42 protein-coding genes, 4 tRNA genes and 3 pseudogenes (1 of these 49 cut by a window edge) are annotated in these 57,671 nt (G+C 35.4%); 20 read left to right on the top strand and 29 right to left on the bottom strand.

Going from position 1 to position 57,671, the window contains the following annotated elements; all coding sequences use genetic code 11:
• The 6 genes and pseudogenes from purQ to rpe form a co-directional block, all read right to left on the bottom strand.
• Nucleotides 1-3, bottom strand: the 5' portion of a protein-coding gene (purQ, locus tag QWU_RS07035) for a phosphoribosylformylglycinamidine synthase subunit PurQ (RefSeq protein WP_026017326.1). Its footprint begins 669 nt before the window's first position; only the first 3 of its 672 coding nucleotides appear in the window; the start codon lies at nucleotides 1-3; the stop codon falls past the left edge of the window.
• Nucleotides 4-15: 12 nt separating this feature from the next.
• Nucleotides 16-255 carry a phosphoribosylformylglycinamidine synthase subunit PurS gene (gene purS, locus QWU_RS07030; RefSeq protein ID WP_006589536.1) on the bottom strand — a complete coding sequence of 80 codons (240 nt, stop codon included), beginning with the start codon at nucleotides 253-255 and terminating at the stop codon, nucleotides 16-18.
• Between the two features lie 80 nt (nucleotides 256-335).
• Nucleotides 336-1,099 (bottom strand): annotated as a pseudogene (gene purC, locus QWU_RS09370) (phosphoribosylaminoimidazolesuccinocarboxamide synthase).
• 183 nt (nucleotides 1,100-1,282) lie between these two features.
• Entirely contained in the window at nucleotides 1,283-1,831 is a 549-nt protein-coding gene (locus tag QWU_RS07020) for an RBBP9/YdeN family alpha/beta hydrolase (RefSeq protein ID WP_006589538.1), read from the bottom strand.
• An 85-nt stretch (nucleotides 1,832-1,916) separates the two neighbouring features.
• The gene (gene purB, locus QWU_RS07015; protein WP_006589539.1) at nucleotides 1,917-3,221 is read right to left on the bottom strand and encodes an adenylosuccinate lyase; all 1,305 of its coding nucleotides are present in this window, start codon (nucleotides 3,219-3,221) and stop codon (nucleotides 1,917-1,919) included.
• A gap of 16 nt (nucleotides 3,222-3,237) precedes the next feature.
• On the bottom strand, nucleotides 3,238-3,906 hold the full coding sequence (gene rpe, locus QWU_RS07010) for a ribulose-phosphate 3-epimerase (protein ID WP_017196475.1): 669 nt from the start codon (nucleotides 3,904-3,906) through the stop codon (nucleotides 3,238-3,240).
• A gap of 150 nt (nucleotides 3,907-4,056) precedes the next feature.
• On the opposite strand from rpe, the gene QWU_RS07005 reads away from it, so the two are divergent.
• Nucleotides 4,057-4,590 carry a flavin reductase gene (locus QWU_RS07005; RefSeq protein WP_006589541.1) on the top strand — a complete coding sequence of 178 codons (534 nt, stop codon included), beginning with the start codon at nucleotides 4,057-4,059 and terminating at the stop codon, nucleotides 4,588-4,590.
• A 331-nt stretch (nucleotides 4,591-4,921) separates the two neighbouring features.
• Nucleotides 4,922-5,338: an RNA polymerase-binding protein DksA gene (gene dksA, locus QWU_RS07000; protein WP_006589542.1), complete on the top strand. Its 417-nt coding sequence runs from the start codon at nucleotides 4,922-4,924 to the stop codon at nucleotides 5,336-5,338.
• A gap of 46 nt (nucleotides 5,339-5,384) precedes the next feature.
• Here the strand turns inward: dksA and QWU_RS06995 are convergent, their stop codons facing one another.
• Entirely contained in the window at nucleotides 5,385-5,900 is a 516-nt protein-coding gene (locus QWU_RS06995) for a flagellar biosynthetic protein FliO (protein ID WP_006589543.1), read from the bottom strand.
• A gap of 211 nt (nucleotides 5,901-6,111) precedes the next feature.
• Here QWU_RS06995 and QWU_RS06990 point away from each other — a divergent pair, with 211 nt between their 5' ends.
• Nucleotides 6,112-8,655: a response regulator gene (locus tag QWU_RS06990; protein WP_006589544.1), complete on the top strand. Its 2,544-nt coding sequence runs from the start codon at nucleotides 6,112-6,114 to the stop codon at nucleotides 8,653-8,655.
• 490 nt (nucleotides 8,656-9,145) lie between these two features.
• Here the strand turns inward: QWU_RS06990 and purN are convergent, their stop codons facing one another.
• A complete protein-coding gene (gene purN / locus QWU_RS06985; protein WP_006589545.1) occupies nucleotides 9,146-9,757 on the bottom strand; it encodes a phosphoribosylglycinamide formyltransferase in 612 nt (203 codons plus the stop codon).
• The gene (purM, locus tag QWU_RS06980; protein WP_006589546.1) at nucleotides 9,754-10,839 is read right to left on the bottom strand and encodes a phosphoribosylformylglycinamidine cyclo-ligase; all 1,086 of its coding nucleotides are present in this window, start codon (nucleotides 10,837-10,839) and stop codon (nucleotides 9,754-9,756) included. The genes purN and purM overlap by 4 nt, the downstream gene beginning before the upstream one ends.
• Before the next feature lie 167 nt (nucleotides 10,840-11,006).
• Between purM and QWU_RS06975 the strand changes: the two genes are divergently transcribed.
• The 5 genes from QWU_RS06975 to QWU_RS06955 all read left to right on the top strand — a co-directional run bounded on the left by QWU_RS06975 (nucleotide 11,007) and on the right by QWU_RS06955 (nucleotide 13,957).
• Nucleotides 11,007-12,218: an AI-2E family transporter gene (locus tag QWU_RS06975; protein ID WP_006589547.1), complete on the top strand. Its 1,212-nt coding sequence runs from the start codon at nucleotides 11,007-11,009 to the stop codon at nucleotides 12,216-12,218.
• Nucleotides 12,215-12,904 (top strand): DnaA regulatory inactivator HdaA, encoded by a 690-nt coding sequence (gene hdaA / locus QWU_RS06970; protein ID WP_017196474.1) that lies wholly within the window; start codon nucleotides 12,215-12,217, stop codon nucleotides 12,902-12,904. The genes QWU_RS06975 and hdaA overlap by 4 nt, the downstream gene beginning before the upstream one ends.
• A gap of 465 nt (nucleotides 12,905-13,369) precedes the next feature.
• Nucleotides 13,370-13,446, top strand: a tRNA-Pro gene (locus QWU_RS06965).
• 90 nt (nucleotides 13,447-13,536) lie between these two features.
• Complete coding sequence (locus tag QWU_RS06960; protein ID WP_006589549.1) at nucleotides 13,537-13,842, top strand: ETC complex I subunit; 306 nt, start codon at nucleotides 13,537-13,539, stop codon at nucleotides 13,840-13,842.
• 38 nt (nucleotides 13,843-13,880) lie between these two features.
• A tRNA-Arg gene (locus QWU_RS06955) sits at nucleotides 13,881-13,957 on the top strand.
• Between the two features lie 1,259 nt (nucleotides 13,958-15,216).
• Here the strand turns inward: QWU_RS06955 and QWU_RS06950 are convergent.
• From QWU_RS06950 to QWU_RS06940, 3 genes are all read right to left on the bottom strand, one after another.
• Nucleotides 15,217-15,291, bottom strand: a tRNA-Val gene (locus QWU_RS06950).
• Nucleotides 15,292-15,385: 94 nt separating this feature from the next.
• Nucleotides 15,386-15,748, bottom strand: coding sequence for a cell cycle two-component system response regulator CpdR (gene cpdR, locus QWU_RS06945; RefSeq protein ID WP_006589550.1), 363 nt, complete (start codon nucleotides 15,746-15,748; stop codon nucleotides 15,386-15,388).
• A 676-nt stretch (nucleotides 15,749-16,424) separates the two neighbouring features.
• Nucleotides 16,425-17,342, bottom strand: a complete 918-nt coding sequence (locus tag QWU_RS06940) for a serine aminopeptidase domain-containing protein (protein ID WP_017196473.1) — start codon at nucleotides 17,340-17,342, stop codon at nucleotides 16,425-16,427.
• 280 nt (nucleotides 17,343-17,622) lie between these two features.
• Here QWU_RS06940 and QWU_RS06935 point away from each other — a divergent pair, with 280 nt between their 5' ends.
• A complete protein-coding gene (locus QWU_RS06935; RefSeq protein WP_006589552.1) occupies nucleotides 17,623-18,078 on the top strand; it encodes an Hsp20 family protein in 456 nt (151 codons plus the stop codon).
• Between the two features lie 165 nt (nucleotides 18,079-18,243).
• Here the strand turns inward: QWU_RS06935 and QWU_RS06930 are convergent.
• Nucleotides 18,244-18,320, bottom strand: a tRNA-Pro gene (locus QWU_RS06930).
• Between the two features lie 526 nt (nucleotides 18,321-18,846).
• On the opposite strand from QWU_RS06930, the gene QWU_RS06925 reads away from it, so the two are divergent.
• The gene (locus tag QWU_RS06925; RefSeq protein ID WP_006589553.1) at nucleotides 18,847-19,224 is read left to right on the top strand and encodes an iron-sulfur cluster assembly accessory protein; all 378 of its coding nucleotides are present in this window, start codon (nucleotides 18,847-18,849) and stop codon (nucleotides 19,222-19,224) included.
• A 69-nt stretch (nucleotides 19,225-19,293) separates the two neighbouring features.
• Here the strand turns inward: QWU_RS06925 and mazG are convergent.
• The 8 genes and pseudogenes from mazG to QWU_RS06885 all read right to left on the bottom strand — a co-directional run bounded on the left by mazG (nucleotide 19,294) and on the right by QWU_RS06885 (nucleotide 32,569).
• A pseudogene (gene mazG, locus QWU_RS09365) lies at nucleotides 19,294-20,114 on the bottom strand (nucleoside triphosphate pyrophosphohydrolase).
• Nucleotides 20,115-20,144: 30 nt separating this feature from the next.
• Nucleotides 20,145-21,074 (bottom strand): lipid A biosynthesis lauroyl acyltransferase, encoded by a 930-nt coding sequence (locus QWU_RS06915; RefSeq protein ID WP_006589555.1) that lies wholly within the window; start codon nucleotides 21,072-21,074, stop codon nucleotides 20,145-20,147.
• A 6-nt stretch (nucleotides 21,075-21,080) separates the two neighbouring features.
• On the bottom strand, nucleotides 21,081-22,109 hold the full coding sequence (locus QWU_RS06910; protein WP_006589556.1) for a zinc-binding dehydrogenase: 1,029 nt from the start codon (nucleotides 22,107-22,109) through the stop codon (nucleotides 21,081-21,083).
• 67 nt (nucleotides 22,110-22,176) lie between these two features.
• Entirely contained in the window at nucleotides 22,177-23,451 is a 1,275-nt protein-coding gene (locus QWU_RS06905) for a beta-ketoacyl-ACP synthase (RefSeq protein ID WP_017196472.1), read from the bottom strand.
• A 14-nt stretch (nucleotides 23,452-23,465) separates the two neighbouring features.
• Nucleotides 23,466-24,641: a beta-ketoacyl-ACP synthase gene (locus QWU_RS06900; RefSeq protein ID WP_006589558.1), complete on the bottom strand. Its 1,176-nt coding sequence runs from the start codon at nucleotides 24,639-24,641 to the stop codon at nucleotides 23,466-23,468.
• 10 nt (nucleotides 24,642-24,651) lie between these two features.
• Entirely contained in the window at nucleotides 24,652-24,936 is a 285-nt protein-coding gene (locus tag QWU_RS06895) for an acyl carrier protein (RefSeq protein WP_006589559.1), read from the bottom strand.
• A 200-nt stretch (nucleotides 24,937-25,136) separates the two neighbouring features.
• Nucleotides 25,137-27,455 carry an NADP-dependent malic enzyme gene (locus QWU_RS06890; protein ID WP_006589560.1) on the bottom strand — a complete coding sequence of 773 codons (2,319 nt, stop codon included), beginning with the start codon at nucleotides 27,453-27,455 and terminating at the stop codon, nucleotides 25,137-25,139.
• A 551-nt stretch (nucleotides 27,456-28,006) separates the two neighbouring features.
• Nucleotides 28,007-32,569, bottom strand: coding sequence for an apolipoprotein A-IV repeat region-like domain-containing protein (locus tag QWU_RS06885; RefSeq protein ID WP_006589561.1), 4,563 nt, complete (start codon nucleotides 32,567-32,569; stop codon nucleotides 28,007-28,009).
• A gap of 687 nt (nucleotides 32,570-33,256) precedes the next feature.
• On the opposite strand from QWU_RS06885, the gene hfq reads away from it, so the two are divergent.
• The 4 genes from hfq to QWU_RS06865 all read left to right on the top strand — a co-directional run bounded on the left by hfq (nucleotide 33,257) and on the right by QWU_RS06865 (nucleotide 38,038).
• On the top strand, nucleotides 33,257-33,496 hold the full coding sequence (gene hfq / locus QWU_RS06880; RefSeq protein ID WP_006589562.1) for an RNA chaperone Hfq: 240 nt from the start codon (nucleotides 33,257-33,259) through the stop codon (nucleotides 33,494-33,496).
• Nucleotides 33,497-33,549: 53 nt separating this feature from the next.
• Nucleotides 33,550-34,893, top strand: coding sequence for a GTPase HflX (gene hflX, locus QWU_RS06875; protein ID WP_017196470.1), 1,344 nt, complete (start codon nucleotides 33,550-33,552; stop codon nucleotides 34,891-34,893).
• Between the two features lie 140 nt (nucleotides 34,894-35,033).
• Nucleotides 35,034-36,821: a membrane protein gene (locus QWU_RS06870; protein ID WP_017196469.1), complete on the top strand. Its 1,788-nt coding sequence runs from the start codon at nucleotides 35,034-35,036 to the stop codon at nucleotides 36,819-36,821.
• A gap of 125 nt (nucleotides 36,822-36,946) precedes the next feature.
• Nucleotides 36,947-38,038, top strand: coding sequence for a COX15/CtaA family protein (locus tag QWU_RS06865; RefSeq protein ID WP_006589565.1), 1,092 nt, complete (start codon nucleotides 36,947-36,949; stop codon nucleotides 38,036-38,038).
• A gap of 19 nt (nucleotides 38,039-38,057) precedes the next feature.
• Here the strand turns inward: QWU_RS06865 and argC are convergent, their stop codons facing one another.
• The gene (argC, locus tag QWU_RS06860) at nucleotides 38,058-38,993 is read right to left on the bottom strand and encodes an N-acetyl-gamma-glutamyl-phosphate reductase (protein ID WP_006589566.1); all 936 of its coding nucleotides are present in this window, start codon (nucleotides 38,991-38,993) and stop codon (nucleotides 38,058-38,060) included.
• A 686-nt stretch (nucleotides 38,994-39,679) separates the two neighbouring features.
• Between argC and QWU_RS06850 the strand changes: the two genes are divergently transcribed.
• From QWU_RS06850 to QWU_RS06825, 5 genes and pseudogenes are all read left to right on the top strand, one after another.
• Nucleotides 39,680-40,081: a hypothetical protein gene (locus QWU_RS06850; protein WP_006589567.1), complete on the top strand. Its 402-nt coding sequence runs from the start codon at nucleotides 39,680-39,682 to the stop codon at nucleotides 40,079-40,081.
• 963 nt (nucleotides 40,082-41,044) lie between these two features.
• Complete coding sequence (locus tag QWU_RS06845) at nucleotides 41,045-43,762, top strand: autotransporter outer membrane beta-barrel domain-containing protein (protein ID WP_017196465.1); 2,718 nt, start codon at nucleotides 41,045-41,047, stop codon at nucleotides 43,760-43,762.
• A gap of 704 nt (nucleotides 43,763-44,466) precedes the next feature.
• Nucleotides 44,467-44,669 (top strand): annotated as a pseudogene (locus QWU_RS10035) (hypothetical protein); the annotation flags it as partial.
• Nucleotides 44,670-44,814: 145 nt separating this feature from the next.
• On the top strand, nucleotides 44,815-45,213 hold the full coding sequence (locus QWU_RS10395) for a hypothetical protein (protein WP_240532165.1): 399 nt from the start codon (nucleotides 44,815-44,817) through the stop codon (nucleotides 45,211-45,213).
• A gap of 747 nt (nucleotides 45,214-45,960) precedes the next feature.
• Nucleotides 45,961-46,326 carry a response regulator gene (locus QWU_RS06825; RefSeq protein ID WP_006589570.1) on the top strand — a complete coding sequence of 122 codons (366 nt, stop codon included), beginning with the start codon at nucleotides 45,961-45,963 and terminating at the stop codon, nucleotides 46,324-46,326.
• A 103-nt stretch (nucleotides 46,327-46,429) separates the two neighbouring features.
• On the opposite strand, the gene rpsI is transcribed toward QWU_RS06825, so the two are convergent.
• Together rpsI and rplM are read right to left on the bottom strand one after the other, a co-directional pair.
• Nucleotides 46,430-46,930, bottom strand: coding sequence for a 30S ribosomal protein S9 (rpsI, locus tag QWU_RS06820; protein ID WP_006589571.1), 501 nt, complete (start codon nucleotides 46,928-46,930; stop codon nucleotides 46,430-46,432).
• 2 nt (nucleotides 46,931-46,932) lie between these two features.
• Nucleotides 46,933-47,397: a 50S ribosomal protein L13 gene (gene rplM, locus QWU_RS06815; RefSeq protein WP_017196462.1), complete on the bottom strand. Its 465-nt coding sequence runs from the start codon at nucleotides 47,395-47,397 to the stop codon at nucleotides 46,933-46,935.
• A 298-nt stretch (nucleotides 47,398-47,695) separates the two neighbouring features.
• Here rplM and recJ point away from each other — a divergent pair, with 298 nt between their 5' ends.
• Complete coding sequence (gene recJ, locus QWU_RS06810; protein WP_017196461.1) at nucleotides 47,696-49,480, top strand: single-stranded-DNA-specific exonuclease RecJ; 1,785 nt, start codon at nucleotides 47,696-47,698, stop codon at nucleotides 49,478-49,480.
• A gap of 18 nt (nucleotides 49,481-49,498) precedes the next feature.
• On the opposite strand, the gene parE is transcribed toward recJ, so the two are convergent.
• The 5 genes from parE to QWU_RS09350 all read right to left on the bottom strand — a co-directional run.
• A complete protein-coding gene (gene parE / locus QWU_RS06805) occupies nucleotides 49,499-51,565 on the bottom strand; it encodes a DNA topoisomerase IV subunit B (protein ID WP_006589574.1) in 2,067 nt (688 codons plus the stop codon).
• Nucleotides 51,566-51,646: 81 nt separating this feature from the next.
• Nucleotides 51,647-52,384 (bottom strand): lipoyl(octanoyl) transferase LipB, encoded by a 738-nt coding sequence (gene lipB / locus QWU_RS06800; protein WP_006589575.1) that lies wholly within the window; start codon nucleotides 52,382-52,384, stop codon nucleotides 51,647-51,649.
• A 149-nt stretch (nucleotides 52,385-52,533) separates the two neighbouring features.
• A complete protein-coding gene (locus QWU_RS06795) occupies nucleotides 52,534-53,385 on the bottom strand; it encodes a TPM domain-containing protein (RefSeq protein ID WP_006589576.1) in 852 nt (283 codons plus the stop codon).
• Nucleotides 53,385-54,029, bottom strand: a complete 645-nt coding sequence (locus QWU_RS06790) for a LemA family protein (RefSeq protein ID WP_017196459.1) — start codon at nucleotides 54,027-54,029, stop codon at nucleotides 53,385-53,387. The genes QWU_RS06795 and QWU_RS06790 overlap by 1 nt, the downstream gene beginning before the upstream one ends.
• A gap of 1,469 nt (nucleotides 54,030-55,498) precedes the next feature.
• Nucleotides 55,499-57,671 (bottom strand): type ISP restriction/modification enzyme (locus QWU_RS09350; protein WP_035462012.1); only part of this gene is annotated, 2,173 nt, incomplete at its 5' end.

The raw sequence follows: 57,671 nt of genomic DNA, 5'->3' as shown, positions 1-57,671 counted from the left end.
CATAAAGAGACCCATTTAAAGAGATTCTATAGTGTAATTTTCAATAACGGTATTTGCTAGTAACTCTTCACACATTTGTTCAAGCTTTTGTTTTGCGGTTTCAGAAGGTTGATCATCGAGCACAACATCAAAGACTTTCCCTTGGCGAATAGAGTGAATTCCTTTGAAATTTAAACTTTTTAAAGCACAGACAATTGCTCCTCCTTGTGGATCGAGAACGCTGCTTTTTAGGGTAACTGTAATGCGTGCTTTCATTTCTTATTTCCTATTAACAAAATTTCTCTCTTTGAAATCGGGCATCAATAAAGGTGAGATATATAATGTCATTTGGTTGTTTATTTTACTAAAACAGGACCACTTGGTCGCGGCGGATCATTTTCATTGATAATTCCAAGGCGCTTTGCAACTTCTTGATAAGCATTAATAAGCCCCCCCATATCATGCCGAAAACGATCTTTATCCATTTTTTCTCGTGTTTGCATATCCCATAACCTCGCAGAATCAGGAGAGATTTCATCAGCAAGAACAATGCGCATTGTTTCATCTTCCCATAAGCGACCAAATTCCATTTTGAAATCGATAAGTTGAATATTAACTCCCGCAAAAAGCCCAGAAAGAAAATCATTAATACGAATCGAAAGTTGCATAATATCTTCCATTTCTTGAGGGACAGCCCATCCAAAGGCGGTGATATGTTCTTCCGTTACCATTGGGTCATCAAGAGAATCATTTTTGTAATAAAATTCAATGATAGATTGTGAAAGGGTGGTTCCTTCTTCCAACCCTAAACGCTTAGCAAGAGAACCAGCAGCAACATTACGGACAACGACTTCTAATGGAATAATTTCAACAGCTTTAATGAGTTGTTCGCGCATATTTATACGCTTGATAAAATGCGTTGGGATTCCCAAACGGCTAAGATGGCTGAAGATATGTTCCGAAATACGGTTATTTAAAACCCCTTTTCCGTCGATAATTTCATGCTTTTTTGCATTAAAGGCAGTTGCGTCATCTTTAAAAACTGAATATAAGTTCCTGGTTCAGGTCCTTCATATAAAATTTTGGCCTTGCCTTCATAAATACGGTGGCGACGATTCATTATAGTTCTCTATTGATTTGAGAGGTTTTAAATAACACTGATAAATAATACTATCCTAATTGATAGAATTTCTCAATGATTGCTATAACACTTCTTCTCATTTTTGTCATTGGTGCTCTGATTTAACAAGGAATAAAACTGTATAAATGGAAATTAAAGTGAAGATGATGAGTCTCTCTTGAGTTAAATTTTTGCAAGAAAATGGGAAAATACCATGAGTCCTTCGGGCCAAGGTCCATGTCCGGATTCTGCATTAATGTGGCCAGATTGTCCTGCATCAACAAAGAGTGATCCCCAATCATTGGCAAGATTCTCTGCTACTGAGAATTGACAAAATTCATCGTTTCGGCTGGCTACAACTACAGAGGGAAAGGATAACTTTTTGCAATAATAGGGGCCAAATGTCATTAAATGTTTGGGGCGTATTTTTTCATTACTTACATCTGGAGGTGCAACAAAAAAAGCACCACAAATTTTTTCTGCATTTTGTAGTGTTGCATGAAGAACTGTTGGAACCCCTAATGAATGAGCAATAATCATAACGGGTTTTTGAGCTTGCGCAATGGCGACTTTAACTTCATTTACCCATTCTTCACAAACAGGTTTTGACCAATGCGTTTGTTGAACACGGCGCGCTGTAGACAATTTTTTTTCCCATCGTGTTTGCCAATGATCAGGACCAGATCCTTTGTAGCCAGGTACAATAAGAATATCGAGTTGATGTGCTTTCATGAATTATTTCTTTCATTATCGCTTTTTATTTCATAAGAAAAAAGACAGTATCTCTGTATCTTATATGCAATTGATACAATTTTTGTTATTTCCCAAAAACACGTTGAAAAATTGTATGAATATGTTTGGTATGGTATGAAAGGTCAAACTTTTCGCGAAGTTCTGCTTCACTGAGAGCTTTTGTAACATCTTTATCATTGAGCAATTCTTCTAAAAAATCTTTTCCTTGTTCCCAAACTTTCATCGCATTTCGTTGTACTACCTGATAAGATTCTTCACGACTCATTCCAGCTTGTGTGAGCGCTAAAAGCACCCGCTGTGAATGAACAAGTCCTCGGAATTTATTGAGATTTTTTTGCATATTTTCTGGATAAACAATTAAATTTTCAATGACAGATGTGAGGCGAGTAAGAGCAAAATCAAGCGTAATGGTCGCATCAGGACCAATATAACGCTCAACAGATGAATGGGAAATATCACGTTCATGCCAAAGTGCTACATTTTCCATAGCAGGGATTGCAAATGCACGTACCATACGCGCTAACCCCGTTAAATTTTCAGTTAAAACTGGATTACGTTTATGTGGCATAGCTGATGAGCCTTTTTGTCCAGGTGAGAAATGCTCTTCTGCTTCCAAAACTTCTGTTCGTTGTAGATGACGTATTTCTATAGCTAGCCGTTCAATAGATGAAGCAATAACACCAAGCGTTGCAAAAAACATGGCATGACGATCACGTGGTATCACTTGGGTGGAAATGGGTTCAGCGCTTAATCCCAATGCTTTTGCTACATGTTCCTCAACGCGTGGGTCAATATTTGCAAAAGTGCCTATGGCACCTGAAATAGCACAAGTAGAAATTTCTTCGCGTGCTGCAAGAAGGCGTTTGTGACAACGAGAAAATTCAGCATATGCAAGGGCAAATTTGATACCAAATGTTGTTGGTTCAGCATGAATGCCATGACTACGTCCAATGGTGATAGTCTCTTTATGTTCAAAAGCACGTCTTTGTAATGCTTCAAGAAGTTGGTCTATATCTTTTAGCAAAATATCACTAGCACGCATCAATTGAATGCTAAGCGTTGTATCAAGAACATCTGATGATGTCATGCCTTGGTGAATAAAACGTGCTTCTGGTCCAATAAATTCAGCTAAGTGGGTTAGAAATGCTATAACGTCATGTTTGGTAATCGCTTCAATTTCATTAATGCGATTGACATCAAATTTAGCTACTTTTCCTTTTTCCCAAATGATTTTTGCTGCTTTTTTTGGAATAATCCCTAGTTCAGCTAAGGCATCACAGGCGTGAGCTTCAATTTCAAACCAAATACGATATTTCGTTTCGGGTGACCAAATTGTTGCCATTTCAGAGCGGGAATAACGCGTTATCATGATTTTTCCTTATTGTTTAAAGAATTGCAGCTTGGCGCAATGCATTAATGCGTGTTTTGTAAAGCTCTTTGTTGCCATTTTTATAAATTGCAGAGCCTGCGACAAATACATTTGCGCCAGCTTTTGCAGCTATGCCAATTGTATCAACTGTGATACCACCATCTACTTCAAGATCAATAGGTCTGTTAGCGATCATGCTTTTAATGCGTTTGATTTTATCTTTCATCTCTGGAATGAAATTTTGTCCACCAAAACCAGGATTAACTGTCATGATGAGGATAAGATCTAATTGATCAAGCAAATATTCGAGCACATGTTCTGGTGTGCTTGGATTTAGTGCAATTCCTGCTTTTTTTCCTATTGTTTTGATTGTTTGTAATGAACGATGAAGATGAGGACTTGCTTCAGCATGAATAGTTATAATATCTGCACCAGCCTTTGCAAAAGCGTTTAAATAAGGATCTACGGGGGTGATCATTAGATGAACGTCAAATATTGCTTTGGTTAATGGACGCAGTGTCTTGACGACATTAGGACCAAAAGTGATATTGGGAACAAAGTGACCATCCATGATATCAAGATGAAGCCAATCTGCACCGGCATCAATAACATCTAATACTTCTTGGCCAAGTTTAGAAAAATCAGAAGCCAAAAGTGAAGGTGAAATGAGATGAGAATGGGGCATTAAGTTCTCCTTGATTGGCCGTTTTTATCACGTCATTGTGTATACTAAAATATCTTTTGTTTTATGACGTGAAAGAAAAATAGATGTCATAGTCATAGGTCTTTTATGGAAAGATTATTTGAAATTTTAAAGTTATATTAAGTAAAAGATATGTCAAATCATACAACACATTTAATGCCTGAACTTCAACATAATATTACCGTTTCTTCGCAAGAATATCGAGATGCTATGAGTCATTTTGCAGGAGCTGTGCATATTGTAACAACAAATGGCATTAAGGGGAGGTGCGGGGTAACAATCTCAGCGTGTTGTTCTTTATCTGATGATCCTCCAACGCTTCTTGTTTGCCTCATGCGACATAGCCTTAAGAATCGGTTGTTTATAGAAAATGGAAATTTTTGTGTTAACAGTTTGGCGGGAAAACATCGTTTATTAGCAGATATTTTTTCTAGGCGTTGCAATATTACACAAAATGAACGTTTTGGTATAGCACAATGGAAAACTTTGCTGACAGGTGCCCCTAGTCTTTCAGATGCTTTGGCGTCGTTTGATTGTCGTTTGATTTGTTGGCATCAACATGCAACTCATTATGTTTTGATTGGTGAAGTTGTTGCTATCAATCGTAATCGAGAAGAAGATGCTTTGGTGTATTTAAATCGTGGATATCATGCTCTTCCTCTGTAAGTTTTTTTGTTTTTGTATATTGAGGCGATTCATTGTTGATATGGTTCAGATTTTTTTTACAATCACTGAGGCAGGTTATTGCGTATAGCACTGGAACATTTTCTTTTTTATTTATAGGCTTATGGATATGGCTAAAAAAGGGGATAGGTAGGCTGTGATCAGGTAATTATATCTTAAGAGCAGATGCTATGCAAAAAAATCATGAAGATTTCAATTATGTTTTTAGGGCAAGGCATTGGTAGAAGTGCAGAAAAAAGCATTTTACACTTGTGTTGATTGGTGTTGCACAATATATAGTCCGCACATACCATATATTGGAGGTTTTTATGGCATGAGCGAAGAGATTGATGATCAATATCACCCTAGTGAAGATGAACCTTTTATGAATGAGCGACAAAGGGCTTATTTTCGTGCTAAATTGGTTTCTTGGAAGAATGATATCTTAAGAGAAGCGCGTGATACTTTGGAAAATTTGCAGGAAGAGAATGTTGGTCAACCCGATTTGACGGATAGAGCGTCTTGTGAAACTGATCGTACAATTGAATTACGTGCTCGTGATCGTCAGAGAAAACTCATTTCAAAAATAGAAGCAGCTTTGGAGCGTATTGATAACGGAACTTACGGTTTTTGTGAGGAAACTGGCGAACCTATTAGTTTAAAACGTTTGGAAGCTCGGCCAATTGCAGTTTTATCATTGGAAGCACAAGAGCGCCATGAACGACGAGAACGGGTTTATCGTGACGATTAAAACAAATTGGGGTGGTAAAAAACACTCAGTGCTAGAATTTAGCCTTTCATTTGTTCTGAGCAGGAATAAATAGAGAAGGTTCTTGCCGTCCTTCAATTTCGGCGGTGATTGCTGAGTCTTTTACATGTTGATTCATAGAAAAAGTGTTGTTGTCGTTGGGTGTTGGTTCTCTTTTGTCTAAAGAAAAAGGTCTTTTTTCTATAGAATTCTGGTTCGGATTGATTTTTGTTGTTGTTGATATTGGCTGTATTTCTTTCGTTTGCGTGATAGATGTGCCGGTAATATCAGATTCTACAACAACATCTGTAAATCCACCAATAAGAAGCAAATGCTCTTTATCATTACAACGTACTAAAACAAGTCGACGTGTGCGATCGATAGCAATGGTTTCGCAGACAATTAATCGTGATGGATGCTGTTTGCTTTTAAGCCTTCTTTTATTTAAATAGCGTAAAAGAAAGATAATCAAAACAATAGCTGTAAGTATTATGATGAAAAACATAAAGCTTGTTATTATGTTTACATTGAGTGCGTCTATTTTTCTTGATAACCAAACATACATAAAATTTCTTTCATTTTAGAATGCAAATATTATTTTTTATTGAGATAAGTTTGTAAAGATACCCTTAAAATATTCACTTAATATAATATAAAAAGATCTTTTAAAATTGAGTAATTGTTTTGGGAGGATATTATCGTGGTATATACTTTATGAAAATGCTTATGAGAGTAATTTAGGTTATAAGAAACAGCTATAATCAAGGCAAAGTGAGATGGATAAAGGTTTTGAGAATAGTGAAAAACCATCAGCTTCTTCTATATATCGGGGAGGTATGATGCTTCGTGTTGTTTTGGTAATCGTTTTTCTCTGCATTTTAGGTGTTATAGGTTTTTTTTATCCGCAAAGCTTTTTGCAAAAGGTTGGGGGCATATTTTTTTTGGTTTTGGCGGTTATAGGGGTTGCTGCACTTGTTTTGAGTGGAATGGGAGTTTTAAGATATAGTGGGGTGCAGTTATATGATGACTTTGATTTTAGTATTTTTGATAGTAGCGATGATGTAATTATCGTTTCTGATTTATCGGGTTTTGTTTATTATTCTAATCAAAATTATAAAAAAATTCTTACCTATAACCCTCAATCCTCTTGTTATGTAGTGATTGCTGGCCTTCCCGGTGCTGGTGCACTGGCCTATCGCTTAAAGGTTGCTGCATGTAGTTATCTTGCTGCGCAAGAAGAATTAAGGGTTGAACAGTCAATTTTTTCTTATTCTACACAAAAAAAGCCTGTTTGGTATAATATCTCGGTTCAACCGATCACGAAGCGGGGACAAAAGCTTTTATTTTGGCGCATTAGCAATATTTCGCATTTGCAGGAATGTCGTGAAGTTTTTTTTTCGAATCTGCAAGAAGCTATCAATCATTTAGATCAAGCGCCTATTGGTTTTTTATCCGTTAATACACAAGGAACTGTCCTTTATGCAAATGCGATTTTTGCCGAATGGTTTTCAATTGATTTGGCAAATTTTACTGTGGGTCAATATAGTTTTGATCAATTATTTGATAGCGTTGGAGAAAATAGCGCATGGAGTGACATTTGTTTGCAAAACGACAGATATCAAAGCTCAGATTATTCTTCGCCTTATAGGTTTTCATTATGTTTAAATGCAGAGACTGGCGTTAAGAAAATATTGAATTGTTTTATGTCTGCTTCTTCTCTCTTAGAGGAAGACACCATTTATCGTATTGTGATAATTCCACAACAAGTACAAAGACAAGAGAACGATGATCAAGTACAATTGCCTAATGCTTTAGTAAAGTATTTTTATGCGAGTCCATTTGCAATAGCAGTGGTGAACGAGAAAGGGCAATGTGTTCATATGAATGATGCTTTTTCATCACTTATGGGATGCGCTGACAAAACTTTTGATCTTTATGACATTATATCGCATCGTGATCATGTACAGTTAGAGCGTGCATTCCAAAAAATTACGACAAATAAAAATTATACAGTTTCGATAGAAACTGTTTTAGAAAAAAATGAAAAATGCCATTTGCGTCTCCATATCATGCCTACAAAGTCCTATTGTGATGATTCTTTACGGGATTTTGTTATTATTTCTGTTATGGAAATAACAGAGCAAAAAACGCTTGAAGATAAAATGATGCAAAGTCAGAAAATGCAAGCTGTTGGGCAATTGGCAGGCGGTATTGCTCATGATTTTAACAATGTCTTAACAGCAATTTTGATGTCGTGTGATCTTCTTTTAAATACGCACCGTAGTTCTGATCCTGCACATGCTGATCTTATCAATATTAAAAACAATGCCAATCGTGCAGCTGCACTTGTCCAGCAATTACTTGCTTTTTCTAGAAAACAAACACTTCGACCTGAGGAAGTTGATTTTACAGAATTTTTATCAGATATTCGCAATCTTATTTTACCTCTTTTAGGCAATAATGTTCAGTTAAAAATTATTCATGGAAGAGATTTATGGAGCGTTGAAGTTGATCAAGCATCTTTTCAGCGTGTCATTATGAACTTGGTTATTAATGCACGTGATGCCATGCCTAATGGAGGTGTTGTTACGATTGCAACAAACAATATTACAAAACAACAAAGTACAGAGTTCGATCATGTTGGTTTTGGAATCGGTGAGTATGTGCAATTGACTATTTCAGATACAGGAATGGGAATATCATCTTCTATACAAGAAAAAATGTTTGAACCATTTTTTACAACAAAAGAAGTTGGAAAAGGAACTGGGCTTGGTTTATCAATGGTTTATGGCATTATCAAACAGACAGGCGGGTATATTTATTGTGAAAGTAGAGAGGGGGAAGGAGCCGCATTTCATATTTTTCTTCCTCGTTATATTCCTAGTCTTCACAGTGAAATTTCTCGGCAGATAAAAAAAGATGAAGAACAAGAAAAAAATATAGACTTAACAGGATCTGCGACTGTTTTGTTGGTTGAAGATGAAGATGCTGTCAGAATGGGTGGGGTAAGAGCTCTTCAAATGAGAGGGTATACGGTTTTAGAGGCGGCAAGTGGAGTGGAAGCACTTGCCATTCTTGAAAAAAATGATGGAGCTGTTGATATTATTGTTTCTGATGTGGTGATGCCAGAAATGGATGGTCCAACGTTGCTTAATGAAGTACGTCAAAATTATCCTGATATCAAATTTCTTTTTGTTTCTGGATATGCAAAAGACGCATTTGCTAAAAACCTCCCACAGGATGCTGTTTTTGGTTTTTTATCTAAACCATTTACACTCAAACAGTTAGCTTTAACAGTTAAAGAAACACTTGCAGAATAAAATTATACAATAAAAAATTGTTTTATTATGCTGTAAATTACTGCTGTTTAGGAAGATAAGGCATATAAAAGTTATAGATGAGGTATTGGGGACGCTATAGAGATAAAGATTTACAGTAAGCTTTTTTGTAGAGCTTATGAAAGGGGATATATGCTAAGTGGAATGCACCAAAAGAAGCAGAACTCTTTAAAGATCAGTGCTACTGAGAAGCGGCATTTTTGAGAATGAAGAAAGATCAATATTTTAAGATTTTGTAGATAAGAATTTAGAATATTTTTAAAAAATAAATATAGGAATGCATAAAATGAGAGCAGTAAACAAATAATATTTATTCGGAAGTTTATTGTTAGCATTTAAAAAATATCCATTTTTGATATAAAATCATCCGTAAAGATATATGAGCTTTAGTGTATTAAAATTTTGTAGAGTTTAAAGTAGTGGAATTAAAGGAAAATTTTAAGAGCATATTGGAAAATACTCAATGACATACTCAAAAGGATAAAAGTTGTTGTTGTCTATCTATATTTTTATTGTTTCCTTCGATGAAGGTTTTTAAGGCCTGTGGATAAAGTTTATGCTCTGCTTTCAGAACTCTCTGTGCTAAATCATCAGCGGTATCATTGAAACAGACTGGAACGGCTGCTTGAGCAAGAATTTTTCCTGCGTCCATGTCTTCTGTAACAAGATGAACAGTGCAACCAGTGATTTTAACACCTGCTTGTAAAACTCTTTCATGTGTATTTAAACCTTTAAATGAAGGTAAAAGAGAGGGGTGAATATTTAAAATTCGTCCTTCATAAAGTTTTACGAAATGCGGTGAAATGAGGCGCATATAGCCTGCGAAGCAGAGAAAATCTGGTTGATATTGAGCTAAAATTGTAAAGATCGCCTCTTCATGCATTTGTTTTGTTGGATAATTTTTGTGATTAACAACATGAACAGGCAAATTATTGTGATAAGCCTTTTCGATCCCGGCGGCATAAGGATTATCACAAATAACTGCAGCGATTTCAGCAGGGTATTCCTTTTGTTTGCTGGCTTTGGCAAGGGCAGTCATATTGGATCCATTGCCAGAGATAAAAACAACAATTTGTTTTTTCATAAATGAAGTGCACCTTTATAGAGTATTTCTTTGCTTTGGCGTTTTGTTAAAACGCCAAGAGAAGTAACGCTTTCTCCTTGCATTTTGAGTGCTTGCGTAATTTTTTCAACTGTGTGTTGTGCTACGATAACAATCATGCCAATGCCACAATTAAATGTTCGTAGCATTTCTATTTCTTCTATTCTACCTTGTTTACTAATCCATGAAAAGATGGATGGAACATGAATGGCAGAAAGATTAATTTCAGCGCAGAGAGAAGGTGGAAGTATCCGTGGAATGTTTTCAGAAAAGCCTCCGCCTGTAATATGGGCAAGAGCTTTGATTCCTTTATAATGTCGTATAATGGGAAGGAGTAATTTTGCGTAAATACGTGTTGGTGTGAGAAATGCTGCACCGAGGCTTATTTGAGGATTAAAAGGGGCAGGATCTTCCCACTTTAGATGATTCTGCTGTATAATTCGTCTTACAAGAGAAAAGCCATTGGAGTGAACTCCAGATGCGCTAAGACCTAAAATTATGTCGCCTTCTGTAAGATCTTTTGCAGGAAGTAATGCATTGCGTTCGCATGCTCCTACAGAAAAGCCCGCTAAATCGTAATCTCCCTGTGCATACATACCTGGCATTTCTGCTGTCTCTCCCCCAATAAGAGCAGCGCCTGCTTGTTTACACCCTTCTGCAATTCCAGAAATAATTGTAGCACCCTGTTCAGGATCAAGTTTACCCGTTGCAAAATAATCAAGAAAAAAGAGAGGTTCAGCACCTTGTACGAGTAAATCGTTAACACACATGGCAACAAGATCAATACCTACGGTGTTATGGATACCAACTTCAATAGCAATTTTCAATTTTGTTCCCACACCATCATTGGCTGCGACCAGGATAGGATCTGTAAAGCCAGCTGCTTTTAAATCAAAAAGTCCACCAAACCCGCCAATTTCTCCATCTGCTCCTGCTCGTTTTGTTGTGCGTATAAAGGGTTTAATTTTTTCTACCATGGCATTACCCGCATCGATATTAACACCGGCTTGTGTGTAGGTAAGACCACATTTGGAATTATTGTTTATAAAATTTTGATTGCTCATTGGAGTCTTCCTTATGGAAAATCAGGTTTTGATGTTATGCCATGCCATGGTAGAGTTATCTCTGCAAGAGATATTGATATTTACTATTTTAAGAAAATAAGCAACTCTGCTTGTGTCTCATATTGAAGAAGTTTATAATCTTTGTGAAGAGTTTTTTAGGATATTTTATGAGTAAGATACCAGATAATCACGGGCAGTCTTCTCGGCAGCCTATGAAAAAAGGAGTACGTGAAAATGGATCTCGTGATCATTATAAGGCTTATGTACCAGCTTATACTCAAGTATCGTTACCAAATAATATGAAAAAACAAATTTTTTTCTGGCTTGGTACATTAGTTTTTTTCATTCTTTTTATGTTTGTTTTTGGATCTATTTTGCTTCCTTTTGTAGCAGGAATTGTGTTGGCTTATTTCCTTAATCCTATTGTTCAATTGCTTGAAAAATTTGGTATTCGTCGTGTTTTTGGTACTATCCTCATTACCTTATTTATTATTATTGTTTTTGTTGCTGCTTTAATTATTTTAATCCCTATCATTAGTTGGCAAATACAGCAATTTATGAGTAATGGTTTGCCTGTTTATATTAATCGTATTCAAACTTTTTTCGTTGAACATGATTTTGATTGGGTTCGCCGCTATTTTGGGAGTGATCCAAATGAATTACAGAGTAATATTAAAGGGCTTTTAGGAAAAAGTTCTGACTTTATTACGTCTCTTTTAAATTCACTTTTAAAGTCAGGAAAATCTATCGTTAATCTTGTCAGTTTGTTTGTGGTGGCACCTGTAGTGACGTTTTATATGTTATTAGATTGGCCCCGTATGGTTGCAGCAATTGATTCGCTGATACCACGAGATCATCTTGAAACTGTGCGCAGTATTTTTCATGAAATGGATAGAGCTATCGCTGGCTTTGTGCGTGGACAAGGTACAGTTTGTCTTATATTGGGAGGCTATTATGCTATTGGTCTTACTATCACAGGTCTCAATTTTGGTCTTTTGATTGGTATGTTTATTGGCCTTATCAGCTTTATTCCTTATATTGGTACAATGAGTGGTTTTGTACTCTCTGTTGGTGTTGCATGGGTTCAGTTTTATCCGGATAATTGGGGGTGGATTATCGTTGTGATGATACTCTTTTTAGTTGGTCAATTTATTGAAGGCTACATTCTTCAACCAAAACTTGTAGGCTCATCAGTAGGATTACATCCAGTATGGTTGATGTTTGCACTTTTTGCTTTTTCTTCACTTTTTGGTTTCACCGGGATGCTTGTTGCTGTTCCTGCCGCAGCCGCTGTTGCTGTTTTGGTTCGTTTTGCTCTCCATACTTATCTTAATTCTCAGATGTATTCGCACAGTGAAAATTCGGAGTCACTAGAATGAATGGGCGTGAAACGCAATTACCTTTAAATTTTTCTTATAATCCAGTTTTCAAATTTGATGATTTAGTGATAACGGAAAGCAATCGTATGGCTTTTCAGCTTGTTGATTATTGGCCAAATTGGAGCTTACCTATAGCCGTTTTGGTTGGAAAAGAAGGATCTGGAAAAACACACTTTTCTAGGGTATGGGCACAAAAAGCCAATGCTTTAAGTCTTCATTGCAATGAAATTGATCAAGCAGTTGCTATGGCTTCTCTAGGGCGATCATTTTTAATTGAAGATATTGATGTGGGTGAAATTAGTGAGACGGGATTGTTTCACTTGATCAATAGCGTTAAGCAAGCAAATCTTGATAAAGGCAAAGCTACTTTGTTGATCACTGCTCGTACAGTTCCATCAACGTGGAATTTAAAGTTAAATGATTTAAAAAGTCGTCTTAATTCAGTTATGTTGGTTGAAATTAATCAGCCTGATGATGCGTTGTTAAGAGCTGTTGCTTTCAAACTTTTTTCTGATAAGCAAATTATTGTTCATCCTGATGCTATTTATTATCTTGTAAGTCGTTGTGAGCGTTCACTATTTTCTTTGGGGCGTATTATTGATTCTGTTGATCGCTTGGCATTACAGAGAAAGAGTAAAATAACGCGCGCTGTTATTAGTGAAGTACTTAATATGAAAGTTCAGTAAGCACTGCTTTTTAGTAAATTGCATTTTATTTCATATGAAGTGCTTTTGTTCTATTTTCGTTTTGGTATGTGCAGTAAAATGCCATTATATTTAAATTTTTTTGTTTTTCTATGTCTAGTTTACGCGTTGGCATTGTTAGTAGAGCATAGAATTGGTAAAATAAAAACCATTAGATAAAGCGATCGAAAAAGCTGCATCATTTTCCTCATGATTCGTTTTGGATTCTGCATGAATAAAGCTTAGATGCTATCGTTCTATAGTTTTGGAGTTTTTTTAAGAGGTATATGAATTGTAGCGCTTCTATAAAAAGCTCTTAAATATCTTATTTGAGCATGTATTATTTAGAAAAAAAATTGAAAAATTTTTCTTGTAAAGAAATATAACAAAATTAAAAAAAAGCGTGTTTCCCTCTTGCACTTCTGTTATGAAAATTTTAGGGAATATGCATCAAATAAATGTAAATGGCGGAGCGTAGCGCAGCTTGGTAGCGCACCTGATTTGGGATCAGGGGGTCGTAGGTTCGAATCCTATCGCTCCGACCACGTTTGATTTTATGTGAAGGAATGGTACAATCACGTGCCTGTGGTAAGAAATTATCATTTGATGGTTGTGTATTCTAAAGGAAAGTTACCATGATCGCACGTATTTATAGTCCTGCGAAGACGGCTATGCAGTCAGGTAGAAGGAATACGGGAATTTGGATTTTGCAATATGAGCCGTTACAAGCAAAGATGCTCGAGCCTCTTATGGGGTATACTGCCACTTCTGATATGAGTAGTCAGATAAAAATCCATTTTAATAGTAAGGAAGAAGCAATTGCTTTTGCATGTAAGAATGCTATCCCTTATCGTGTAGAGAAAACACATAAAGCGATTCGGCGTGCTGTTTCTTATTCTGATAATTTTCACAGTGATAGGCAACAACCTTGGACGCATTGAGTTAAAGATGCTTTTTTTGATTGAGAAAATGATCAGTTGGTCCCGTAGCTCAGCTGGATAGAGCAACGGCCTTCTAAGCCGTGGGTCACAGGTTCGAATCCTGTCGGGATCACCATATTTTAGTAGAATCAATGTGTTATATAAAAGTTCGGGAATTTTTGTTGGGAAGGGTGTTATGTTGTTTTCTGAGCGGCTAATGGCGTTTTAAATTTAACGTATACTGCATAACAGTACATGTTGCTGTAAGCTTTTTGTTCAATGCTGATTTTAATATTCGTTGCATTGCAAGTTTTTCAAAGTGGGTTGCTCAAGCTTTCTTTAGTTAGTTTTTTTACTTTTTTACCAGGGCGAAGAGTCTCTATTTTTCAATGAGGATATTACCAGTGATATCTTTTATCCATATCACTCTAATACAAGCCTTACACAGAGAAGGATAATAATCTTAAGTGTTTTGTTATAGGTTTCAAGCGATAAGAGATAATCGTATTTGTCGATTTCTTTTTTAGTTATACTATGAAGTCTTTCATGTTAAAAAATTTGAGTAGGTTTATATTAAAATTTAAAAATTTTATTTAAAAGAGAGTATTTTTATCTGCCTAATTAAAAAGCTTTTTTTGTGGTTAGAAAATATATTACCAAGCAGGGATAAAAAGAAAATACAATATTATGATATCCTCTCTTGAAACAGCTAAACGTCAAAAATATTTTCATTTTTTTGAGGGATATTACAATCTGAATTAAAGAAGATAGTCTCTTTTACTTTAGAGTTTTTATTGTTGTTATCAGATTCTTACCAAATTGATTCGCTTGCGTGTTAAAGAGCTGGATTAAAGTTTGGATAAGAATTGTGTAAGAAAAAATTAAAATGCCTCTAATAAATTGGCTGAGGTACCAAGGATGTCATTGGAGGATTTGTAATAGTTTGATGGTATCGGTTTGGCTGTTTTATAAACGTGAGGATGGTGATGCTTAATAGTTTTGCTATTATTCATTCAGCGGTGTAGACACAAATACCGATTGGTGATAGCTCTTTCTATAAAAATGATATCTTTCTTTAAAGGCAGCTATTAACTAATAGTTTGATTAGGAAAAACAATATTTTAAAAAATAAAGAAGCTTCCTTTTGTAAAGTTTGGGAACTAGAAATTTTTAATCCATTACATATATGAAACTGTTAGTGCGTTTATAAGATTTTAGAATGATTTTCTCAAAAGAATTGGGCAGCACTCAAAGAATGGTAAGAAGTAATTTGCTAATACTATGCATTTGAATAGAGATGTGTTGGAAAGTCCTATTCCCCAACTTTTATTTACGCATCCCTCACTGTAAAAAACATATGAAGTATCAATAACTTAATGGTAATACAAAGCTATATGGTGGGCGTGACAGGGATTGAACCTGTGACCCCTACGATGTCAACGTAGTGCTCTCCCGCTGAGCTACACGCCCATTTATTAGTGTTGCATACACCACATAGAATAACAAACGTCAATGCCTAATTTAGTTTTCTCTTCAATCAGACGCGAATGATTCAAGATATTCTTTAAGCAGCTATAAGTATTTTTTCAACCTCATTTACAAGTTCACGCAAATGAAAAGGTTTAGAAAGTACTTTTGCATCAGGAGGGGCATTGCTATTTGAATTAAGTGCAACTGCTGCAAACCCTGTAATAAACATTACGCGTAAATCAGGATCAATTTCAGTAGCACGTCGTGCTAGCTCAATTCCATCCATTTCTGGCATTACAATATCAGTAAGGAGAAGAGAAAATGGTTCTTCTTGTAAACGTTCATATGCGCTAGCACCATTATCAAAGTCAGCAACTTCGTAGCCTGCACGTTCTAAGGCTTTTACTAGAAAGCGACGCATATCGTTATCATCTTCTGCGAGCAGGATTCGTTTCATGATTATGTTCCAATGGCTCCATTCTTCATAGTTTTTGCCATATCAGCTATACAATATAGAGTTTTTATACAAAAGATGATAAAATACTCATAATTGAAATGAATGACAAAATGGTTAATTCTTATATTCTTGTCAAGAATACAGCATATTGGTTGTGAGTTGGTTAAATTCGAAATGTATTGACATAAAAGAAACGGTATTTAGATACTTCAAACGTGATCAATCGTAAATTTTTCTTCTTTTTGCTTTTTTATTTTTATTCAACTTCCATTAAAAAATTTATGTACGTATCCGTTTTATAAACTGTCTTTATAGTTAGGAAATCAGAGAAGTGTGCTGTTGCTTTTGATTTTGATAAATTATACGATAAAGTGGAGTTTTAGTACATATTTGTTTTCCACCTGGCTTCATAGGTACCTGTATCTGCAATCAGAATGCGTTTATTTATGGTCACCTTTCTTTTTAAAAAATAGATTATTATAATTGTATCTTCCCGAGAGATTTATGTCATATTGCATTGATCATTTTCAGCTATTTACCAAATTCTATTATGAGATTTATTTTAAGTTGTTAACTATATAAACGAAGCTAAAACTTTTGTGAAATTTTATATTTTTACTTTGAAAATAACCCCATTTCACGCTACGGGAGTGAATTACGAGCTTATTAAAAAACATTAGCTTATAGATATATCGATAGAAATAAATGCATCAAATGCAGCCCAAAATTGTTTTCTGTAATTCTCTTCATGCATGATTGTATCAAGTTCAGCACCTGTAATGGTGAGGCTGTCCAAGAGGTTTGTATGTTGGCATAATTGTCGTACTTCAATATTGTTTACGATATTGTTTTGATTGGCAAGGATACATAATGTCGGAATTTTTAAATGTCCATGAAGGATACGTTGTTTCACGGAAGCGATTGCATTAAGTACCGATGCCATCCATTGGGATGTTGGAGGCTTGATAGAGGAAAATGGTGCTTTATCAGAGTGCTCTGATTGCATATTTTTTTGTTTTATTTTTTTAAGCTTTGTCCCATCTTTAACAGGTAAGAAACCAAGGCCTATATCAGAAAGAAGCTGTGTTAATTTATGTTGAAAACCATTTGTTTTGTTGCCCAAAGGAGCAAAAAGAGGAGAAACGCAAAGCATTTTGTTAAACCGATGGTTAAGGAGATCCAATCCACTCAGTGCTATCAATCCACCCATTCCATAGGCTAATATATAGTAAGGTGGTGGACAATCAGAAAACACTATCTTTTTAAGAAATTCATTTAAGTCATTAATGTCATTATTAATATTAAAATGATGGTGTCGGAGCTGTTTTTTTCTATTGAAGGATAATTTTTCTCGACCGAACCAATCAAATATTGCGGTATGAAAACCGCGTTTAGATAATTTATTCATTGATAAAAAATATTCTTCTAAAATATTTTCATAGCTTTCGAGAATAACAACTGTTCCCTTCAATTTTTTTATTTCAGGACATGCTATCGCAAAACGAATTTCTCGATCCATAGCTGTTGTAAGATAGCTATTGCGGATATTGTGAGGAGTGAAATTCCTATCTGTGGGATAAAGAGGGGTTTCCAATTGGTATCCTTTGCAGTGTATTTTTGCAACTTAGTGCAAAATGAGATAACGGGAGAACTGAGATCTATGTAATGGTGAAGAAGAATTAAGAAACAGTTATATTGCTTTTCATATATTTTTATGAATTTAAACACAAAAGAGTTGAAATAATATAGAATAATTACCAGATGAATAATGTGCAGTTGCTATAATGGGACTGCGGGTTCGCGGGAAAGTTGCCCATTTAGGAACTTAGCGAATCAATTATAGGTTATAGTCGCTCTAGAGGAGGGCAGTATTTATGCGTCAAGTAGATTTTTCACCATTTTATCGTTCCACAGTAGGTTTTGATCACCTTTTTAATTGGTTTGATTCTAGAACTCAGCCTGATGATGTTTCTTCTTATCCGCCCTATAATATTGAGCGTTTAACTGAAGATTCTTATAGGATTTCTATGGCTGTTGCTGGTTTTTCTCAAGATGAAATCGATATTGAAACGCATTGTAATCAATTGATCATTAAGGGTGAGAGAAAATCTGAAAATGATGATGAAGAACGGGAATTTCTGTATAGGGGTATAGCTTCGCGCGCTTTTGAGCGACGTTTTCATTTAGCTGATCATGTTATGGTTATTGGAGCAGAACTTGGGGATGGTCTTCTTCATATTCAGCTTAAAAGAGAAATGCCTGCTGAACTAAAACCTAAAAAAATAACTGTGCAGGCGTCACCATCTACGATGAAAAATGATAACAATTGATAAAAGGCATAAAGCAATTTTAAAAGCTGAGAACGCTGAATAATTATCAACTTTTTATATCCTTTTATTGATGAGTGTTAAAAAAGCCTCTCTACATCATGGAATCGTAATTTAATTAAAGAGGGCAGGTGCATTTTATATCTGCCTTATGTTTTCTAGAAAAATTGGTCGGAGCGGCGGGATTCGAACCCACGCCCCCTTGACCCCCAGTCAAGTGCGCTACCAGGCTGCGCTACGCTCCGAACTGTGTAAAACGACTAAACGACAGTTTCTTTAAAGGCAAGAAAAAAATAAACAGAATAAAATCTAAAATGCTCTGGTACTTTTAAAGAAGGATTGCATTCACAAAATGAAATTTTGTATTGCAATATTTTTTCCTGATTAAGATAAATAATTAAGCTATTTTGCTTTTAGATTTCTCTATACATTTGCGTATTCAATCAATTATTTTACGTGTACCATGAAGATATAATACGAAGCTTTTCAGATTTATAAGTATAATGATAGATTAATGATATTGAGGAAAATTTTTCATTTTTTATTTCTGTAGAAAAAGTATTTTGTATAGGTTACGTGTGTACAGTAAAATAGAAATCTTAAATTACACAATCGATAATTATAAATTGTTGTATATGAATCTTTTATTGCCATGGAAAATGATCAAAATGTTTCATTATGTCTTGTTACTTTATTTCTGATATACCGAATAAATAAAATATCAGTGATGAAGCAATTTTAAAGTCTTTATTTTGCAAAAAAGAGTTAATAATGAGCCGTTTTTCGATAATGAGTTTGACGGAAGCCGCAGTAAATCGTGTTAAAGCGATTATGCAAGCAAAAGATGCCTATGGTATTCTTATTGGTATCAAGAAAGGTGGCTGTGCAGGAATGGAATATAGTATTACCCTTGTAAAAGAAGAGGGGATGGATGCAGATGTTGTTGAAGTGAACGGTGCTCGTGTTTTTATAGCACATGATGCAGTGTTATTTTTGTTAGGAACGCAGATAGATTATGAGGTAACAACACTTCGTTCCGGTTTTGTCTTTAAAAATCCTAACCAAGTTTCAGCATGTGGGTGTGGAGAGTCGGTAGAGCTTCGTTCTGCTTTGCAAAATCAGTTGAATGAAACATATAAAGTCAATTGAGCTTCGTGAAATTTTATTAAGTGATTCGAAAGATCTATTGATTGTTTAGGTTGATAAAGCCTGTTGTTTTTATTTTCTGTTTTTAGCTTCATTCCAAAGAGTTTCCATTTCGCTTAAAGATGCATCAGTTGGTGTTTTAGATTGAATGGATAGGGTTTCTTCAATATAGGAAAAACGATTTCGGAATTTTTTGTTTGTTTTTCTAAGTGCCTTTTGTGAATCGATATTTAAGTGGTGTGCAAGATTAAGTAGAACAAAGTAAAGGTCTCCAAATTCTGCTTCTATCTCAGTTGTTTTATGCTCTTTAATTGCTTCTTTAAGCTCATTAAGTTCTTCTTCGATTTTTGCAAAAATTTTATGATTCTCATGCCAATCAAATCCCACTTTAGCTGCTGCTTTTTGTAAAGCGAGAGCCTCTTGATCTGCGGGCTGGATTTTTTTACTTTTGTAAGAATGCTTGTCCTAGAATCGTCTGATACGCTTATTTCTTTGCAGATTTTTTTCTGTTTAACACGTTCTTTTTTTTTGATATGCTCCCATCCTTCCACTCTAAATCCGCGTTTCTTTTGTTCGGCATTTCCAAAAATATGAGGATGGCGACGAATCATTTTTGCAGTGATTGCATAAATAACGTCTTCGAATGTAAAGTAACCTTGTTCTTGTGCAATTGTAGTATGATAGATGACCTGTAAAAGAAGATCACCAAGTTCTTCGCAAAGATCAGTTCGATTTTCTCGTTCAATGGCATCAATAACTTCGTAAACTTCTTCGAGCAAATAGGGTATAAGAGACTCAAATGTTTGTTTGAGATTCCAGATACATCCGCTATCACGGTTTCGTAATGCTGCAACAATTGTGATAAGATCATTGATATCTTTTGACGCTAACACTTATATTTCTCCTATAAATGCTATGATATATTAGTTATCCCAACGTCTGTGTAACCACGCCCATTGTTCCGGATGTTCACGTACCCAACTTTCGACAATATCATTTAATTTTTGTGTAGAAGCGATTATATCGATTTCGTTTTTTTCGTTAAGCGGAAGCTTCACACGCTCATATAACTCTAAGCGATGACGTCCTCCAGAGAGACGGATACAACGTGCTGGATAAATATCACAATTATATTGTCGTGCAAGTTTTATAATTAAAGGATTTGTTTTAAGAGGTCTATTAAAAAATATTCCTAAAACACCACGGCGAAATTTCTGGTCGACAAGCATACCAACATTTTCACCTTCTGCTAACTTGGCGGCTAATGCCCAAGCAGCACCGGCTTTAGATGGAACGAGATGTCCCATGGAAGTTTGCCGAGCTTTAAGGACTCGCTTTGCAATATAAGGATTGTTAGGGGGTCTAAAAAGTACTGTAACATTTAGGCCAAAACTTTGCGCGCATATAGGAAGGAGTTCGAAATTTCCGGTATGCGCTGTAAAAAAAATATGCGGTTTTTTTTCATTTTTTAATCGCTTAAATATTTCAGCACCTTTAACTTCAATAAGACCTGGCTTCTCCGCATGAGGATCAAAATCAAAAATTTTATCAAGAAAAATATATTCGGCTAGAAATCGTCCTATATTTTGCCACATTTCTATTGCAATTTGGCGGAGCTCTTCTTCTGTTTTCTCTGGATATGCAGCTTTAAGGTTTGTGAGTGCGATCTTGTGGCGGTGTGTAAGAGGGCCGAGTGTTTTCGCTAACCAAGAAAACAAAGAAAAGCCGATGTTGGTAGGAAGATGTTTTAAAATAATTAAGGAGCCAATAAGCAAATGTCCCCACAAAAAATAAAATAATTTCTTTGTTATAATTTTAATACGGTATACAGTATTTTTGATATAGATCTTCATAGTAATTTAATCAATTTTAAGAATGATTTTACCAAAAATATCTCGGCTTTCCATTCGTTTTAAAGCCGTATCTATTTCGTTAAATCCAACAATTGTATCAATGACAGGGTGTACAATCCCTTGTGCCATTTTTTGCATGGCGTTTTGCATATTTTCTATACGGCAGCCAAATGAACCAAATATTTTAAGTTGTTGTTGAAATAACTGCATGAGATTCAGTGGTGCTGTAACTCCAGAAGTAGAACCACAAGTTACTAAGCGCGCTCCTCGTTTCATGCACAACAAAGAACCGCTCCATGTATCTGCTCCTACATGCTCAAAAACAACGTCAACACCTTTTTTTTGAGTTAATTTTCGAACAACGCCTTCAAAACGATCTTTACGGTAATTAATAACATGATCTGCTCCAAGAGATTGCGCTTTTGCTATTTTTTCATCTGAACCTACCGTTGTAATAACTGTACATTCCATATGTTTTGCGAGTTGAATAGCTGCAGAGCCGATACCAGAACCGCCTGCCTGTATCAGAACTGTTTCTCTTGATTGTAGTTTTGCATTATCGAAAAGCATATGTTCTACAGTACCAAAAGTAATTGGAGCAACAGCTGCTTGAAATTCATCACATTTTTGAGGAGCTGGAACTAACAGACGTGCTGGTAAAGTGACAAGTTCACAGGCAAAGCCGTCAAGATGAAAACCGTAGACACCTTTTACGTGACTGCAAAGATTATCACGTCCTTCACGACAAGCTTGGCATATTCCGCAGGTTTGTGCACCATAGATCGAAACGATTTGTCCAAGGTGTAAATTTTTAACATGGTTGCCTAATTGTACAATTTCACCGGAAGCTTCTGCACCAATGATAAGTGGCATTTTTCTTTTTGCGAAAGCCATACCACGCCAGCCCCATACATCAATATGATTGAGAGCAACGGCTTTTATACGCACTGTTACTTCATCGGGGAGTGGAGGAGGCGGTGGTGCAATATTGGTAATTTCAAGCTGGCGTTCATTTAGCAGTTGTAGCGCACGCATTATTAACTTTCTTCAATTATAATAGCTATAGCTTTAGTATGATTAATTTTGATCCGTATGGAAAAGATTATCCTTTATAGGCTGTAATAACAAGACTGGTATTTTGACCGCCAAATCCAAATGAATTTGACAAAATCGCATTGACACAGGCTTTACGGCTATGATTTGGAACAACGTCTAAGGGGATAGCAGGATCAGGATCATCATAATTGATTGTAGGGGGAAGTATACCTGATTGAATCGTTAAAAGTGAAAAAACAGCTTCTATGGCGCCAGCAGCAGTCAATGTGTGTCCAATCATTGATTTATTTGAGGAAACAGGAATATGTTTTAAAATATCACCAAAGACTGTTGATAATGCAAGATACTCCATCTTTTCATTTTCGGGTGTTGAGGTTCCGTGTGCATTAATATAGTCAATTTCATTGATGGTTATTTTTGCATCCTCTAAAGCTTTGCGGACAGCCTCAATTGCTGGAGATGCATCGGGTTTTGAACGCGTACGGTGAAAATCATCTGCTGTTTCTCCACAGCCAGCTAAAATTCCTAAAATTGTTGCATTACGCTCTAATGCACTTTTGAGAGATTCAAGAACAAGAGCGCCTGATCCTTCTGCCATAACAAAACCATCACGGTCGCGGCTAAAGGGCTTTGCAGCTTTTTCTGCAGGATCATTCTGGGTTGAAAGAGCCGATAATAATGAAAAGCGGATAAGGGATTCTGCTGAAACTGAGCCATCCGTAGCAATTGTGAGCGCACGATTAGTCTCTTTTCGCCGAATGGCTTCAACAGCGAGTTGAATTGCTGTTGCACCAGATGCACAAGCAGTAGAAAGTGTGATAGGAAGTCCTTTTGTACCAAATTTTTTTTGAAGTTTTTCTGCAATTGCAGCAAATTGTGTGGTTTCAAAGAGCTCCTCGTGGGGAGTATGGCTGCAGACTTCAAGAAGATTTGCATAAGAAGGATCATTTTTGCATACTCCCTCTTGAGCAAGGGCAAAGCGTGCTGCCCATTCAAGCTCAACTGGGGGAGCAGCTAAAAAGAGCGGTCCATTAAAACTTGTTTTATCAAATGCAGCCTGTTTTAGAGCTTCTTCCGCTGCAAGATTCGCAAGTTTTTCAGAGAGAGCTGAAGCACCAAGCGTACTTTCTTTAAGAAAATCAACTGTTCCAGCGATAGATGTATTTAATCCCTCAATAGGAAAACGTGTTATTTTATGGATACCACTAACACCACTTATTAATTTTTCCCAATTTTCCTGTTTGCCTTGTCCCAATGATGTTACAATCCCTGCCCCGGTTATTGCAACAAGTGGACGCTCAGAATGATCATTATATTTCACTATAGAAATTCTCCTCAAGCAGCCGTTAAACGGACTATACCTTCGGCTCTTTTAATGCCAATGGCTGTAGCAAACGCTTCACGTATTTCTTTAGAAAAAGGCTTTTCATGTGTACTTAATATTGGAAAACTGTGTTTTTTATCAACAGCGAGTGCAGCAAGTGCAAGCGCTAAAAGAAATTGCCCTTCCCGCATATAACCAAATAGCGTTGTAATACCACGGTAAAATATGCTAGAGACTTCAAAAGCATTTTGTTCTGCTTTGGTTGCTTCACGGAATCCCGATGCTGCTGAAATAACTAAAGAAGATTCAGCTTTTATTGTTTTTAACATTGATAAAATCGATTCTTCAAGCGAGATTTTTGTTCTATCTATTTGGTCCGTTATGATTTGGCTAATTTCAGCATAAGCATGTGCATTACGTTTTTTTGCATGTTCTTCACTTTCAAGAATCAGAAAGATACCACCAGAGCCTGTTATGACACCGCCACCAGGATAATTTTCACGATCCCATACCGGTGACCATCCACTTCGGCTTAAGAGTCCTCCAAGTTCATATGCTAATAACATATCATAGCTTTGCGCATTATAAGAGCTTCCTACCAGCGCATGGGTGCTTTGTCCTGAGCGAATACGCGCTACAGCGATTTGAATTGCAGAAAGCCCACTACCTTCTTCTCCCATAAATGTGCGAGAAGATCCTGTTACTTTATGAACAATTGAAATATTTCCAGCTAAAAGATTTGAGAGTTGTGCCAAAAACAAAGTTGGACGCAATTCAGTTGAAAGGATTGAATTTAACATGGAGGCACGATCAGCTGTTGAGCGTGCTTGTGAAAGAATCTGTGTATCAACGACAATATCACGTTCTCCACCACTTGCTGCAACGATCATATCCATTGTTGAAGTAAATTGCTTATTATCTTTCATGCCTGCATCATCAAGAGCAAGACCTGCTGCATATGTACCAAGGCGTTGCCATGTGCCCATTTGTCGTTGATCACTTTTTTTGGGAATCTGTAAATTCCAATCAATTTCAGGCAATTTATGAATGGTGTAGGGGGAAAAAGTTGTACAATCAAGGTTTGGTGCGCGTGATGGATTATTCAAAAGATTCCAGTGATGATCAATACCTTCACCAAGAGAGGTTATAAGTCCTATACCAGTGATAAATACAGCTTGATGATGCATGGTGAAAGAATTACCCCGTCTGTTTTAAGGCAACAAGTTCATCAATTTTTGCACAAAGATTTTTAAGAACAAAGTATTCTTCTGTTGCAACAGTACCTTCATTGACTTCCTGCGTCCATTGTTCTAGCGGGATTTTAATTCCAAAGGCTTTATCAATAGCAAAAACAATATCCAGAAAATCAAGGCTATCAATTCCTAAATCATCAATTGTATGGCTTTCAGGTGTGATTATGCTGCGATCAATTTCACTGATTTCTGCGATAATATCAGCAACTTTATCAAACGTAGAGGACAATGTACGATTCCTTATATAGAGTTAATAAATTCAAAATACACTTAACGCATTCCTTCTAGCCTTTTTTCCTCTTAAAAAAAAGACTTAATCTAGAATAAGCTGTCTTTATCATATAGCAAACATGCATGCAGTGTATAAGATACTATATTTCAAGGTTTTGAAAAACTTTGAAATTTTATTATAAAGTGACTGATTTTTATTTACCTTGTTTTAGAAGTTTTTCTATTTGCAGCAAGAACTGCAAGAGCTGTCATATTAACCACTCCTCGTGAAGTTACTGAGGGTGTTAGAATATGTGCAGGGCGTGAGGCTCCGATTAAAATAGGGCCTACGTGAAGTGCGTTAGTTAGATTTTTTACGAGATTGAGTGTTATATTAGCGGCATCAAGCGTTGGAAAGACAAGCAAATTGGCTTCTCCTTTGAGGCGTGAATCAGGAAAAACACGATCACGGAAAACCGTAGAAAGTGCAGCGTCACCGTGCATTTCTCCATCAGCTTCTAAATCTGGGTATAAATGAGCAAGAATTTCTGTTGCACGGCGCATTTTACGTGCACTTTCTGTATTTTTTGAACCAAAGTTTGAATGAGATAATAATGCTGCTTTTGGCGTTATACCAAAAGCTTCAATCTCTTGCGCTGCTAATACTGTCATTTCTGCTATTTCTTCTGCAGAAGGATCTTCGTTGACGTAAGTATCGGTTAAAAAAAGAGTGCGACGTGGAGAAATGAGCAAACTCACAGCAGAAAAATGATGAACGTTTGAATCAAGTCCAATAACTTGCTCGATTAATTCAAGATGACGTTCAAAACGTCCTTCTAAGCCGCAAATCATTGCATCCGCTTCTTCACGCATCACTGCGAGGGCAGCAATGGCTGTTGTTGATGTTCTGACAATTGTTTTTGCAACTTCAGGCGAAACACCACGTCTTCCTGTATAACGGAGAAATAAATTAACATAGTCACGAAAACGTGGATCATTTTCCGGATTTGTGAGTTCAAAATCTATGTTGGGGCGAATTCTTAAACCGAAGCGCTTTAATCTCGCTTCTACGACATGTGGGCGGCCAATAAGGAGAGGAACTGCAGTTTGTTCTTCAAGTACAATTTGGGCTGCTCTAAGCACGCGTTCATCTTCACCATTAGCATAAATGATACGTTTACGTTTTGCTGTTTTTGCGGCAGCAAAAACAGGCTTCATTGTTAATCCTGAGCGAAATACAAATCGATTAAGAGTATCATAATAGGCTTCCATATTTTCAATCGGCCGAATCGCTACACCAGTTTCCATTGCCGCTTTAGCAACAGCAGGAGCAATACGTAGTATTAAGCGTGGATCGAAGGGGGAGGGAATAAGGTAGTCTGGTCCAAAACTAGGTGTTTTTTTTGAGTATGCACGTGCTGCAATATCTGAAGTCTCTTCGCGAGCTAGAGCCGCAATCGCATGGACCGCAGCCATTTTCATTTCTTCATTAATTGCGGTAGCTCCCACATCTAATGCACCGCGGAAAATATAAGGAAAACAAAGAACATTATTAACCTGATTGGGATAATCAGAACGCCCTGTACAAATCATTGCATCTGGTCGCACAGAACGTGCTTCTTCTGGCATAATTTCTGGTATTGGGTTAGCGAGTGCTAAAATGAGTGGATTGGAAGCCATTTTTTCTAAATATTCAGGTTTTAAAACACCTCCTGCTGAAACGCCTAGAAAAATGTCTGCATTATCAATAATTTCGGATAATGTTCGTGCATTTGTTTTTTGCGCGTAATTAATTTTCCAACGATCCATAAGTGTCTTGCGGCCTTCGTACACAACCCCTTCTAAATCGCTAAGCCAAATATTTTCAACTTTTGCTCCAAGACGGACCAAAAGATTAATACAAGCTAAAGCTGCAGCACCCGCGCCTGAAGAAACTATTTTCGCATTCTCAATTTTTTTCCCAGAAAGATTTAAAGCATTTAATACCGCCGCTGAAACAATAATGGCAGTTCCATGTTGATCATCATGAAAAACTGGAATATTCATTCGAGAACGAAGTTTTTCTTCGATTTCAAAACATTCAGGAGCTTTTATATCTTCAAGGTTAATACCACCAAATGTAGGTTCTAAGGCAGATACAGTCTCGACCATTTGTTCAATATTAGGAGCATCGATTTCAATATCAAAAACATCAATATTGGCAAACTTTTTAAATAAAACAGCTTTGCCTTCCATAACCGGTTTGGAGGCGAGGGGACCAATATTCCCCAATCCAAGAACAGCAGTTCCATTGGATATAACGGCTACTAAATTAGCGCGGGAAGTGTATTGAGCTGCAAGATTGGGATCTTTGTGAATTGCAAGACATGGGGCTGCAACACCTGGGGAATAAGCAAGAGCCAAATCACGTTGATTATCAAGAGGTATTGTCGCTTGTATTTCTAATTTTCCAGGCTTTGGATGTTGGTGATAAAAAAGTGCGGCACTATCAAGTTCAGTTTTCTGTAAACTGAAGTCACTATTTCGTTCTGTAGACATTTTTGTGGTATCCAAGTTCATGTATGTTTATATGAGATGTTCTATCTACGATAATTTTTTATCACTGATAACTCCTCATTTCTCTAAAGATAATAATGCATGAGAAAATTTTCCTAGATCGTTACTCAGTATAATATTTCTTTGTGTTTGTGTTTATTAACAATTTTATTGATATCAGCACAATTGATCTTTTCTCCTTAAACAAAAATTCGCAGAAATTGGTTAGTAAAAAAGGTACTTATTGATGAGACTTAGTTGTCATAAGGATATGCTTTATTCATATTTTTATAAGTAATTGTGATATTTATAGACCATTATTTTCGGTGTGAAAAAGTAAAGAAGACACACATAAAAAAATAAGGAGGTGTTATATTTATCCTATTATATCGTCTGGTTATTGATCATGCGTATTCTAGATAGGGATTATCGCTAAGACACTACAGAAATACAACGTCAATCATCTATGCAACTTCTGATATAAATTTGCAACCAATATATTGTGCTATGATAAACAACAAAAAACGGAAAAATACTTTTCCATTTTCTGTTGTTTATTGGATACGTCCACTCGCATGAGCAAGCATAGTGTAGACTTTCCCAGTATCCGATACCAGATATTTTCGAGTCGAGTTAGAAGAACTAGAATCACGCGACACATCACGTAATAGCTTTTCAAAATCCATAATATATTGATCAATTGAGCGTTTAAAATCAAGATCGCTCATATATTTTTTCTTAATCACATCAAATATTTTTTTGCCATTCAATGTATAAAGGCGTTCCGTTATGATATTTTTTTGTCCGCGGCGATAATGATCCCATAGCTCAATGACAGCATTGTGATTCACGGCTTGTACTATATTTGCTGCTAAAGAATTAAGAGATTCATTTGCAGAATGCGGTTTTGTTTGTATTGATGCAAAAACAGTATCACTAGGCATCTCATTATACCAAGCTTCTTCACGTGAAGCCCTTTCTAGGAGATTTGATACCCATTTATTTTGCCGTTTTTTGCTTTGATCTTGCTGCAAAATAGGCTTAGGTGGTACTATTTTCTTAATGACTTCAGGAGAAATATTTTCGTTTTTCTTAAGTGTTGATGATATAGGAACTGCCGGCATTAACTGCCCATTTGTATTGTTTTGACTATTTTTTTGTATAATGCTTACTAAGTTTTTTAATGCTGTAATTTGTTCATTTAAAGCAGAGCGAATTGTTTGCGTTGTTTCTTTCGTTTTTTCTGGAAGTCTTTGCACATTTTCATTAAGATCATTATTAATTTTTGAAAGTTCTAAACGAACCTCATCGGCTGAGCGACGTATATCTTTTGCTGCTACTGAAAAACGCATTGAAGCTTCACTAATAAGCTGATTAAGTGATTGTTGGAGTGAATAGGTAGAATTCTGCGCATTTTTATCGGTGCGTTCCAATGCTAAGTTTAAGATATTTTCATAATATTCAATCATTTGATTTATTTCATTAGATTTTGAAACGAGAGCATTGCTTAACATAGAGAGCATGTTGTGTTTTTCTTCAAGTGTTGCACTAAATGAATTTTCGGATTGCTCGAGAACATGAACGGCTTCAGAAAGTGTTTTTGCATGTTCACCAAAACTACTTGTGATATGATTAATCTGCTCAAATGTATTTTGTGAAAGCCCTTGCAAAATTTCAACATTGTTATTGAGTGTTTGATTTGAAGCCGATAAATGCTCTGCTATTTGGTTGGTATTGCGGAAAAAATTATTTGTAGCCTCGCTAAATTGACCATCAATATTTTGAACTGCTGATAATAAAACATTACTATTTTCATGAAAGCTATAAATTGATTGATTCAGTTGAGCAACGATAGATGAGACGTTATTGACAAGATCTTCCTTCATAGCAGTTACTGTTTGAAGCGTTTCAGAGTTTGTTTGTGTTAAACTATTCACCAAAGATTCATTGTATGCATAAATCCTTTGTTCAGCATCTTGTGTTGAGAGGGAGAGTTGTTCACCAATATGCTGTGTTAAATAACCTATTGATTCTGTTGTGTTTTGCGCAGCTTGATTTAAGTGGTTAGTCAGTTCTGCGATTTTTCCAACATGTTCTGAAATTTGAGTGGCTGTTTGATTTTTTGCTTCTTCCAAACGACTACTTACATCAGAAAGTTGATAGCCTAAATTATTTTTCATATTCTGCATAGAATGATGAAGAACATTGCAACGTTCATTGAGGACTTGTTCAATTGCTATTGTTGAAGTATGAATTGTTTCATTCAGCAACGCCTGAGCGTTATGGCTGGCTGTTGTAAAGGCTTCAATAGTGTGGGCTGTTTGTTCAGAGAGAACAGATAAAACTTTTTCACTGGTATCATAAACCGTTTGTTTAACATTTGTTACAATGCGATGGCCAGATTCGGAAAGGATATTTTCAGCCTTTTCAGTAACATCCTCTACAGATGAAACTATTTGTTCACTTGTGGAAGAAAGAATACCGGAAGCTTCTAAAATTTTGTCATGTAAACTTCCTGCAACTGTGTTAACGGAATCTTCCAAGGTAATCCGTATATTATCAACACTTGTTTCTAATGCTTGTTGAATTGCTTGGCTTTGTTCATTATTAACGATGATAGATGTCTGCAATGAATCAGAGTGTTTTTCAAAAACAGATGCTTGCATCTCTATAGTTTCGCATATTTGGCCAAGTTTTTCTGAAAATGTCTCTTCTAAGGTGGCGGCACGCTCAAAAATTTGGCGCGCACGGTTTTCTAAATTCTCGTCAAATGATTCTATACGTGTTTCAAGGGTTTCAAAGAATGCACCTTTGGATTGAGAAAGAGTATTTTTCAAAATTTCAGCTTGTCCCTCCAAATTCTTAATATGACTTTGAACGGTTTCTGTAATGTTTTTATTGTTAGTAGCAATTGCATCCTCAACGAGACCTACTTGCTGTTTTAGTGCTGCATCAACATGTATATCACTTTTGGCGATAAGATTATGGATTGTTTCCATTCTCTGTTCAAGTGTGCGCGCTTGATCTGCAAGAACCTCGTTAAGAGAAAAACTATTAATAGCTAAAGAGTCACGCAGAGCGTCGGCACGTATGTCAATATTTCTAGCTTGTGCTTCTAACGCATCTTGCGTAGCATTGCAGCTTTGCGCAATAGTTTTTTGTAGTTTCTCTGTGCATTGAATGATATTTGTAACATGATTTTCAGTATGCTGATCAACGGTTTGAATATTATCAATCAAAAATTTTTCAAGACTTGAAGTATTTTGCGTCAAGATATCAATTTGATTTTTTAATGTATCAGCAATTTTATTTTTTTCGTTATCGAGCATGTCTGCCATGAGAGCTTTTTGGTCAGAAAGTTGTAATTTAAAGTCTTTTGAACGTTCTTGTATGATATCGACAATAGCATTATCGATATATTGAACTTCCTCTCTTAGTTGTTCTGTACTTTTGTCAATTGCAGAAAGAATAGTCTCATGACCATTTGTAAAAGCTTTTGTAATATCAGCTGTTCTTTCTTGGAGATTGGTATCAATTTGTAAGACATGGGATTCCAAAAAATCACCAAGTTTTTTAGCGTTATCTTCTAAGGTAAGACTGCGTGCTACGAAGGATTCAATTATGGAATTGCTGTGTTCTTTAAGAGAAAGATCAACAGTTGCTAAACGATTTTCAAAAGCTTCAATTGCTTCTGAAGTTACGTTATCAAACTTAGAAGAAAGCTTATATGCTTTTTCATCTAGCTGTATAACTTTTTCATCAAAACTCTGTAAAAATTGATTATTGCGATCAATAATGGATTCATCTAGCGCTTTAAATTTCTCGTCAACATTCTGTAGTGTCTGGTCTGTTGCTGTTTGTATGTGCGTTACAATTTCAGTGATATGTTTTTCAGCTTTGATAGCTGTTTCATTAAAGGTTTTTTCTATTTGTTTTTCATTATTATCAAAACGCTCTGAGAAATTATTGAAGTTTTTTTCTAATTCATGGAAAAATTCCGTGTTCTTTTGTTGAATTTGTGTTGTGGTTTGATGAAATTTTTCAACAAGTTGATTTGTTACGTCATCACCAGCATAGGAAAGCTTCTCAACAAGATCTTCTCCTTGTTTTTGTAAAGTTTGGGAAAGAGTTTGTGCGAGTTTTTCAACATTGGTTACAATTTTTGAGGTTACCAAGCCAAATTCATCACTCAGTTGTTCTTGTGTTCCTTTAATTGTTGATTGTATACGATCAGCGTGATTTAAGATAGCTATACGTTCATTGCTCAATTCTTTGATGAGTGTATGAATGCGTGACTCATTTTCAACATAGGCTTGTTCCAGATTATGAACTTCTCCTTGTATGATCGCTTCAAGTTCAACTGCCCTTCCAAGGGTGCGTTCAATTCCCTTGTTCATTGCTACAACTTCTTCACGAATAGTCTGTCCTATAGCGATAGCTTGTTGTTCAGATATATGTTGTGGTTCATTAAGACGTTGTGCAGCGTTTGTCATAAGAAGAGCAATATTGTGCAATTCATTTGAACGTTTTGTTAATTGAGCAAATCCCCAAGATATAAGAATAGGGATTGCTGTTCCAGCTGCTACAGCTAATCCGCTTGGAGATGTAACAAAGGCGGTAATATTCGATAAAGAATTGAGTCCAGCAGGCGCTAGTTTATGAGCGATAATAGCGCCTCCTGTAGCCCATAAAGCACTAAGTGCTGTCGTACACCAATAGATTCGAGAGGTAGAACGCTGCTTTAATGTCTCAAAATTTGAAGAAATTGTTATATCATCATTAGCAGGAAGAAGTTGTGTAGATAGTAACTTATTATGAACAGTCCCACCTGAAAGCTTAGATGCAGATTTCTGGGAAAAAAGCTGTTCAACAACGGATTCATCAATAACAGCACTATCATGGATATTTGAGACAAGAGTTGAAGTACCATTTTCAGCGAAAATTTCTTCTTCTGCCATCGCAATTTTTTGAATGAGTTCATCCACATTAATGACATTTTCAGGATTATTGGGTGATACCGCTTCAACCGCTGTGTCATCAAAGTTAAAATTCATAGCTTTTGAGAGAGCTTCTTCAACTTCAACTTCAAATGTTTGTAACTTTGTTCTGCGTGCCATACTCGCCTCGTACTCTTACAGACGGAAAAAGGATACGTTTTCTTCCAGATATCGCAATATACTAGCTGTTAATTATTTAGAAAGGAATATGTCAAAGGCAAAATTTTAAAAACTTATCAAGATAAAGTTAACACAGGGCATTTAACCTGTTTAAAAATGCTACAAAACATAATATAAACAAAGTACTATTTAATTATTTATAAAAATAAAATACTGTTTACAACTCTCGTTTATAGATAAAGTTATAAAGCTGTTGCATTGATATTTAAGGGAAATCTTACGATGATTATACACAGCGTTTTAAAAAGTCCGCGGGGGAAGACAACACATTAATAAATAAACGAATCATACTGTCGTTTTGATAATTTTCGTTGATTTTGTTGATTTTAATGCGAATAATTTACCATTCTGTTTTTTGGAAATGTAGCTAATTTGAAGTCTATAGTATTTTGGGATATAAAATAAAGAGTCTTTTCATAAAGCCTATAAAATGTGAGGGAAAATTGTGTATTTGCTGATGGTTTTTCACTGAATTATTGCGTTTCTTGTTTTAAAAAGAGTTACTTTTTTCGTTATATTAGGCTGTCTTTTGCTAATTTTTAGAGCTGTTGCGTTGACAATTGAAGATTTTTCAGTCGATATGCATGCACGGATATTTTAGCAATTCGAGGTAAAGGTGTAAGAATAATGGCAGAACGATCACAACACCTGCAAGATGTATTTTTAAATACGGTACGCAAGCAAAAAATTTCTCTTACAATTTTTCTTGTAAATGGCGTTAAATTAACGGGTATTGTAACTTCGTTTGATAATTTTTGTGTCCTTTTGCGTCGTGATGGACATGCGCAATTGGTTTATAAGCATGCTATTTCTACAATTATGCCCGGACAACCGGTGCAGATGTTTGAAGGTGAAAATTCTGAATAAAAAAGTTATTTTACTTTAAGTCTCTTATCCCATTTTAAAAGTGCTTAATTGTTATGACAAATGAAAATGAGAGATTTTGTGATTTTTCTTCACAGATTGTAAGTCCGGTGCGTGCACTTGTTTTGGTACCGGTTTGCCGAGAAAATAAAAATGAACGTTCTTTAAGTGAATGTTCGATATCTTCTCGGGTTAAGGAGGCATTAGGGCTCGCGCACGCTATAAGGCTGGATATTGTGCATCATGAAGCGGTTAATATTTTTAAGCTTCGTCCTGCAACTTTGTTTGGGAAGGGAAAAGTGGATGCATTGGCTTATTACATAAATGAATATCATATTAAGCTTGTGATTGTAGATTATTTTTTAACACCAATTCAGCAACGTAATTTAGAAAAGTTATGGAACTGCAAAGTTATCGATAGGACAGCTTTGATTCTTGAAATTTTTGGAGAGCGTGCGCGAACAAAAGAAGGGATTCTACAGGTTGAACTTGCGCATCTGTCCTATCAAAAAAGTAGACTTGTGCGTAGCTGGACACATTTGGAGAGACAACGTGGTGGTCGTGGTTTTTTGGGGGGACCTGGTGAAACTCAGATTGAAGCGGATAAACGTCTTTTGCAAGAAAAAATTGTTCGTATCCGTCGCGAATTGGAAACAGTGATTAAAACACGAGCTCTTCATAGAGCTAAAAGAAAAAAAACATCTCATCCTGTTGTTGCTTTAGTTGGATATACAAATACAGGAAAATCAACTCTTTTTAATCGTTTAAGTGGTGCTGATGTCTTAGCGAAGGATATGTTGTTTGCAACACTTGATCCAACTTTGCGCAAAGTTGCTCTTCCTCATGGGAAAACCATTCTTTTGTCCGATACTGTAGGTTTTATTTCAAATTTACCAACGCATTTGATTGCAGCTTTTAGAGCAACTCTTGAAGAAGTCATTGAAGCTGATCTTATTCTTCATGTAAGAGATATGTCAGATTTTTCTCATCATGCGCATGCTCAAGATGTTTTAAAGGTGTTATCAGGTCTTGATATCGATATTAATGATACGGAACATATCATAGAAGTTTGGAATAAAATTGATTTATTGGACGAACAGGCACTCAATGTTTTGCAAACAAGCGCAAAGACACGGTTGAATCCTGCAATAATGGTATCTGCGCTCATGAATGAGGGACTAGATCAATTATTAATAGCAATTGAAAAGCGAATTTTTGGAGAAATGCAAAAGGTTGAATGCCTTTTAAGGCCTCATGAAATGTCACTTATTGATTGGTTTTATGAAAATTCTGGGAAAATAATACAAAAAGGACATAACGATGGTTCTGTTACCATTACGGCAGTACTTACTCGTAAAGCAAAAAAACATCTCGAGCATATCAAACAAAATATGAATTAAATTTTTAAAAGCTATTTTTGAATATTTATGCTTAAATCTTACGATTTTCTACTCTCAAAATAATATGAATTAAAGTTAAGAGGATAGTTACTACTTTCTCTTAAATAAAAATACAAAGTATTTTGTTGGTTGAAATAAAGATGAATCTTAAGCGTAATAAAGGACTGTTAACACACACGGTTTCGCAAAATGTGTTGGTCGTTTTGCTGTTAGCGGTGCTTTGTGCATCTTTGATTTGGTTATATTATTTTATGCAGCCACGAGGTTATCGAGCAACTTTAACATTTTCATTGTCTGATTCGGTAGGAAGGCCATTACCAATTGAAAAACAAAATAGCGTTGTTGCATTTTTACTTTCGCGGCCCATATTTTTAGATAATTCAGACTTACAGCATCTTTCTTCGAGTGCTTCTTATAAAAAAGGTTTTCTTGAAAATATTCACTTATCGCGTCATGGTGATCTCATCAGCCTTACTTTTGAAGCAGAAACACCTGATGCTGCTCAAGATGGGGTAGAAATTTTTTTTGCAGCATTTTCACAAGCGATCTTACAACAGAAACAAAAATTATTGTTAACAGAACAGCAAGAAAATCAACAATATGATGACGCTGCTTTACTCAATATAGTAAAGGGACTTCGCTCATCTTTTGATTATTTTATTCAACAGAATGTAAAACAAACAGAGCTTCATGATCTTTCTATACAATTAATGGAAGCAACTCTCAAGCGTATTCATTTAACGAGTTTGAATTCTACTATTAATATGATGCGCGAGAGAGGACAGTCTTTACTTTCTTTATCGTTTATTGCGAACAATGTATCAGTTGCTGCGTTGGAAGCTCAACGTAATCTTTTGGAAACGCAAAGAGCGCATATGGTTGCACAATTAGGATGGACACATCCTCAAATTAAAGCAATGTCTGCGGAATTAGAAGTTTTGTCTCAGCAATTAGAAAACAAAATTTTGCAGACCGTTCAGCAATTTCATTCAGATGAAGTTATTGCAACCGAATTTGAAGAACAGCTCAAAAAAAGGATGAGTATTTTTGTAGAAGGGCAATCTCAATCCTTGAAGCAAATGTTTAACGAGCTAGAAAATAAAATAAAAGCTGTGATTAATGCACAAAGAAAAGAGATGGATAAGGATTTTCTTTTTTGCAAAATACAAAAAATTCATATGGTTGTGCCAACAACATTAGTACCAATTTCTTTTGTGACGTTTCACGGAAAAAATATTATTGTTAGTGCATTTGTAAGTTTGATTATTTTTTTAATAGGAGGCTTATTATTTCGTCAATGCTCTAAAACCAAAATAGATCATTTGAGGTCTCGTGATTTTAAATCGGAAGAAAATAACTTAAAAGATCATGAAAGCGTCTTCGTTTCTCAAAAGGTAAAAAGCCTTGAAACTTTTGTTACAATAGAGGCATTATCTAATTTCCTAAAAAATTCCACTTCAACGGTTATTTCAATTATTGGTCCAGAATCTGCACGAACAGCAGCAAAACTTTCTCTGCATCTTATAAAAGAATGCAAAACAATTCTGTTGGTGGACATTTCTGGTCAACAAATAGAAAAAGTTATAGGTCCACACCGAGGATTGAGCGATATTTTAATGGGGAATGCTCAGTTGCAGGATGTTATTTATCATGATTATGATACGGGGGTCGATATTCTACCCCAAGGATTAACGAGTGCTGTTTCTGCACAAGATTTTTCAAATGATATCTTAAGGCTATTACAAGAATTTAAAAAAGATTATGACTTTATTATTTTAGAAATGGAGAGTGAACCCAAATATGGATTTGAGCAATTTGCAGAGCTAACAGATTGTTATATTTCTAGTATTGCTGTTAGTGCACAAGATTGGATACAGCAAATGGTGCGTAAGTTTCCGAAAACTATTTATCGTGTGATTGCATTATAAATATTGGAGAATATTAATCCCATTTTATAATACTGCTCTTGTTTTATGTTAGAGTTATAGTACATATTAGAACAGTCAGTATTTATATCTTGGCGTTTTAAAATGTGTTATGGTTGGAGAGGGACGTGGGGCCATTAGAGATGATAGTAGAGAGATTAAATGAGAGCGTTTTAACGCCATTGCAGAAGAAAAATCGCAAGCAAATTCGCCTGTGGCTTTATTTTATTTTACTGCTTTGTTTGGCAATTGTTTTTGTGGGGGGGGCTACCCGTCTAACGGGATCAGGGTTATCGATAACTGAATGGAAGCCGATTCACGGCGTCATTCCGCCCATTGGTGAAGAACAATGGCAGGAAGAATTTTTAAAATATCAACAAATAGCGCAGTATAAATTGCTTAATCGCGATATGACGTTAAGTGGGTTTAAGGTTATTTTTTGGTGGGAATGGGTGCATCGCATTCTCGGCCGTCTTGTTGGTATTATAGCTTTATTGGGTTTCATTTGGTTTTGGGTGACCAAGCGTGTTGAAAAAAATCTTTTACTTCAACTTATAATTGTACCTATTCTTATTGCTTTTCAAGGATTTATTGGTTGGTGGATGGTGGCTTCAGGAATTGGAGAAAGTAATCTAACAAGTGTAAGTCAATATCGTTTGGCATTTCATCTTATTACAGCATGTTTTGTTATTATGTTTGTTACTTATTTATCTCGAGGACTTACAGAATATTCCGAAAAACCAGCGGATCAAAGGATCCAATATTTTGCAGGTTGGCTTGTTGTTTTAATTTTAATGGAAATTTATTTTGGTGCTCTTGTAGCAGGGCTTCATGCTGGAAAAGTTTATAATACTTGGCCCTTTATGGACGGTCAGATTATCCCCGACGGATTGTTGCAGCATAGACCAGTTTGGCTTAATTTCTTTGAAAATTCCTTGACGGTGCAGTTTGTTCACCGCTTTTTTGCTTATTTTTTGTTTTTTGCAGCAGTTATTCACGCATTATATGTACAAAAGAACGTTCCAAACTCAACTCACTCCCGTCGTGCTCTTTTCGTTTGTGTTATGATCATCATTCAAGCACTTTTGGGTATTCTTACATTGTTACATGAAGTTCCCATAAGTTTGGGGCTTATTCATCAAAGTATTGCGTTAGCGGTTTTATGTTTTTCGGTTGCGCATTGGCGAGCAACAAAAGGTGCATATCGTGCCGTTGAATAAAAAATTACCTCTAGAGAGTTTAACTTCCAGAAAGCATTAAGTCGAGATTTTGAACAACAGACGCGGATGCACCTTTTCCCAAATTATCAAATATAGCACAGAGATTGAAAATGCCTTCGCGTTCATTGCCAAAAACGAATAATTTCATCTCATCTTTATGTGCTAAGCATTCTGGATTGAGTTTAGTGAGGGCATTTGTTTCTTCTTGTGATGCGATTGTTATGATATTTTGTCCATTGTAATGTTCTTTAAGAATTTCACGTAAATCAGAACAGTTTGCTGATTTTGTAAATAAATGGCGATGGAGTGGAATATTTACGATCATTCCTTGAGGAAAACAACCAACACTTGGTATAAAGATAGGTGTTTGACTGATTTGTCCATGCAGTTTAATTTCTGGAACATGTTTGTGTTCAAGATTGAGACCATAGATAAAATAATTTTCTCGAATATCCTTTTGCTGAGATTGATTTTCCATTTGTGCAATCAGTTGTTTTCCACCACCAGTATAACCCGATATTGCGTTAATTGATATTGAATAATTATCATCTAGTAGACCGGATTCACGGAGTGGTCTAATCAAGCTAACTGCTCCAGTGGGATAACAGCCTGGATTGCTTACATAGTGTGCTGCTTGGATACGTTTTTTTTGTCCCGCAGTCATTTCAGGAAAACCGTAGACCCAATCTGGTGCAGTACGGTGCGCTGTTGAACTATCAATAATTCTAATTTTTTTATTGTTTTTAAGCAATTTAACTGTTTCACGAGCGGCATCATCTGGAAGACATAAAATAGCAATGTCAGTTTGATTAAGATAGTCAAGTCGTATTTTAATATTATGTCTATCTGTATGAGCAAGAGAAAGTAATTTAAAATCTGAACGCTCCGCTAGCCGTTTTTGTATTTGTAAACCGGTTGTTCCATGTTCACCATCAATAAAAACTTTCATCGTCATTCTATTTGCCTTGAATTACTTTTTTTGCCATATTTTGCTTGTTATATTATAAATCATTTTAAATTGTTACCAATAAATTATTGAATTTTTTGAGATTATAGAGCGTCTTGTGTGTACAAAAGTGTGATAAGAAGAGTGCATGAGAAAAAGCTTATTTTTAATTTTTCGTACTTTTTATCAGGGAAGTTTTTTTGTTTATAGAACAAATGAAGCAAAGCTGAAAGCATTAATGGGACAAGACGTGAAACAAACAATCGCCTTTCTGCATTGTGTGAGACTGTTGTAGCCTATCAGAGAACATACAACAGCTAGACTATGGTCATCAAGATGAAAAAAAATTGTTCATGAAAACCGTGAAATGGAAACGCGATTTCTGAAAGATGGATTTAAATACAGCGATGAATTCTATAAAGTTATGTTTATCAAAAAAATATCCTATCACTGTGGTAGACCGTGATAAAAAGGGCAATATATCTATCTAAAAGATGACAATGGACAATATATCAAGAACTCTCATGGAGAAAAAATCCTTATTTTGATATGGTATTTTATGTTAATAATAAAATGAGATATACAAAATGATAATAAAAATTTAATAATTTTTATTATTGTTATTGAAAATAAAAAACAAATGTAAAATAATTTATGGATTATATAGTAATATTGAATTATTCAAGGATAGAAAAATGCAGCAGATTTTAAAATTATTAAGCGGGGTATTTCTATTTATTATGGCAGGATGTCATGTAGAGCAGTCTTCTCAAACAGTTGTAGATGCATGGGAGAAAATGGGCGCAGATCAAATTGAGATAAAAAAAGCCCTGTTAGAATGTGGAATGCAGCATTTTGATGGTCATCTTAATACAGAAATAAGCCTCGATGAAAAATTAAATGCTGAGGAAACAGAGCGTTTATGCATGATACAAGCAGGTTTCCATGATAAATTGGGGATGGTGAAGTGGTGTGAAAAGTATGAGCATCTTCCGATTTGTCAGCCCAATGCAGTTATTCCTCAGAGAAGTATCGATAGGCGTTTGAATAGTCCTTATTGTAAAGAGCATAAAGAACAACCTGAGTGTCAGCCTTAAATTTTGTTGTTGATGTAATAATTTACAGGCTCTACATTCTTGTTCTTGCATGCGTGTGCGAGATTGTCTTCTTAAGTATTTTTTCAATTGAATTCTAATTTATTGAAACAAGTCCATTAAAGGAGAGGAAAATGAAGGAAATTTTAAAATTATTAAGTGGAATAGCTCTTTTAAGTCCTGCTGGATAGTGAAAGCGCTACCGTATCGTCGTCTTAGTTTTCGGATCAATAGGTTATTTTGTAAATAATTTTTATTTAAATTATCTCGTATAGATTATTTAAAGGTAATATCTTCATTTTTATGAAGAAAAAATAATGTTAAAGAGCATTTTGGCAGTGTTTCATTAACTTAAGCATAAAATATTTATGATATAAGAGAGTTTTTTTGATTAAAAATTCTGTTTATTTATCTAAATCCTTGGTTTAGGTATTGGTAATTTTGTTATTAAAGGTGGATATATTTGTTGTTATATATTGCTGAGTATTTTTCTATGTTTTTGCTTCTATCGGAAAGATATGTGTAGTTTTATTTTTCATACAATCTGTTTATTTTATACTTTTAGCAATGTAATTGATATTCTATATTAAGGTTATCGTTTCAGCTTATCATTTTTGGTATTTGTTATAAAATTACAGCATATTTTATCTATAATTATTTTCAGAGTTTTCATTTTATAACATTTTTCTTATCAGAATAAGCTTAACCAATTTGTTTTTTGATAGGAAACGATAATACTGTTCTTAGACTGTTTTATATGAACTTTTTAAAAGGTTGCAAGCCTAAATTGTGTTTGCTTATTTTCTTTCTTTACATAAAATACGAAACGTATTATGCATGCCGTAGCTAATCCAATAATAATTAAATAATCTTTATTGTTTTATACTTATTGTACTTTTGTTTATGACTGATTGTTTGTCTGCATTTTTTGTTTTTGCTGAGAAAAAGAAAGTTTAAAGAGGAATGATGACTAGGGTATCTAAAAGTCACTTATGTTCGTGTGTTTTTACAACAGCTATTTTTTCTTTTTTATTAAACATAAGTGTTGAAGCGCGTTCCCACTCATCTTTATTACCGTTATGTGATGAAAGCCAATTACCTTATAAATGCAGTGATGGTGCAGAACATACAATTAGTAATAAAATATACAAATTTGTTAAATCCTCTAAAGAAGAGAAGGAGCGAGTTGTTATAATTGCACAAGAACCAAATACAATTATTCAAGCAAATCGTTTGCAAATTAGTAGTGTTGATAGTGTAGAGGATACTTATGGTGTAATGGCATTGCAAGGGGGAAAAGTTGTTTTGAATGATCCAAATTTTAAAGATATGACAACAGCTCTTAAAGCAGATAGAGGCACTATAGAGGTGAATCGTGGAACAGTTGAAGCGGCTGAGATAGGTGCTCATGCAGAAAAGCTGGGAGCATCTATTCTTTTAACAAATGCAAAAATTAGGATGAAGGGGCAGGGTCTTAATCAAGGAGTTGCTCTTTTTAGTGGTGCTGATGCGGTTATTAAGATGACGGGTGGAGAGATTGAGGTGACAAATGCAGCAGCGCTTTCTGTGGACATAGGGGGAAGTGCAACTTTAGAGGGGGTTAGTATTTCTGCCAAAAATCAGCAAGCAGACGAAGACAATGATATTGATCTTGCAGTTTTTACTGTAAATCAGCATGGTTCTATTTATGTGAAGAATAGCAATATTCTTGTGGCTGATGTTCATGGTTTATGGATGGGTTTAGATGTGAAGGCTCAATCAAACATGGATGGGGAAGAAAATATTTTAATTTCACGTGTTAATATTGAGGATTCGAAAGTTACTGTGACAGGTAAAAAACACGGTATGTATTTTGATATGGAAAAAGGAGGCGATAAATATCAACAAGGACTTGTTTTTTTGAAAAATACGGTTTTTGAGGTTCCAGATGGTATAGCTATTCATAGTTATAAGAGTAGTGGTTATATTGGTGTAACAGAAGGCACAAGGATCTCTGGTGATTTATTACTTACAGCTGAGGAGAAAGCCTCTATAGCAATTTTGGCTGACTCTTCTGATCTTATAGGAGGCACCCGCGTTGCTAATGATTCTGTTGCTGAACTTTATTTAACAGGGGGATCGAGATGGGTTTTGACAAAAAGAAAACAGGTGAATTCGCAAAATTTAAATCATGTGATTTCGTACGTTTCATTTGTAAAACTTTCTGATAGTTCTCTTGTCTTCGAAGCTCCAACTCTTCAAGAATATCAAACACTCTATGTTGGAAAGGGAAGAGAAGAAGTTTATAATGCACAGGAGAATGCACATATTTATCTTAACACGCATCTGAATGTTGATGGTTCGTTGAATAATCAAAAGACTGACCGACTTTTAATTCATGGTAGTGTTTCTGGAAAAACGACAGTTCATGTACAGTTTATTGTAGCAAATCAAGGAGAGGTACTAGATGGTGAAAATGTTAAAAACATTTCACTTATTCAAGTTTCTGGAAAAGCAGCAGAGGATTCTTTTCAGCTAAGTAGTTCTTATATCGCGCTGGAAGGTTTGCCTTATCAATATAATCTCTGTGCCTATGGGCCAGGTTCTTCTCTCGGGAATACAAAGACTTCTCAAAGATTAGTAAAAGGCGATGGAGATTTTTGGGATTTCCGTCTTGAAAGTAAATATATTCAAGCTGTTTCAGATATATCTCATTTACCTAATTCTGAGCTAAAGGTGAGGGATGTTGTTCCACAAATTCCAACTTATCTTCTTTTACCAAATGCGTTATTTCATGTTGGATTGATGGATATTAACAGTCAGAATAGACAATTGAAAATTATGCGTTCTACTTCTGGTAAACTGTTAAAAATCGATAGAGCTCCAGTGTTATCTGTTCATAGTTATGGTGGAAGTTATCATTATGTCTCAGATCTTTCTTTACTTGAATATGGTTATGGGGGTGCTCTTGATTATAATGCTTTAGAAGCAGGTATTTTGTTGAACACAATTGAAGGGGAAGCCAATACAACGTCTTTTGGAGTTATGGGAACTTACGGGAGAGTTTTTTTGCGTCCACGAGATGTTGAACAAAGTCAAAAAAGTATATTTAAAAAACAATCAATTACTGTATATGGTAGTATGGAACATGAGGCTGGCTTTTATGTGGGTGGTCTTTTATCCTATGGTCTTCTTAAAGGTAATGTTTTTACTTTTGCACGGGGAAAGGTAGCTACCTTAAAAGGGAATCCTTTAAATGTTTCATTTTCTACTGGTAAGGTATTTATTACTGGGTATGAGGGTTTTGTTTTTGATCCACAAATTCAATTTATCTATCAACATCTGCAGTTTCATAAGGTTCGTGATATTGATGGATTTGATATTGATATGGGAAAGCTTAATCAATGGGTGATGCGTGTTGGTGGACGTTTCAGCAAAATATTTGCAGAATTTGAAAAGGATCGTATCATTTCTCTTTATGGAAAGATTCATTTTTCTCATCGTTTTGAAGAGAAACAATTTGTGCATTTTAAAGATGCTTTCCAGTTAGGAGGCTTTGGGTCTTCCTTAGAAGTTGGTGTGGGTATAAATTCGCAATTGTCTTCTAAAATTACACTTTATGGTGATCTAGACTATCAGCGTAAGTTAACTAAGGTTGGTTTTTCTGGCATTCGTTTCTCTGGTGGATTACATTATCGCTTTTAGAATTAGTAGGATATGTGCAGGGAAGAGTTTCTAAGAATTGATGCTCATTGCTTTAAAAAAACTATTCGGATGGATTTTACGCTCTATAGCAACAATAGCGGGTAATTTTATGATCCCTCCGTCTTCGTTATGTCAGACAGCATAATAATAATGCTGATGAGGGAATGTATGCCGCTGCATGTCGCGTATAATACGATCAGCGTAGCCATAGGGTGCTATATAATCGATGAACTAGATAATATTTTTTCTTTTTTCCAATCAGCATTGAGCAAAAGTTCTCTCATTTTAAGCATAAAGTGATGATTTTTTTCATCTAAAAAAGCCCAAGTGGTAAAGTTGCAATAATTTTTCATGTTTATTTTTATATTGAAGCATTAAAATGATCATGGCACCCAAAGCTGTAATTGGATCTATGAGAGAGATGGTGTTGGATTTTTATTTACAGCTATTATCTTTATCTTTCCTTTAAAGGTTGTTCTAAAATTTTTGTAATAGGTTTAAAAAAATAAAAAATGAGGCGCCTATTTTAAAGTAATGATATTAGCTGTCACAGTCATGCCCGGAATAAATTTGAGCTTTTTGTAATTCAATTGGCTAAAATTGTACATTTTACATTTTAAAAGTTATGTAAGAATTTAAATAAAAAGGGTTACCGATATCTTTTGTTTCCATCAGGCTTTTGGCAGCTTTGAGTTGTTTGTGGCTTAAGAGATTTTGATGGTATAAAGGTTGGCTATCTAGGCGGCTATATCGAAAATGAAAGCGACCTATCTCATGATGACAATTGCTGAGTTTACGATAAAGCATGCGTTTTTCAAAAGCAAGGGTTTATGACAATGCTAAAGTAAAAGGTCATTTTGTAGACGTCTATGGTGATGCTAAAATTTATGGTAATGCTATTTTGAAGGCATGGCAATAAATGGTTATTGTGAGGTTTATGGCTATGATGATAACAGCGAATATGAAAGTGACGCTGCTTAATTGAATACGCGGGTACTACTCCCTTTTAAACATCTTATTTAAAATTTTATTTTCTTATAAGGAATTGTACCATGAAACAGGAATTTGCATTAACAGATGCAACACGCGTGTTTGATAATCGTGCCCTTTATCGCATTAAAACATTAAAAGACTTTGCTGATATCAAAGCTGGTACCTTAGGTGGTTTTATTGAACATGAAATAAATCTCTCTCATAATGGCGATTGCTTGGTTGCTGATAACGCCTATGTTTTAAAACCTGGGCGGTTTTTTTTAAATGCATGCGTTTTTGGCAATGCTGTCGTTGGTGGCTTTTTTATGGCAATGTACAGGTTTTTGATAGTGCAAGAATTATCAGTCATGTCCATATTTATGAAATATGCTCGTGCTTATGGTATGGTTATTGTAAATAAAATTGTATTTAATAATAAGTGTAATTACAATTGTATTTTATTTATATTTGTAATTTAAATCTAAAGGTTATAGTAAAAAAATATATTAATGATAATAAGTTTATTTTTTGACTTTATTTAATTAATATTCTGTCTTTATTTAAAATAAAATATTTAAGTTTTATTGAATATATTCAATATTATATAAAATCTTTACTTAAGAAGCTTATCCTGGAATTTTTTGCTGAAAAAGCAAAAAGAAAAATAAAGCTTCATATTTTCTTACAAAAGCTTTTTTAGAAAGATTATAACTAAAGAAAAATGAATTCTGAAAAAATGTTGAAAATTTATAGTTTATTCTTCATTTTTCAGTGTCATTACTGCTTTTTTATTTAATAATACGTTAATTGCATATATAATCCATTCTTAAATTTCGTTTAAAGCTTAAATTAATAGTATTTTATCTGTTATTGAATGTCTGTATTGATCTATAATCATAATATTAAATGCTCTAATTAACATATAAAACTTTGGTTGTTCTTACTGCCAAACAATCTATGCATATCAAAGTTATTTATATTTTTCCTATGCGAAATGCATATGTGAGCTAATTTTCGTAACCGATATCTTTTTTACAGTGAAAGGACGTATAGGCTGATTTGGATATTCATAAACTTTATATGGTTGCGAAGAATTACTGTTAGCGAGAGCTATTTAGTTTCTTTACAGTTTACAATTTTTTTTATCATTTTATCTTAAATAAGAGGATGTGTATTAATTTCTATTTCTCTATTTGATTTATTCCTAAAAGAGTGGAGTTATAATGATGTCAAAAAAAGTTATGATCGTGGAAGATAACGAACTGAATATGAAGTTATTCCGTGATCTTGTAGAGGCGAGTGGCTATGAAACCGTTGAAACGCGTAATGGTTTGATGGCATTAGATTTGGCTCGTTCATCAATGCCTTCTCTTATCCTTGTGGATATTCAGTTGCCAGAGGTGTCAGGGATTGATGTCATTAAACAATTAAAAGAGGATGAAGAACTTAAATCTATCCCCGTTGTTGCCGTAACAGCCTTTGCTATGAAGGGGGATGAAGAGCGAATTCGTGCAAGCGGATGTGAAGAATATATGTCAAAGCCTATTTCCGTTCCTCATTTTATTACAATGGTAAAGCACTTCTTAGACTGAAACCTTGTTAAATGATGGTAGAAAAAACGAATGAGAAACTGCTGTTATTCGCAAAAAAAGCCCCATCAAAAATGGAGCTCTATATGTCGCGCGAAAATTGAAATTAACGCTTTGAAAATTGGAAAGAACGACGCGCTTTTGCTTTACCGTACTTTTTACGTTCAACAACACGACTATCACGGGTAAGAAATCCACCTTTTTTTAAAATTGTGCGAAGCTCTGGCTCATAATAGGTTAAAGCTTTGGAAATGCCATGGCGTACTGCACCAGCTTGTCCGGAAAGGCCTCCGCCTGCAACGGTTGCAACAATATCAAACTGAGTATCTCTGTTCGTTGCAACAATTGGTTGACGAAGAATCATTCTAAGAACAGGACGAGCAAAATATTTGTCGAATTCCTTATCGTTAATAATGATTTTTCCAGAGCCTGGTTTGATCCATACGCGAGCAACAGCATCTTTACGTTTTCCTGTTGCATAGGCACGTCCTTGTGAATCAATCTTTTGTACGTGGATAGGAGCGACATTTTCATGAGTTTCTGCAATATTTGTTACTACACCATTTGTTATTGCACCAAGCTCAGAAAGAGAATTAATTTCAGCCATAATTAAGCAATCCTTTTGTTTTTGCGGTTTAGAGCACCAACGTCAAGAGCTTCAGGCTGTTGTGCTACATGCGGGTGTTGGCTTCCAGCATAAACACGCAGATTCTTCAATTGGCGACGGCCAAGTGGTCCACGAGGAATCATACGTTCTACAGCCTTTTCAACAACGCGTTCGGGAAAACGTCCTTCAAGAATCTGACGCGCTGTACGTTCTTTGATTCCACCAATATAGCCGGTATGCCAATAATATTTTTTATCTGTATATTTTTTACCGGTAAGAGATATTTTATCTGCATTGATCACAATAACATTGTCACCATCATCGATATGTGGAGTAAATGTAGCTTTATGTTTGCCACGTAAGCGATTAGCAATGAATGTGGCAAGACGACCTAAAACAAGGTTTTCTGCGTCAATAATAACCCATTTTTTCACCACTTCAGTTGGCTTTTGTGAAAAAGTTGCCATAGAAGTATCCTTTATTAAATCCCTTTAAAACTTAAGGGAATTTTTATTGCTTTGCGTTGAAGATTGTTATCATAGCGAAATATTTAACGCGTACTACTTGCTCTGATATAATGTCTTTTGGTTTACGTCAAGAGAAAATAAAAACTTATAAAACAGTACTTTATAATTGAGGTATTATAATACCACGCATTGGGAGGTATTGATGCACTTTTTAAATGAGAATAAATGCTGAGAAAGAAAGTTTTATCTTATAAGTCCTGATTGTATTTTATTCACCTTCATTATAAAATAAGTAATAATGCAGCGGTCTCTTTATTTTCTCAATGTCAAATCTTCTGCTTGTGGTCAGGCTTGGTTAGATGCCCTTGATATTCAAGGGGCCAATAACGCTCGTGCGATTTCTCAAAAATTTGGTCTTCCAGATCCGTTGGCGCGGGTTCTTTCAGCAAGAGATGTGGATGAATCTGAGGCTGTTGCTTTTATCAATCCAACACTGCGCACGTTAATGCCTGATCCAGAAAGTTTTAACGATATGCAATGTGCAGCAGAGCGTATTGTTAAAGCTATTTTGAATCAACAGAGGGTTGCAGTTTTTGGTGACTATGACGTTGATGGTGCTTGTTCATCAGCACTGGTAGCGCGCTTTTTCCGTTATTTTGGTATGGAAGTAAAAATTTATATTCCTGATCGTATCGTTGAAGGATATGGCCCAAATGAACAAGCAATGAGAATGCTCGTGCAAGAAGGTGCCCATTTAATTATTACCGTTGATTGTGGCGCAAATAGTCCAGATGCAGTAAAAGCAGCAAGGCTTGCAGGCGCTGATGTTGTAATTTTAGATCATCATCAAATGTCAGAGGTTCATCAAGAAGCTATTGCTCTTGTCAATCCTAACCGTCCCGATGATTTTTCTGGACAGGGGCATTTATGCGCTGCTGGCGTTGTCTTTGTTACATTAGCATGGGTTCATCATTTGTTGCGGAAGAAAAAATTTAAAGGAAAGCTTCCTGACCTTTTAAGTATGCTCGATCTTGTTGCGTTGGCGACTATATGTGATGTCGTTCCATTACAAGGCGTTAATCGTGCTTTTGTAGTTAAAGGGCTTCAAGTTGCTCGTTCCATGCATAATTTTGGGATAGCAGCTTTAACAAAGGTCGCGCGTATAGGTGAGCCGCTTAATAGCTTTCATTTAGGTTTTTTATTAGGTCCTAGAATTAATGCAGGAGGTCGTATTGGAGATCAGGCTTTGGGAGCGCGTTTGCTCAGCTGTAATAATAAAGATGAGGCTGAGAGAATAGCAGAACAATTGAATCAACTTAATCAAGAACGTCAAGAAATGGAAGGCATTCAATTAGCGCAAGCAGAAACTTATATTGATTCTCTTTATCAAGAGAGTGAAACACCACGGTCACTTGTCATTGCTCATCAAGAATGGCATCCGGGAATTATTGGTATTCTCGCATCTCGCTTAAAAGAGCGTTTTTTTTGTCCTGTTTTTGCAATTGCTTTGAAAGAAGATGGAAGTGGTGTGGGATCGGGACGCTCAATGAGCGGTATAGATTTAGGGGCACTTGTTCGTGAAGCTGTCACATTAAATTTATTAGAAAAGGGAGGGGGGCATAGTATGGCAGCAGGGATCACAATCCAATCGACAAAAATTGAAACTTTTAGAGCATGGCTAGAAGAAAAAGTCTCTTTAATGGTTTCGCAGTTGCGTGTTAAAAAGTCTCTCAATATAGATGGTTGTCTTTCTGCCTCTGGTGCTAATAAAGAGCTTTTTGAGATGATCGAAAAAGCAGGTCCATTTGGTTCAGGAAATAATACACCCGTTTTTGTTCTTCCTTCTCATCGGCTCGTTCATCTGAGTGAGGTTGGAAAAGGACATCTTCGCCTTGTTATTTCTAATATTGAAGGAAAAAAACTGCAAGGAATAGCTTTTCGTGCTGTAGGAACATCGCTTGGTGATTTTCTTTTTGAAAATATTGGCGAAATAATCCATTTGGCTGGTAATCTTAGCTTGAATTATTGGAATGGAACGATTAATCCACAACTGCGTGTGATTGACGCAGCAGCGGTAATTTAAGAGAGAGTTTTTTGGAAATTAGATGTCTAGATTGGAAGCAAAAGTAGAATTTTCTTGTATAAAACGAAACCGCGCTTCTGGTTTTGTTCCCATGAGACTCTCTACTGTATTTTTAGTTTCTTGCATTTCCATTGTATCAATAGAAATACGTAGCAGTGTACGTTTTTGAGGATGCATAGTCGTTTCTTTAAGCTGTTCAGCGCGCATTTCACCAAGTCCTTTGAAACGACCAATTTCGATTTTAGCTTTTCCGGTAAATTCTGTCTTCAGTAATTCATCCTTATGGGTATCATCACGTGCATAAGCGACTTTTCCTCCTTGTGATATTCTGTAAAGAGGAGGCACTGCAAGGTACAAATGTCCTTGACGAATAAGATCGGGCATCTCTTGAAAAAAGAAAGTAATGAGGAGAGAGGCAATATGAGCACCATCAACATCCGCATCGGTCATAATGATAATACGTTCATATCTGAGATCTTTTTCGCGATACTTAGTGCGCGTTCCACATCCAAGAGCAAGTATAAGATCGCCAATTGTTTGGCTTGAGTTCATTTTCTCGTGTGCAGCACTGGCTACATTTAGGATTTTCCCACGAAGAGGTAAAATTGCTTGATTTGCTCTGTTTCGCGCTTGTTTAGCGGAACCACCAGCAGAATCACCTTCAACAATGAATAATTCAGCACCAGCGGCAGAGTTTTGACTGCAATCTGCAAGTTTACCGGGGAGACGTAATTTACGTACAGTAGTTTTCCGACTTATTTCTCTGTCTTGACGCCGTCTAACGCGTTCTTCAGCACGTTCAACAACCCAATCGAGAAGTTTTGTGGATTCTTGTGGAGAATTTGTCAGCCAATGATCGAAAGGATCACGTATAGCATTCTCAACGATACGTTGTGCTTCGATGGTTGCTAATCGATCTTTTGTTTGTCCAACAAATTCAGGATTTCTGATGAAGATTGAAAGTATTGCAGCCGTTGAAATCATAACGTCATCGGATGTAATGATAGAAGCACGTTTGTTGCCTATTAACTCAGCGTAGGATTTCAATCCGCGCAAAAGAGCTTGGCGCAATCCCATTTCGTGTGTTCCCCCTTCTCCGGTGGGGATAGTATTGCAGTAAGATTGTACGCAGGCATCACCACCATGCCAAGCGATAGCCCATTCAACGGAGCCATGACCATTACATTGTTTTGTTTTGCCGGAAAAAATTTCCGACGTTACTCGATATTCATCTTTCAGAGATGAGAGTAAATAGTCTTTAAGGCCATCAGGGAAGTGAAAAATAGCTTTTTCAGGAATATTTTTTGTTTGTTCGAGTATGATAGGGTCGCAATTCCAGCGAATTTTTACGCCGCCAAAAAGATAAGCCTTGGAGCGTGCCATCTTATAAATTTTTTCTGGATCAAAAGCTGCTTTTTCACCAAAAATTTTACTATCAGGATGAAAACGAACGCGTGTGCCACGACGATTATAAACATCACCCAAATCTTCCAATTCAGATTGAGGAATACCGCGTGAAAAGCGTTGTCGATAAAGTTTTCGTTCTCGTGCTACTTCGACTTCCATATCATCGCAAAGAGCATTAACAACAGAAATTCCTACTCCATGAAGCCCTCCAGCAGTTTGATAAGCTTTTCCATCAAATTTTCCACCTGAATGGAGTTGTGTCATAATGACTTCAAGAGTAGATTTATCAGGCATTTGAGGATGGTTTTCGACAGGAATGCCACGTCCATTATCTGTAACCGTTAAATAGCCGTTTCTATCTAGCGATACATCAATTAAATCTGCATAACCAGCGACAGCTTCATCCATGGCGTTATCAATAATTTCGGCAAATAAATGATGAAGTGCTTTACTATCTGTTCCACCAATATACATTCCAGGACGTAAGCGCACAGGCTCTAAACCCTCAAGCACTCGAATAGAGAGGGCATTATAGCTATCTTCTTGCGTATCTTTCGTATTTTTTTTCGAAGCCATTGCTTCTGACTTCATAGGGAATTTTAGATTTTTTTCTTTTGCATTTACCCGAGACTGTGCATTATTTAAAATACTAAAAAGATCTTTACTGTTATCGCTCATAGCGTTTGATTATCCACCTCACAAAATAAAATTTTCATGAAAATAAATTTATGCCTGTTTTTTATTTAAAAATCAATGCACTTAGGGAACATCAATTGTTGGACCGAAAATTTGTTCAAATTCTTTTTTGAGAACAATATCAATATCATGTATTTTTACAGGGAAACCTAAATCAAAAAAGCTGGTTACACCGTAATTTGTGATTCCACAGGGAACAATCCCTGAATAATGCGCTAAATTTGGATTAACATTGATAGAAATGCCATGAAAACTTACCCATTTGCGTATACGAATGCCAATAGCTGCGATTTTATTTTCGGGAGAGAAATCGCTTTGTGTAGAAAAGCAATTGGGACATTTAACCCAAACACCAACGCGATCTTCGCGACGTTCACCTTTGATATTGAATTTCGCAAGCATTTGTATGATCCATTCTTCTAAGGCACTAATAAAAGCACGGATGTCTTGTTTTCGGCGTTTAAGATCAAGCATAATATAAGCAATACGTTGACCTGGACCATGATATGTAAATTCACCACCGCGGCCTGCTTCATAAACAGGAAACAAATGAGGTGCTAAAAGATCTTTTTTGTTTGCACTCGTACCAGCTGTATAAAGGGAAGGATGCTCAAGAAGCCAAACTTGTTCATGCGCATTTTTTGCAAGAATGTTTTCTACACGCTCTTGCATATAACGAAGTGCTTCAGGATATTCGATCAAGTTATTACTTATTTTCCATTCAACTGGTGGATTCCCGAGGACTGTTTTAAACTGATGTGGTAAATGATTACGATCAGTATGTTTTAATTCAAATGTCATGAGCAATATTTATATTGGTATTCGAGTTCGCGTTAAAATCAGTAAAAGAGTTACAGGGTAAGATATGAAATTGTTTATTAAAATTAAGATAACACAATAATGAATTTTAGTTTAAGAAAATTCGCTATGCTTAAAAATATGCGCTCCTTTTACCACCTTCCTGTTGCACCGCCACCACCTGATGATCCACCACCACCTCTAAATCCTCCGTCTCCTGAATGGCTACCATAGATTCCACCAGATCGTCTGCCCGCAGCATTTAAATTTAAAAACCAAGGTGTGAAGATTATACCCATCCAGAGATATTTTTGTGGACCTACTTTTTTACCAAAAATCATCGCAAAAATGGGTAAACCAACCATTATAAAAAAGATTAAAAACATAATTGTATTGATTATCATTTCTTCTTGTTCGGCTTGTTTACGTTTTTCTTCAATAGCCCTAGCTTTTTCCTTGATTCGAAAAGAAAAATCAGAATCATTTTCTGTAATAACTTTTATAATTGCATGAACGGCTTCGACAATTCCTTTTTGATAATTTCCTTCACGGAAATTTGGAAGAACGAAGTTATTAATGATGACTGAGGACATAGCGTCTGTTAGCTCTCCTTCCAAACCATAGCCCACTTCAATACGTACTTCGCGTTCATTTGGTGCAATGACGAATAATACACCATTATTGATCTGTTTTTGACCTAATCCCCATGTACGAAAAAGAGAATTGCTATATGCCTCTATACTGTTTCCTGAAAGGGTGGGCAGAGTTACAATAACAATTTGATCTCCTGTTTGCTCTTCGAGTATAGCCAGTTTTTCTGTTAAATTCTTTTTTGTTGCATTATCAAGCAAATGAGCTACATCGTTGACATAGCCAGTTAAGGGAGGAAACTTAGTTTGCGAGTAAGCAACACTTCCCAATGCAACAACCAAATATAGAGCACTCAAAAAAGCCCATAAGCGTGGAAAAACACTACATTGCATAGAATGTCGAAACGGTTTCATTAATTAAAATTGACTTTCGGTGTTTGTTGGCTATTGGTATCGATGGTAAAAGTTGGCATAGGCTTAGCATCACGAAACCATAATTTTGCCCAAATCATAGTTGGTATTGTTTTGAGGGCTGTATTGTAGGCACGTACGGCTTCGATATAATCACGGCGCGCAACAGAAATACGGTTTTCAGTTCCTTCTAATTGTGATTGAAGAGCAAGAAAGTTCTGATTTGCTTTAAGATCAGGATAGTTTTCGACAACAGCCATAAGACGTGAAAGTGCGCTTGATAAACTTGCTTGATTGTTGAGATATTGTTTCATTATTTCTGAGTTATTCAACATATCTGCATTGATATTTACTTGCGTTGTTTTAGCACGTGCTTCAATAACATTCGTAAAGACAGTTTGTTCATGGGCAGCATAGGCTTTGACAGTTTCCACGAGATTAGGAATGAGATCTGCACGACGTTGATATTGGTTTAGCACTTCACTCCATGCGGCATGTGCTTTTTCTTCATTTGTTGGGATCGTATTAAATCCGCAGCCAGTTAAAAGTGGTATTAGAAATGCCAAGAGGATAGCGCTTGAAAATTTCCTTAATATTTTAGCTATAGGATGAGTAAATATCATTGAAGCATTTCGTATATTTAACATAAAGATATCTCCGTGAACATTTTATGTATTATATGGGATGTATATTTTCAATGAAAAGTATTTTGAATTTTGTGAAAATAATTTCATGATGAAATTCGTATAGTTATGAATTTTATAGTGTTGAAGTCATTGATTAAAATTAAAATAATTTCCTAATTTATATTTTGTGCAATATTTATGTAAACTGTTATTATAACAGGTTATTTTTTTATCTTTTATTTTAGAAATTATTTTTTAAAAGATAGAAATAAGAGAGATAATTTGGAAGGATCTTAAAGGACATTGAGGGTGAGAAGATAAAGCTTTTGCTAATATTTAAAAAATGCAAATAAGAGGAATGTTTAAAAAGGAAAAATATTAAGTATTTTTCTTTTAAAATAATGTGTTAAATTTAATTCCTAATGTTAAAAATAGAGAAAAAATTTGCTCATGTGTGAGCCAATAAGAAGAAAATAGTCACTATGTAATGACACAACCATTTTGAAATTATCGATAATATAAATTGCGTAGGTTTAAAGAATGGTACAGGCTTTGCTTTTTAGGGAGAAAAACCTTAAAAGGAATAATCGTTTGAAACTTTTATAAGCTTATAGATTAAGTTCATTAAGGGCGTATAAAAGAATTTTTAAAAAGATGATTTTATAACCACGGTATTTTTTACCGGAGTAGAAAATAAAGGTAATAGAATTCACAATGTTATGTCTTATGAATTAAAAGCCTTTTAGTGATAAACGCAAGCAAGCGAAATTTAAAACCGTTGTGACATTATAAAGGCATAGGATTTTACTCAATTTTGAGTCAAAAGCGACGATGTTTAGAAAATGCTCTATTCTAAAGTTAACAAGCACCAAAGTGGGTTAGTTAATTTGCCAACTCAAAATTAAGCCAGCTAATTTGCAAAGAAGTTAGGTTTGAGTACAAAAAATAAATCATGCATAAAAATGTGAACTCATAGAAAATAATTCAAATAACATATTGATTTATTTATATTTTTATATAATATAATAGCGTTTGGTACTCAAAACACGGCATCAAGTTCGTTGTTACGCTTTTCCCATAAGAGTATTCTATGGCATAAGTACACCCGACAAAGTTACTATATATGCTTTTAAAACTATATTATGCGATTTATGAAACGGTTGTATTATTTTTCGAATATACATTTATAATATTTAGAAACGCTCTTATCACGCGTATTTTTATCTTTATAAGCTATCAGTTTTTTTACTCAATAGTTTTTAAGATTTCTGTTAATTTCTCTTATAACTTAATAGCCTTTGTATAAAGCTATCATTTTAAATTACGGTATAATCTTTTAAAGGCAATTCAAAGTACAGTGTTTAAAAGTACAAAACTTCTTTTTTAGAATAACGCGTCATAAACTATTTTTTTAAGAGTGTATGTAATCAACTTACAAAAGAGATATAGCTATATTCTACACCGCTTGTGAGGTTATATGTCTTATAAGTCTATTCGGTTTCTCTTATTTCTAATTGTGGTAGTTTTTTCACGATTTTCATTGTTTCTAAACTTACAGTAATAACCCTTTGAAATAATTCTAATGGATAAGCAGGGTTACCAATGGTTTCAACAGCATAGCGATTGGCATCATTAACAATGCCACTCTTTTTATCAGTCTTGACGCATTGACGCCCCATAACCCATTCAAGAGCGGGCTTGCCATTGACGATATATTCATAAGCTTCAAGAGGAATGTCTGTCATTGTGATATTGCTGTTATAAATAACAGTTGATTTATCTTTCTCTTTACCTGCTTTTGCGAACTTCATTTCAGTCACATAATAAAACTTTTCTGGATTAGAGATGTCAGTTAATTTTGGATTACCCTTTTTAAAGGTCACTGGATAAGGCTCCACATCTTCATAGTTTACATGCAAATGACCCAGTTCACGCCCTGCTGTTACAAATTTCCAAAAATCCTCAGCACTCTTTACACAAGGGATACGAGGCAATTCTTTAGAGAGGTTATCAGCATAACGGGTACGATAATCTTCAGAATGTAAAATTCCGTAGACATAATAAAACAGATCATCTTTTGTGAGTGTTTCATTAGGATAAGCTGCTTCAAAATGTGCTAACCCTTCATCAGTTATGGCATCACGCCATTGTAAACCAGTATTTTCACTTTCTTTTGTAGAATTTAAAAATAAATGAGTTTGTTTCTTGTTTCTATCTTTTGAGACCCTAATGTCTTCGTAAATATAGCGTGGAAAGCATTGACCTTTTTCTATTGCATCCAGATTAGGCAAAACTTTACTCATCAAGACAGAAAATCCACATCTTGCTCCTATGCCTGTAACTTGTATTGCCTTATTTTCAACCGCCTTTTCCGTAGGAAACATATACGGTATTTGAGAGACTGCTTCATTGAAAATACGATCATAATAAAGCCATTGTTGTGTAAAAGGACGATACAAACTTTGAGCAAGGCATGCATCTTCAAACTCAAAAAGCTTTCCTTTTGTTAACTGTTGTTTTAGCTTAAGGCTCCAGCTAATTTTTTTTGCATCCGTGTTAACAAAATCATCTACAGCATTTATATGTGCTTTACGATCAGCATGTGTATGAACGTTATTAAAACATACTACTTCACTATTATAGAAAGCAATCATATTACTCATATTCTTCGCTAAAGATTCACGGTTCGAATTATATGCCCAAGCATCACGATTTGTTGAAATACCAAGAGAATAAGTCTCAAAGAGCTTTTTACAATGCCCTTTTTTGTCACCTAAAGCTAAAAATGTTTCAAAATTGTTATCACGTTGATGTATCCAATCACCATGCTTGTCTGGTGTAATTATTTGCCAACTCTTTTTATTTGTAATGCCACTAATGCTACTCAAATACTCAAGAGTTGTAAGTTTTTCTTTTGTTGTGAGATTATTACCGATGTCATGATAGTAAATTTTACAATCTCCAAAAACATTAGGATTTTTTATAAATAATGTTACAGCGATACCTGTCATGCTACCACTGCTAAAGACATTTTCTCCTTCTTGAGTTGCTCCATTGCTTAACATATTTTTGCGTATATCCCCCCGTAAATTGAGTACATAAATGCTCGTAAATTCTTTGGCTAAAGATTTTCGTAAACCGTCCATTGTAGACTTTTCTATATAACTAGAACCAGAAACAAAGCCGATTATTCCAGCATTATCAATACGATCACTAGCCCAACGAATAGCACGAATATAACTATCATACAGACCTCTTATAAGGCTTGCCTTCGATTGAGCCGCATAAGTTTCACGGATACGGTCATCTAATAGGGGATAAGGAGTGTTCTTTGCATTGTCATTGGCATTTTTTTGTCCTACCGAATAAGGGGGGTTACCAAAGATAACTTTGATATTCAGTTTTTTCTGATGTTCTAAATATTCACTATTTTCTTTAAATAATTTTTGTAGCAGATTTTTTTCTTCAAGCATCCGAAACGTATCGGTTAAACCAATATGCTTGAAAGGAATATAATTCCCTTTCATAAGACTATGATAGGTCGATTCAATGTTAATCGCTGCTATGTAATAGGCGAGCAAGACAATCTCATTGGCGTGGATATCATGACGGAACTTATATTCCATATCCTCTGGTTTTATCAGTTTAGATTGTAAAAGCCTT

The sequence above is a fragment of the Bartonella birtlesii IBS 325 genome, assembly GCF_000273375.1.
Taxonomy (GTDB): Bacteria; Pseudomonadota; Alphaproteobacteria; order Rhizobiales; family Rhizobiaceae; genus Bartonella; species Bartonella birtlesii.
This window is presented reverse-complemented; position numbering and strand designations above follow the sequence as displayed.

Excerpts from the sequence above, each read along its gene's own strand:
- purB (WP_006589539.1), bottom strand. The coding sequence starts at position 3,221 with ATGATAACGCGTTATTCCCGCTCTGAAATGGCAACAATTTGGTCACCC.
- QWU_RS06790 (WP_017196459.1), bottom strand. The coding sequence starts at position 54,029 with ATGTTAAATATACGAAATGCTTCAATGATATTTACTCATCCTATAGCT.
- QWU_RS06900 (WP_006589558.1), bottom strand. The coding sequence starts at position 24,641 with ATGCATCATCAAGCTGTATTTATCACTGGTATAGGACTTATAACCTCT.
- QWU_RS06935 (WP_006589552.1), top strand. The coding sequence starts at position 17,623 with ATGCGTCAAGTAGATTTTTCACCATTTTATCGTTCCACAGTAGGTTTT.
- argC (WP_006589566.1), bottom strand. The coding sequence starts at position 38,993 with ATGACGATGAAAGTTTTTATTGATGGTGAACATGGAACAACCGGTTTA.
- purN (WP_006589545.1), bottom strand. The coding sequence starts at position 9,757 with ATGAAAAAACAAATTGTTGTTTTTATCTCTGGCAATGGATCCAATATG.
- QWU_RS06915 (WP_006589555.1), bottom strand. The coding sequence starts at position 21,074 with ATGAAGATCTATATCAAAAATACTGTATACCGTATTAAAATTATAACA.
- QWU_RS06845 (WP_017196465.1), top strand. The coding sequence starts at position 41,045 with ATGACTAGGGTATCTAAAAGTCACTTATGTTCGTGTGTTTTTACAACA.
- QWU_RS06890 (WP_006589560.1), bottom strand. The coding sequence starts at position 27,455 with ATGTCTACAGAACGAAATAGTGACTTCAGTTTACAGAAAACTGAACTT.
- QWU_RS06885 (WP_006589561.1), bottom strand. The coding sequence starts at position 32,569 with ATGGCACGCAGAACAAAGTTACAAACATTTGAAGTTGAAGTTGAAGAA.
- hflX (WP_017196470.1), top strand. The coding sequence starts at position 33,550 with ATGACAAATGAAAATGAGAGATTTTGTGATTTTTCTTCACAGATTGTA.
- purS (WP_006589536.1), bottom strand. The coding sequence starts at position 255 with ATGAAAGCACGCATTACAGTTACCCTAAAAAGCAGCGTTCTCGATCCA.
- QWU_RS06825 (WP_006589570.1), top strand. The coding sequence starts at position 45,961 with ATGTCAAAAAAAGTTATGATCGTGGAAGATAACGAACTGAATATGAAG.
- QWU_RS06910 (WP_006589556.1), bottom strand. The coding sequence starts at position 22,109 with ATGCGTGCGCTACAACTGCTAAATGAACGCCAGCTTGAAATTACCAAT.
- QWU_RS06995 (WP_006589543.1), bottom strand. The coding sequence starts at position 5,900 with ATGTATGTTTGGTTATCAAGAAAAATAGACGCACTCAATGTAAACATA.
- parE (WP_006589574.1), bottom strand. The coding sequence starts at position 51,565 with ATGAGCGATAACAGTAAAGATCTTTTTAGTATTTTAAATAATGCACAG.
- QWU_RS06925 (WP_006589553.1), top strand. The coding sequence starts at position 18,847 with ATGAGCCGTTTTTCGATAATGAGTTTGACGGAAGCCGCAGTAAATCGT.
- QWU_RS06795 (WP_006589576.1), bottom strand. The coding sequence starts at position 53,385 with ATGAAACCGTTTCGACATTCTATGCAATGTAGTGTTTTTCCACGCTTA.
- dksA (WP_006589542.1), top strand. The coding sequence starts at position 4,922 with ATGAGCGAAGAGATTGATGATCAATATCACCCTAGTGAAGATGAACCT.
- QWU_RS06960 (WP_006589549.1), top strand. The coding sequence starts at position 13,537 with ATGATCGCACGTATTTATAGTCCTGCGAAGACGGCTATGCAGTCAGGT.
- QWU_RS06990 (WP_006589544.1), top strand. The coding sequence starts at position 6,112 with ATGGATAAAGGTTTTGAGAATAGTGAAAAACCATCAGCTTCTTCTATA.
- purM (WP_006589546.1), bottom strand. The coding sequence starts at position 10,839 with ATGAGCAATCAAAATTTTATAAACAATAATTCCAAATGTGGTCTTACC.
- rpsI (WP_006589571.1), bottom strand. The coding sequence starts at position 46,930 with ATGGCTGAAATTAATTCTCTTTCTGAGCTTGGTGCAATAACAAATGGT.
- rplM (WP_017196462.1), bottom strand. The coding sequence starts at position 47,397 with ATGGCAACTTTTTCACAAAAGCCAACTGAAGTGGTGAAAAAATGGGTT.
- recJ (WP_017196461.1), top strand. The coding sequence starts at position 47,696 with ATGCAGCGGTCTCTTTATTTTCTCAATGTCAAATCTTCTGCTTGTGGT.
- rpe (WP_017196475.1), bottom strand. The coding sequence starts at position 3,906 with ATGCCCCATTCTCATCTCATTTCACCTTCACTTTTGGCTTCTGATTTT.
- hdaA (WP_017196474.1), top strand. The coding sequence starts at position 12,215 with ATGAATGGGCGTGAAACGCAATTACCTTTAAATTTTTCTTATAATCCA.
- cpdR (WP_006589550.1), bottom strand. The coding sequence starts at position 15,748 with ATGAAACGAATCCTGCTCGCAGAAGATGATAACGATATGCGTCGCTTT.
- QWU_RS06870 (WP_017196469.1), top strand. The coding sequence starts at position 35,034 with ATGAATCTTAAGCGTAATAAAGGACTGTTAACACACACGGTTTCGCAA.
- hfq (WP_006589562.1), top strand. The coding sequence starts at position 33,257 with ATGGCAGAACGATCACAACACCTGCAAGATGTATTTTTAAATACGGTA.
- QWU_RS10395 (WP_240532165.1), top strand. The coding sequence starts at position 44,815 with ATGAAACAGGAATTTGCATTAACAGATGCAACACGCGTGTTTGATAAT.
- QWU_RS07020 (WP_006589538.1), bottom strand. The coding sequence starts at position 1,831 with ATGAAAGCACATCAACTCGATATTCTTATTGTACCTGGCTACAAAGGA.
- QWU_RS06975 (WP_006589547.1), top strand. The coding sequence starts at position 11,007 with ATGAGTAAGATACCAGATAATCACGGGCAGTCTTCTCGGCAGCCTATG.
- QWU_RS07005 (WP_006589541.1), top strand. The coding sequence starts at position 4,057 with ATGTCAAATCATACAACACATTTAATGCCTGAACTTCAACATAATATT.
- lipB (WP_006589575.1), bottom strand. The coding sequence starts at position 52,384 with ATGACATTTGAATTAAAACATACTGATCGTAATCATTTACCACATCAG.
- QWU_RS06850 (WP_006589567.1), top strand. The coding sequence starts at position 39,680 with ATGCAGCAGATTTTAAAATTATTAAGCGGGGTATTTCTATTTATTATG.